Source organism: Rothia mucilaginosa ATCC 25296, assembly GCF_000175615.1.
In the GTDB taxonomy this organism is placed as follows: domain Bacteria; phylum Actinomycetota; class Actinomycetes; order Actinomycetales; family Micrococcaceae; genus Rothia; species Rothia mucilaginosa.
Genome location: NZ_ACVO01000001.1, coordinates 1 through 57,671, shown reverse-complemented (window position 1 = coordinate 57,671; position 57,671 = coordinate 1). Strand labels below are relative to the sequence as shown.

At 61.3% G+C, this 57,671-nt stretch carries 40 protein-coding genes and 5 tRNA genes (1 of these 45 running past the window's edge); 11 read left to right on the top strand and 34 right to left on the bottom strand.

Annotated features, from left to right (window positions below):
• Positions 1–51 carry the end of an IclR family transcriptional regulator gene (locus ROTMU0001_RS00225; RefSeq protein ID WP_005507443.1) on the top strand. It extends 846 nt beyond the left edge of the window, so 51 of the gene's 897 nt are visible here — the last part of the coding sequence; its start codon lies off the left edge, out of view; it ends in the stop codon at positions 49–51.
• 127 nt (positions 52–178) lie between these two features.
• Here the strand turns inward: ROTMU0001_RS00225 and ROTMU0001_RS00220 are convergent, their stop codons facing one another.
• Both ROTMU0001_RS00220 and ROTMU0001_RS00215 read right to left on the bottom strand, forming a co-directional pair.
• The gene (locus tag ROTMU0001_RS00220; RefSeq protein ID WP_005507442.1) at positions 179–2,059 is read right to left on the bottom strand and encodes a GTPase; all 1,881 of its coding nucleotides are present in this window, start codon (positions 2,057–2,059) and stop codon (positions 179–181) included.
• A 48-nt stretch (positions 2,060–2,107) separates the two neighbouring features.
• Positions 2,108–4,036: a dynamin family protein gene (locus ROTMU0001_RS00215; RefSeq protein WP_005507441.1), complete on the bottom strand. Its 1,929-nt coding sequence runs from the start codon at positions 4,034–4,036 to the stop codon at positions 2,108–2,110.
• Positions 4,037–4,687: 651 nt separating this feature from the next.
• Between ROTMU0001_RS00215 and ROTMU0001_RS00210 the strand changes: the two genes are divergently transcribed.
• The 7 genes from ROTMU0001_RS00210 to epsC all read left to right on the top strand — a co-directional run bounded on the left by ROTMU0001_RS00210 (position 4,688) and on the right by epsC (position 12,323).
• The gene (locus ROTMU0001_RS00210) at positions 4,688–5,515 is read left to right on the top strand and encodes a DUF6318 family protein (RefSeq protein WP_155115014.1); all 828 of its coding nucleotides are present in this window, start codon (positions 4,688–4,690) and stop codon (positions 5,513–5,515) included.
• 268 nt (positions 5,516–5,783) lie between these two features.
• A complete protein-coding gene (locus ROTMU0001_RS00205; RefSeq protein ID WP_005507438.1) occupies positions 5,784–6,953 on the top strand; it encodes a DUF6318 family protein in 1,170 nt (389 codons plus the stop codon).
• Between the two features lie 273 nt (positions 6,954–7,226).
• Positions 7,227–8,081, top strand: a complete 855-nt coding sequence (locus ROTMU0001_RS08920) for a DUF6318 family protein (protein ID WP_005507437.1) — start codon at positions 7,227–7,229, stop codon at positions 8,079–8,081.
• A 106-nt stretch (positions 8,082–8,187) separates the two neighbouring features.
• On the top strand, positions 8,188–9,183 hold the full coding sequence (locus ROTMU0001_RS00195; protein WP_044141544.1) for a DUF6318 family protein: 996 nt from the start codon (positions 8,188–8,190) through the stop codon (positions 9,181–9,183).
• A 117-nt stretch (positions 9,184–9,300) separates the two neighbouring features.
• Complete coding sequence (locus ROTMU0001_RS00190) at positions 9,301–10,077, top strand: DUF6318 family protein (RefSeq protein WP_005507435.1); 777 nt, start codon at positions 9,301–9,303, stop codon at positions 10,075–10,077.
• A 401-nt stretch (positions 10,078–10,478) separates the two neighbouring features.
• The gene (gene cysK, locus ROTMU0001_RS00185; RefSeq protein WP_005505601.1) at positions 10,479–11,414 is read left to right on the top strand and encodes a cysteine synthase A; all 936 of its coding nucleotides are present in this window, start codon (positions 10,479–10,481) and stop codon (positions 11,412–11,414) included.
• A gap of 324 nt (positions 11,415–11,738) precedes the next feature.
• A complete protein-coding gene (gene epsC / locus ROTMU0001_RS00180) occupies positions 11,739–12,323 on the top strand; it encodes a serine O-acetyltransferase EpsC (RefSeq protein WP_005507433.1) in 585 nt (194 codons plus the stop codon).
• A gap of 206 nt (positions 12,324–12,529) precedes the next feature.
• Here epsC and gndA read toward each other — a convergent pair whose 3' ends face one another.
• Positions 12,530–14,002, bottom strand: coding sequence for an NADP-dependent phosphogluconate dehydrogenase (gene gndA, locus ROTMU0001_RS00175; RefSeq protein ID WP_005505596.1), 1,473 nt, complete (start codon positions 14,000–14,002; stop codon positions 12,530–12,532).
• A 199-nt stretch (positions 14,003–14,201) separates the two neighbouring features.
• Positions 14,202–14,274 (bottom strand) — tRNA-Val (locus ROTMU0001_RS00170).
• Positions 14,275–14,754: 480 nt separating this feature from the next.
• Here ROTMU0001_RS00170 and aceE point away from each other — a divergent pair.
• Entirely contained in the window at positions 14,755–17,487 is a 2,733-nt protein-coding gene (gene aceE / locus ROTMU0001_RS00165) for a pyruvate dehydrogenase (acetyl-transferring), homodimeric type (protein ID WP_005507429.1), read from the top strand.
• 83 nt (positions 17,488–17,570) lie between these two features.
• On the opposite strand, the gene ROTMU0001_RS00160 is transcribed toward aceE, so the two are convergent.
• The 27 genes from ROTMU0001_RS00160 to ROTMU0001_RS00030 form a co-directional block, all read right to left on the bottom strand.
• Positions 17,571–18,440, bottom strand: coding sequence for a hypothetical protein (locus ROTMU0001_RS00160; RefSeq protein WP_044141541.1), 870 nt, complete (start codon positions 18,438–18,440; stop codon positions 17,571–17,573).
• 98 nt (positions 18,441–18,538) lie between these two features.
• Positions 18,539–18,895, bottom strand: coding sequence for a beta/gamma crystallin family protein (locus ROTMU0001_RS00155; protein ID WP_005507425.1), 357 nt, complete (start codon positions 18,893–18,895; stop codon positions 18,539–18,541).
• 453 nt (positions 18,896–19,348) lie between these two features.
• On the bottom strand, positions 19,349–23,689 hold the full coding sequence (locus ROTMU0001_RS00150) for a non-ribosomal peptide synthetase (RefSeq protein ID WP_005507424.1): 4,341 nt from the start codon (positions 23,687–23,689) through the stop codon (positions 19,349–19,351).
• A gap of 270 nt (positions 23,690–23,959) precedes the next feature.
• Positions 23,960–24,187: a phosphopantetheine-binding protein gene (locus ROTMU0001_RS00145; protein WP_005507422.1), complete on the bottom strand. Its 228-nt coding sequence runs from the start codon at positions 24,185–24,187 to the stop codon at positions 23,960–23,962.
• A gap of 66 nt (positions 24,188–24,253) precedes the next feature.
• Positions 24,254–25,954: a (2,3-dihydroxybenzoyl)adenylate synthase gene (locus ROTMU0001_RS00140; RefSeq protein WP_005507420.1), complete on the bottom strand. Its 1,701-nt coding sequence runs from the start codon at positions 25,952–25,954 to the stop codon at positions 24,254–24,256.
• A gap of 267 nt (positions 25,955–26,221) precedes the next feature.
• A complete protein-coding gene (locus ROTMU0001_RS00135; protein WP_005507419.1) occupies positions 26,222–27,625 on the bottom strand; it encodes an enterochelin esterase domain-containing protein in 1,404 nt (467 codons plus the stop codon).
• A 504-nt stretch (positions 27,626–28,129) separates the two neighbouring features.
• Positions 28,130–28,972 (bottom strand): ABC transporter ATP-binding protein, encoded by an 843-nt coding sequence (locus ROTMU0001_RS00130; RefSeq protein WP_005507418.1) that lies wholly within the window; start codon positions 28,970–28,972, stop codon positions 28,130–28,132.
• On the bottom strand, positions 28,972–30,078 hold the full coding sequence (locus ROTMU0001_RS00125; RefSeq protein WP_005507417.1) for a FecCD family ABC transporter permease: 1,107 nt from the start codon (positions 30,076–30,078) through the stop codon (positions 28,972–28,974). The genes ROTMU0001_RS00130 and ROTMU0001_RS00125 overlap by 1 nt, the downstream gene beginning before the upstream one ends.
• Positions 30,078–31,145 carry a FecCD family ABC transporter permease gene (locus ROTMU0001_RS00120; RefSeq protein ID WP_080548145.1) on the bottom strand — a complete coding sequence of 356 codons (1,068 nt, stop codon included), beginning with the start codon at positions 31,143–31,145 and terminating at the stop codon, positions 30,078–30,080. Before ROTMU0001_RS00120 ends, ROTMU0001_RS00125 begins: the two co-directional genes overlap by 1 nt.
• Before the next feature lie 138 nt (positions 31,146–31,283).
• Positions 31,284–32,339 carry a hypothetical protein gene (locus tag ROTMU0001_RS00115; RefSeq protein WP_044141538.1) on the bottom strand — a complete coding sequence of 352 codons (1,056 nt, stop codon included), beginning with the start codon at positions 32,337–32,339 and terminating at the stop codon, positions 31,284–31,286.
• A 178-nt stretch (positions 32,340–32,517) separates the two neighbouring features.
• A complete protein-coding gene (locus ROTMU0001_RS08915; protein WP_005507414.1) occupies positions 32,518–34,533 on the bottom strand; it encodes a hypothetical protein in 2,016 nt (671 codons plus the stop codon).
• A 138-nt stretch (positions 34,534–34,671) separates the two neighbouring features.
• Positions 34,672–35,745: an ABC transporter substrate-binding protein gene (locus tag ROTMU0001_RS00105; protein ID WP_005507412.1), complete on the bottom strand. Its 1,074-nt coding sequence runs from the start codon at positions 35,743–35,745 to the stop codon at positions 34,672–34,674.
• Between the two features lie 356 nt (positions 35,746–36,101).
• Entirely contained in the window at positions 36,102–36,797 is a 696-nt protein-coding gene (gene rpe / locus ROTMU0001_RS00100) for a ribulose-phosphate 3-epimerase (RefSeq protein ID WP_005507411.1), read from the bottom strand.
• A gap of 54 nt (positions 36,798–36,851) precedes the next feature.
• Positions 36,852–38,831: an RsmB/NOP family class I SAM-dependent RNA methyltransferase gene (locus tag ROTMU0001_RS00095; RefSeq protein WP_005507410.1), complete on the bottom strand. Its 1,980-nt coding sequence runs from the start codon at positions 38,829–38,831 to the stop codon at positions 36,852–36,854.
• A complete protein-coding gene (fmt, locus tag ROTMU0001_RS00090) occupies positions 38,828–39,796 on the bottom strand; it encodes a methionyl-tRNA formyltransferase (protein WP_005507409.1) in 969 nt (322 codons plus the stop codon). The genes ROTMU0001_RS00095 and fmt overlap by 4 nt, the downstream gene beginning before the upstream one ends.
• A 6-nt stretch (positions 39,797–39,802) precedes the next feature.
• Positions 39,803–40,408, bottom strand: a complete 606-nt coding sequence (gene def / locus ROTMU0001_RS00085; protein WP_005507408.1) for a peptide deformylase — start codon at positions 40,406–40,408, stop codon at positions 39,803–39,805.
• A 238-nt stretch (positions 40,409–40,646) separates the two neighbouring features.
• On the bottom strand, positions 40,647–41,495 hold the full coding sequence (locus ROTMU0001_RS00080; RefSeq protein ID WP_005507407.1) for a PD-(D/E)XK nuclease family protein: 849 nt from the start codon (positions 41,493–41,495) through the stop codon (positions 40,647–40,649).
• Between the two features lie 105 nt (positions 41,496–41,600).
• Positions 41,601–41,675 (bottom strand) — tRNA-Val (locus ROTMU0001_RS00075).
• 442 nt (positions 41,676–42,117) lie between these two features.
• Positions 42,118–42,193: transfer RNA gene (locus tag ROTMU0001_RS00070), tRNA-Glu, on the bottom strand.
• 22 nt (positions 42,194–42,215) lie between these two features.
• Positions 42,216–42,287, bottom strand: a tRNA-Gln gene (locus tag ROTMU0001_RS00065).
• A 544-nt stretch (positions 42,288–42,831) separates the two neighbouring features.
• A tRNA-Gly gene (locus ROTMU0001_RS00060) sits at positions 42,832–42,907 on the bottom strand.
• A 263-nt stretch (positions 42,908–43,170) separates the two neighbouring features.
• The gene (locus ROTMU0001_RS00055; protein ID WP_005507406.1) at positions 43,171–43,608 is read right to left on the bottom strand and encodes a hypothetical protein; all 438 of its coding nucleotides are present in this window, start codon (positions 43,606–43,608) and stop codon (positions 43,171–43,173) included.
• A 2-nt stretch (positions 43,609–43,610) separates the two neighbouring features.
• Positions 43,611–45,122 carry a glutamate--tRNA ligase gene (gltX, locus tag ROTMU0001_RS00050; RefSeq protein WP_005507405.1) on the bottom strand — a complete coding sequence of 504 codons (1,512 nt, stop codon included), beginning with the start codon at positions 45,120–45,122 and terminating at the stop codon, positions 43,611–43,613.
• 57 nt (positions 45,123–45,179) lie between these two features.
• Positions 45,180–45,932 (bottom strand): fumarylacetoacetate hydrolase family protein, encoded by a 753-nt coding sequence (locus ROTMU0001_RS00045; RefSeq protein WP_005507404.1) that lies wholly within the window; start codon positions 45,930–45,932, stop codon positions 45,180–45,182.
• Between the two features lie 248 nt (positions 45,933–46,180).
• Positions 46,181–47,278 carry a branched-chain amino acid aminotransferase gene (locus tag ROTMU0001_RS00040; RefSeq protein ID WP_005507403.1) on the bottom strand — a complete coding sequence of 366 codons (1,098 nt, stop codon included), beginning with the start codon at positions 47,276–47,278 and terminating at the stop codon, positions 46,181–46,183.
• Positions 47,279–47,631: 353 nt separating this feature from the next.
• Complete coding sequence (locus tag ROTMU0001_RS00035; protein WP_005507402.1) at positions 47,632–48,687, bottom strand: 3-isopropylmalate dehydrogenase; 1,056 nt, start codon at positions 48,685–48,687, stop codon at positions 47,632–47,634.
• A 182-nt stretch (positions 48,688–48,869) separates the two neighbouring features.
• On the bottom strand, positions 48,870–50,297 hold the full coding sequence (locus tag ROTMU0001_RS00030) for a hypothetical protein (RefSeq protein WP_005507401.1): 1,428 nt from the start codon (positions 50,295–50,297) through the stop codon (positions 48,870–48,872).
• A 588-nt stretch (positions 50,298–50,885) separates the two neighbouring features.
• On the opposite strand from ROTMU0001_RS00030, the gene ROTMU0001_RS00025 reads away from it, so the two are divergent.
• Entirely contained in the window at positions 50,886–52,328 is a 1,443-nt protein-coding gene (locus ROTMU0001_RS00025; protein ID WP_245534260.1) for a histidine kinase, read from the top strand.
• 41 nt (positions 52,329–52,369) lie between these two features.
• Positions 52,370–53,233, top strand: a complete 864-nt coding sequence (locus ROTMU0001_RS00020) for a response regulator (protein ID WP_005507399.1) — start codon at positions 52,370–52,372, stop codon at positions 53,231–53,233.
• Between the two features lie 138 nt (positions 53,234–53,371).
• Here the strand turns inward: ROTMU0001_RS00020 and ROTMU0001_RS00015 are convergent, their stop codons facing one another.
• From ROTMU0001_RS00015 to ROTMU0001_RS00005, 3 genes are all read right to left on the bottom strand, one after another.
• On the bottom strand, positions 53,372–53,689 hold the full coding sequence (locus tag ROTMU0001_RS00015) for a nucleotidyltransferase family protein (protein WP_044141495.1): 318 nt from the start codon (positions 53,687–53,689) through the stop codon (positions 53,372–53,374).
• A gap of 178 nt (positions 53,690–53,867) precedes the next feature.
• Positions 53,868–56,621 (bottom strand): ABC transporter permease, encoded by a 2,754-nt coding sequence (locus tag ROTMU0001_RS00010; protein WP_005507397.1) that lies wholly within the window; start codon positions 56,619–56,621, stop codon positions 53,868–53,870.
• Between the two features lie 3 nt (positions 56,622–56,624).
• On the bottom strand, positions 56,625–57,392 hold the full coding sequence (locus tag ROTMU0001_RS00005; RefSeq protein ID WP_005507396.1) for an ABC transporter ATP-binding protein: 768 nt from the start codon (positions 57,390–57,392) through the stop codon (positions 56,625–56,627).
• Positions 57,393–57,671: the final 279 nt, after the last annotated feature.

Sequence of the window (57,671 nt, the reverse complement as noted above, 5' to 3'; positions counted from 1 at the left end):
CTTGCGGCGTCTCAGCAGGCTCCCTGCGCTGAGAGCACTGAAGAGGACTAAGCTTCAGTAGCGTATAGATTTAACGAAAAGAATCCCTCCCCGCCTCGGTTGAGGTGGGGAGGGATTCTTTTGTGCGCTCTTAGTCTGATGAGGCTTGTCCTGATGCGGTTTCGCAGGTGATATGCCGCTAAATGTCCAGCGCCTTGCGGTAGGCGTTGAGGCGCTTTGCTTCCTGCTGTACCGGGGCGACCACGCAGGACTGCACCGCCTTCTCCATGCCGGTCTGCAGGCGACCCCGCAACCTACGCGCGTAGTAGCGTGAGCCCATAGCGGTAAGTAGCCTGCCCACACCCGCCGAGGCGATGCCAAGGAGTATGCCCAGTAGCAGAAGCAGGGTCGGCAGGGGCACCGGGGAGCCCTCGGGGGTCGGGGCGGGCGGCAGTTGAATCTGCAGGTACGCCATGCCGGAAATCAGGGTCAGCCAGCCGACGCCCGCCAGGGCACTCAGTAGCGCGATCCACTGCAGGGCGTTGAAGATGACCCAGGGGGCGCGGGTGCGGCCCAGACCGTAGTCGATGCGCACCATGTCGCGTTCGAGCAGTTCGGGTAGCTCCGCCTCGCGGGAGAGGGCGGCTTCCTTCATGCTGCGCTTCCACGGTTCGTCGATGCGCGCCGCCATCTGCTTGCTGTATTGGCGCACGGCGTTTGCCATGCCTGCCTTCTGCGCGGCGCTCAGCGGGGGTAGCGAGGATGCCACCAGCTCGGGTGCGTTCTCGCTATCGGAACCGAGCATACCAGCGGACTTCTTGGCCTTAGATGCACTCTTCGTTTCCTCTTGCTGCCCCAGGTGTAGGCGGCGCAGGGGGTCAGCCTTCAGGCGGCTCATCCAGCGGGTGAGGATCCAGCCGGTGTGCTGACCCGCGGCGCGGCGGTAGGAGGCGGTTGCCGCCTCCAGAACCTGCTCTGCCTGGCTGGAGGTGTAGCATGCCTTCACGAGCTTCTGCTCCGCTTCGAGGGCGTAGGCTCCGGCGAGCACGGTCCCCTCTCCCCCGGCGTAGGTGCGCAGCTGGGAGGCGGTGGCGTGCAGCTGCGCGTCGGTTCGCTGCAGGGATAGGCTCTTGGCGGCGGCTACCTGGGCGAGCAGGTCGCGGAGCACGTCGATGCCCTCACCGGTTCGTGCGGAGACGGCAATGGGTGCGGCGAGCAGGTGCGCTTCGGTGCCCTCAGCCTGGAGCAGGCGGGTGAGGGAAGCGAGCACGGCGGGCACCTCGGCGGGTGCGAGTTTATCCGCCTGGTTGAGCACGCAGAGCGCCTGCGCGCCGGATGCGGCAAGCGGCACCATGAAGTCGCGGTGGATGACGGCGTCGGCGTATTTTTGGGGGTCGACAACCCAGACGAGTACGTCTACGTAGCGCATCATGCGGGCGGCGAGGTCGCGGTTGGTGGTGGTGACCGAGTCGAAGTCGGGCATATCCAGCAGGATGAGGCCGCCGGTGCGGGTGCGCATTTCGCCGCGTCCGCCGACTGCGCGGCGGATGCGGTTGAAGAGTCCGGGTGCCGGTTCGGTGACAGCATTGGGTGCCGCCACTCCCCCGGCTACTTTATTGTTTCCGCTGGCTTCGTTACCCTCGGTTGCCTCTCCTTCAGCGGCGAGCGCCTGAGTTTGCGGGTAGACGCGCTTGTCGATGCCGAGCCAGTCAAGTAGCTCTTCGCTGCCTTCGGCTTCCCAGATTGCCGCCTGCACAGTGGAGGTGGTCGGGCGTGTGGGAGCGGAGAGGGCAATGTTCTGCCCGGCGATGGCGTTGAAGAGCGTGGATTTGCCGCTGCCGGTCGCACCGAAGAAGCCGATGACGGTGTGTTCGGTGGAGAGTTCGCGGCGTTGGCTGAGACGTTCGAGGGTTTCGGCGGCGTCGAGCAGCACGGTTTCGGGGACTCGTCCTTCGCCGTAGCTGATGGCGTCCTTCAGGGATGCGACGGAGCGCACGAAGGGCGAGGTCGCCACGGTGGGGGTGGCGCCTCGCTCGGCGTTGCGCTCGGCGTTCTCGAGTTTCTTCTCGGGGGTAGTCATAGTGCGTTATTTCTTCGTCTGTGGTGCGGGGTGCCTGTCCGGAGTGGTTTAGCGGGCAACTGTGCCGTTAGTGTGGGCAGTTTGGCTCTGCGCGCTCATTTCTGCGGCGATGTTCTGCACCTGCTCGGCGGCGCGATGAATGTCCTCGGCATCAGCCTGCGGGTCGGTTTCTTCGAGTACCACGGTGAAGGGCTGAGCGTGCTCGGTGAGCAGATCCGCCATGCGTTCGAGCAGGTCGGTGCGGGCGCGGGTTGCCATGCGGCGCACCGCGTCTTCACCGAAGATGGACTCGAGCAGTTTGGTGCCGACCACGCCACTACCGCCGGCAATACCTGCCTCAATACCGGTAATGCCGCCGGTGAGGCTGAACGCGGCGACCATGAGCATCACGGCAGTGGCGTTCACACCCAGGGAGAGGAAGCGGGCGCGTTTGCGCTTGTCGGCGCCTTCTTCGCGAATCATTTCGAGCACGGAGCCCTGCCAGAGGCGAATCTGTTCGGCAACGGCTGCGGAGAAGATGTCCTCGGCGGACTGCACTTCGCCCTTCGCTTCGTTGCCCTTCACCTCACCGTTTGCGCCTGCGTTCTGTTCGGGTGCGGTGGAGACAGCCTGCGGCGCAACAGAAACAGCCTGCGGCGCATCAAGGCGCGCCAGCAGGGAGCGTCCGGCGCGGCTGGCACGCCAGCGGGTGCGGGTGTTTTCGGAGGCACGGGCGGCTGCATCCAGCACGACGGCGTGGATGCCGCTTTCGAGGGCGTCTTCTACCTTCTGTGCGGCGGCGGGCTGACCGCGCAGTGCGGAGCCGACGCGGTCGCGCAGGCGACCGATGGTGCTGTCGAGGGAGCGGAAGAAGTCGCCGGTTCCCACGAAGTCGTGCCAGCGCGAGAGCACTTCACCGCGTAGCAGCGAGCCGTCGGAGAGCGCCCCGTCAATGGTGGTCAGCGCGTCCTCGTATTCTTCGGCGGCGATGGTGGCAAGCGACTGGTGTGCCGCCTGCTGGCGTGCCTGTTCGGCGGCGAGCACCTGCAGGTTACCGGCGAGGGTTTCGACGGCACCGGCGAGGGTCTGCCGGGCGATGGCGGCGCGGGCAGGTGCGTCGGCGCCGAGTTCGCGGATCCACAGGGTCAGCGGGGCGAGGCTGACGGGTGCGAGCATGCCGCTTTCGTCGCGCGGCTGTTCGGTGACGGTGTGAATCAGTACGGCGTGGATTCCGGCCTCGTCGAGCATGCGTCGCAGGTCGTTTTCGATGGCTTCTTCGTCGCCTTCGGGCACACGGTTGAGCACCACGGCGATGGCGATGGAGCGTGCGGCTGCTTCGTGGAGCAGTTCCCAGGGCACGGCGTCGGCGTAGCGGTTGGCAGTGGTGACGAAGAGCCACAGGTCAGCGGCGGAGAGCAGCTCCTTGGCGAGGGTGCGGTTTTCCTCGGAGACGGAGTCGATATCGGGTGCGTCGATGAGCGCGATGCCCTGCGGTAGCGCCGAGGTAGTAATAGGAATGAGGGCGCGCGCAATCTTCGGGTCGAGGCCGGGTAGTGCCTGCGATCCGGCGTTCATGCCGGAGGTGCGGGTGCGCGGCAGGGTAGGCAGGAAGCGTTCGGGCGACAGCGCCGCTTCGTCTTCTGCGCGGTGCAGGAGTACGGGGTGGCGGGTGGTGGGTCGAATCGCGCCGGACTGGGTGAGCGGTTCGCCGAGAAGGGTGTTGACGAGGGTGGATTTGCCGGCGCCCGTGGAGCCTCCGACCACGATGGTGAGGGGGTTGTCGACGCTGGCGCTGCGGGGCAGGATGTAGTCGTCGAGTTGGCGTGCCATGGCGGCGAGCAGGGTGCGCGCGGTGGCGGTGCCGTGCTCGGCGGTGCCGTCGTGGGTGACGGTGTAGGGGGTGCCGGGGGTTTCGCCGGCTTCTACGTCGAGCGGGAGGGGGATTCGAGTGAGCAGTTCGCGAGCTGCTTTGAGCTGCGCATAGTCGGTGGTAGTCACAGCGCTATTGTCCCATAGGGCGCACCTGCTTCATGCCATGTTTGGGTGTTGGCGCGGTCGCGTTGTGGCTAGGTTGTGCGGATGGGGGTGCCCAGGCTGTGTGAGGGGCTGTTTTTGATAGGTGTTTGGACAACCTGAAGAGGTTGAGATACTACTTGCGCACAGGGTGCAACAACTCCAATTTATGATTTATTCATAAGAAGAGCAGGTGAGAAAATCCTTGAGTTTCCGCAGGAAAGCGGCATATTTCAATGCGGTCATCCGGAACACATTGGTATGTTTTATAACCCGCATAAAACGGGCAAATATTAAGATTTGATAACTTTTTACGCTCAAGCGCAGATATGGTCATTGTGAACCTGAAAGTACGCTTAGAATCATTGAGCACGACAACCAGGCAGGTCATAACCCACACCGATTCCTTCAGGCGGCTTCTGACCTGCCCTTTCTATCGCATCCGTACTCACCGCGGTATGCCACACCCATCGGGAACGCTCACCAACCCCTCACGCAACTGCAATCAACTGCCGTTGAGGTTCACTGCATCCGAGCTACCCGTTACTGCCTGCCCGTCTTTACTCTTGCGAAAGGTTGCGTATGTTCGGTTCGCTGTCACGTCGCCATCTTCTTGCTCTTTCTTCCGGAGCAGCATTGAGCGCACTCGCAAGCGCTTGCAGCCCCAGCGCAGTTTCTCGCCCTCAACCACTCACTGAACCTTCTCCCACTGATGCCGCACATGCGACTCAGAGCGCCCAGACTAAATCTGCGACCACCACGCGCAGCATCACCTACGCCGAGCCCCTGCCCGCATCCGCCCTGGACGGTCGCGGACCGGCGATCCTGCCCGATGAGTTCTTTGAGCGTTCCGGAAATTTCTCGAACGGTACCCTGAGCCATCGAGCCGTCAATGTCCCCCGCCCCACCATGCCCCCGGAAGCTAAAGAGCGCACCGTCGAGGGCCTGCACGCCTTCCTGCAGTACTGGGGTGCGGCGCAGAACTACATGCTCCTCACCGGTGACACCAATCCCTTCATGGATTTGCCCGGCCAGGAGCACTTTAGTCAGATGGCGCAAATGTACCGCGATATCTACCGCTACAACATTGGTTGGCTGGTCTCTAAGAACAACCACCCCATGTGCATTAACCTGAGCTCCCCGCAGCCGGTGCCCGCTACCGAGCAGGACGTCTACTGCTGGAAGGCGACCCTGAAGGTGGACGAAAACGCGTTCCTGTTCAACCATGAGACCCGTCAGCGTGAGCAGCTCACCGGTATCTACGGCAGCAATCAGAAGGCGGATGCTTACGTCTACTTTGGTGAAGAGGGCTGGCAGATGCTGGAGGATCCGAAGTCTTCCCCGAGTGCTACCGCCACCCCTGCGGCTACCGCTGAACCGTCCGCGAATATTCCGAGTGCGCACCCGACCCCGAATAAGAGCACCCCTTCTAAGGCGGCTCGTTATATTCGAGGCTCAGCCTAAAGCTTCTTTACATCCGTGCCTCAAAGAACCCGTCATATTGGGTGATATGAGGCACGGATGAGGGCTTTTATTTGTGTGCCACGCGTGAAATCTATAGGCTAGGGCTAGATGAGGTCCGCCCATTTTCGCCTCAATACGCGTCTACCCGCCCTGCGGGTGACTGCTTCGCGCCCTCCTGTAGGGGCGTGATGTTAGGCTGAGAATTGGAGCGTGAGCTCTTCACTTATCACCGATACTTCCGCATCACAGCACATTCAAGGGGATCACTATGATTCACAGCCGCCGCCACTTTATTGCGCTTACGGGCACCGCCGCCCTGGGTGCGATGCTTGCCGCTTGCGGTTCCAAAAAGACTGCGGAGGCGACCGCCTCCCCCACTGCTTCCGCTTCGATTGCGGGTGCCTACGACAATCTGTCGGGCGAGCTGAAGTGGACCAAGTACATTCCCGGTAATGGCGCAGCTCCGATGAGTAGCACCGACCCGGAAACCGGTCAGGTCTACACGATTGAGCCGACTGCCGGCCCGGCAAGCGTTGATTCTAAGGCGAGTGCCGTGCCCATCCCGATTGAGGATGAGAGCATGTACGACAAGAACGCCCGCGGTCTGCGCGCCACCTTCGCGTATTTTGCGGCGGCGGTGAACTATGCCCGCATGACCGGTGACCCCGGTCCTGCTCTGCAGGTGGTTCAGGCTCAGAACTCTACCAACCGTGCGGCGCTGGAGAAGCTGCGTGCATTCTATGCTCCCGGTACGAACTGGCTGGTGGGCGGCGAGTGGACGTTCCGTCTGACCGATAAGCAGCCGACGACCCGCGGCACTAAGTATGCGTGGGCGTGCACCGTAACTCAGGCGCACGGTATGCAGGTTGAGAAGGCGACCAATACGACCAAGCCTCTGGAAGACACTGAGGCACAGGAGATTAAGGCTCTCTACGCTGAGTACGATGAAGAGGCGAAGCGCTGGTTGGTAATTGCGCCTCAGCAGTACGATCCCGCGTTGACCCCGAAGCCGACGCAGACTCCGCGTGCGCATCCTTCCTCGACCTATACCCCGACGGTGACTGATGACAGCACCGTGGCGGCTAATGCTGGCGCACACACCGGCGCGAATACTTCGGGTAACGGCACGGCTCAGGGCACTTCTCAGAATGGTGCCGCGCAGAACGGTGGTGCGCAGGCTCCTGCCGCCCAGAACGGTTCCCGTCAGTACACTGGCTCCCAGAACGGTGGTGCGCAGACCGGCACCGGTCAGGGTGGCGCGGCTCAGGCTCCTCAGCCTGCCGCTACCCAGGCGCCTGCGGCTACCGCGCAGCCTGTGGCAACTCAGCCTGCCGCTGCGACGGTTCAGCCGAGCGCAGCGCCCGGTGCTCCTGATCCCGGTGCCGCTCAGCCCGGTGCCGCTGGTGGAGATGCTGCTCCCGCGGCGGGTGCCCAGTAGCCCCTCCCCTATAGACAATCCCTATAGACGTTGAACGCGTCCTCTCCTTCACTATTCCCTGTGCCCCTTTCGGTGCGCTGTTGCCGCTGGTTGCGGTAAGTTCGCTGATGGGCGGCATATCACGCTCGTTTGAGCGCTGGTACACACGGGTGTGAAGGCGGGGGCGCGTTATACTTAGGACTGTCTCTAGAGGGATGTCCGCGTGTGATATCCGCTCGTCGAGGCTTTCTCTCACTCGTCTCTCACCTGAGATTCTCACTCGAAAGGTATTCCGTGGCGCTTTTCCCCATGACCTCCGGGCTTCCCAGTTCCACTACCGGCATCAGCCGCCGTTCTGCTCTGCGCTACGCGGGTGCGGGCGTTGCGGGCGTGTCTTTGAGCGCCCTACTGGTTGCGTGCGGTGGTTCTTCGTCCACCAGCGAGGACGCTGATGCGGATACCCCTCAGATTTCCCCCTCTGCTTCTGCGCGCGCTGACTTTAGCGGCGAGGTAACCTTCGATAACTACGAGAAGAAGGGTGATTTCATTCCGGCGACCGAGTCTGCTCCCGCGCAGAACGTGCCGTTCCCCAAGCGTCCAGCGAGCGCTTCGGAGAACTCGGTGCAGGGTCTATACGATTCGATTGCGTTCGTGTATGCGGCGATTAACTACCTGGTGCTGACCGGTGATGCGGCTCCGCTGCGTGAGTCGAAGGCTGATGAGAAATTCATTGCTTCGTTCTCTTCGTTTATGGATGAGTCGAATGAGAGCTCGCAGAATCGTGATTGGTTTGTGTCGCCGAAGGTGACCATGTCTGCGTTCACTGCAGTTCCTGCGCTGGTGAAGAAGAGCGTGCAGTGGACCTTTGACTTGGTGATTGATTTGGGTCCGACCGTGGTGATTGACGGTGCTCCTGCGGAGATGTCTGAGAAGGTGCGCCGTACTGAGCGCGGTCTGGTGATTACCGGTGTGCGCCACGATAATGACTGGACTTTGACTATTCAGGATGAGTACGAGGCTCAGGCATCGGCTCAGCCGCAGAATGGTGGCGCTAATGGTGGTGCCAGCGGTGGTGCCGCTAACGGCGGTAATGCTGGCAATTCCGGCAACTCCGGTAATGGCGGCAATTCTAATGGTGACAACCTTTAAGCCCTCAGATGGATGAGGCATCATGCCCTAACTCGCACTCGGGTTAGGGCATGATCTGTTTTACTCTGGTAGTAACGAGCTTTCCTGGATTCAAGGTTTTTCTCTTATGTCTTCTTTTTCTCAGTCTTTCTCGCGCCGTTCTCTGCTGCGTTTGGGCTTGGGCGCATCCGCTGTTGCCGGTTCTGCGGCGCTGTTGAGCGCGTGCGGCTCGGGTAGCTCTAGCCAGCAGTCGGGTTCTCAGGGCGGTAGCCTGAACGGTTCGAAGTCGAGCGCTAACCCGAATGGGTACAGCGATGATGGTCAGAACTATTCGGGTCTGGTGGAGTACACCCACTATGAGGGTGCGGTGAATTATGAGCAGGGTACGGTGGATCATCCGCCGCGTAATGCTCCGAAGCCGAAGGTGACTGATGCTCTGTCGGCGAATACGGTGACGGGTTTTCATGAGGCGATTGCCTATTTTGCGGCGGCTATGGATTATCTGGTGAAGACCGGTAGCACGGATGCGTTCTCGACCGGTATTCAGCTGTCGTCGAAGACTCGCTCTGAGGTGGATGCTCTGTCGGCTTCTATTCTTGCGGGTGTGGAGAAGGGTTCCTGGTATGTGAATCCGTCGGCTTCCTATGCGCTTTCGAGTGCGCAACCGTCCATTATGAGTGATGGCAACCTGCTGTTTAAGGGCAAGTACACTCTGGACTTCGGTGCGGAGGCGGTGGCTGAGGGCAAGATCCAGCCGGTGGTTGCCTCGGCGAGCGCTTCGGCGTCTGCTGAGCCTACTGAGCCGTCCGAGGATGCGCTGGTGTCTGACGCGGCGTCCCCTACTGCTTCGGCTTCTGCTACTGCTACTGCGGCGGGTCCGGCTTCTCGGGTAACGGTTCAGGAGTGCGATTTCCGCGGTCGCTACCACGCTGATTCTAAGATGTGGGAGCTGAGCGTGGCGTACGGTGCCACTGTTCAGGGTGCCACTGCCCAGGGTAGCGCTGCTCAGGGCGGTGTTTCCTCTGCGAGCGCGGCAGCATCCGGTTCGGCTTCTGCGCCCTCTTCTGCCGCCGCTTCTGCTGAGGCGTCCGTTGAGGCGTCCGCCACCTCCGCGGCGTCATAGTTCGTCATAACGCTTTTATCTGCGAGGCGCTTCTCACGCTTCGTCCGCTCAACTCTGTATCCTGTTGGGTTTGCGGCTAAACTGGTTGCAATCACCGACTGACTGAAAGGTATCACTATGTCCGAGAACCTGACCCGCCGCGCGGCGCTGGGTGTACTGGGCGTCAGCTCCATGGCTTTGCTGGCGGCTTGTGGCTCTAAGGCTACTTCTGAGGCGTCTGCTTCCGCTTCTGGCTCTGAGAGCGCTTCTGCTGCTGCTTCTGGGTCTGCTACCGCCTCGCCCTCTGCTTCTGCATCGGCGTCTGCTTCCCCGTCCGCTTCTGCGTCGGCTTCGGCTACTGCGACGAACTCTCCGCTGCCTAACGACAATAAGGATTACAGCGGCGTAGCGAAGCTGGAGAAGATGGAGGATCACGGCGAGTACCAGCCGGGTAACGCTGAGCACCCGCCGCAGAACGTGCCGTCCCCGATCGTTCCGGAGGCTATGCACCAGAATTCGGTGGCTGGCTTTGCGGCGGCTCTGGCGTACTTCGGGGCGGCGTTTGAGTACCTGCTGCGTACCGGCGATATGCACTACATGAACGAGGTCAGCACCGATCAGGAGACCTTGGCGGCAATGAAGAAGTACGCGGATTCCACTAAGGCAGGTATTGACGAGAAGAAGACCTGGTACGTGAACCCGACCGCTACTTTGACTATTGGCACCAAGCACCCTGTTCTGGCGCAGGGCGCGTACAACTGGACCGTGACTCTGAACGTGGATCTGGGTGAGAAGCTGTTCAAGGACGGCAAGGAGCAGACCGTGGCGGCTGATAAGCGTCACGTGAAGATGTTCGGTGAGGCTGTTGGCCGCTACCTGAACAACAAGTGGGACCTTCACATGGACATCAACTAGTCCTCTGAGGCTGGTTCTCTCCCCCGCTTTTAGCGTTGTGCCGTCTCAGGATGCGGTTTTCTACTGTTTTTTCCATTGATGGCAATAAAATTTGTGGCTCCAGCTTGCGGTGAACAGAGTTCACCACTACTCTTATATACAGAGGTTGTCTTTTGGGCTACATAATGTTTCTAGAGAGCGCCGCACATTCATCATCCTTTGTCGAGAAAGGGTTTGTGCGGCGCTTTTCTGTACCCTCTTTCTGAACCTCGTTCCTTGAGGTTTTTCTCTGGCATTATTACGAACTGTGACCGCAGGTTTAAACCTACTGCCGGTGAGTAGTAGAGTTGCCACGTAACCGATTATTCATTGCGGAGACCCCGTCGCGGCTGGCCTCCCCTAAGCTCATGAAGGAGCACCCCATGGCAAAGATTCTCAACAGCATTGTTGAAGCAACCGGCCAGACCCCCCTGGTTAAGCTGAACCGACTGGACGAAGGTCTTCCCGGTAACGTAGCGGTCAAGCTTGAGTTCTATAACCCCGCAGGTTCGGTCAAGGACCGCATCGGCCGCGCCATCATTGACGCTGCTGAGAAGTCGGGTGCGCTGAAGCCCGGCGGCACCATTGTTGAGGGCACTTCCGGTAACACCGGTATTGCGCTGGCTATGGTGGGTGCTGCTCGCGGTTACCGCGTCATCCTGACCATGCCGGAGACCATGTCTGCTGAGCGTCGCGTGCTGCTGCGCGCTTACGGTGCTCAGATTGTTCTGACCCCCGGTACCGAGGGTATGCGCGGCGCTGTGGAGAAGGCTAAGGAAATCGTTGCGACCACCGAGAACGCTATCCTGGCGTCCCAGTTCTCCAACGAGGCGAACCCCACCATTCACTACAACACCACCGGCCCCGAGATTTGGGAAGCAACCGACGGTAAGGTCGACATTTTCGTGGCGGGTATTGGCACCGGCGGCACCATCTCCGGTACCGGTAAGTACCTGAAGGAGCAGAACCCGAACGTTAAGGTTGTTGCGGTTGAGCCGAAGGACTCCCCGCTGCTCTCCGAGGGTCGCGTTGGTCCCCACAAGATTCAGGGCCTGGGCGCTAACTTCGTTCCCGACACCCTGGACCGCGGCATCTACGATTCGGTGACTCCGGTCAGCGCTGAGGACGCTATGCGCACCTCCCGCCTGCTGGCTACCCAGGAAGGTATTCTGGGCGGTATTTCTTCCGGTGCGGCTGTGTGGGCTGCTCTGGAGGAAGCTAAGAAGTCTGAGAACAAGGACAAGCTGATTGTGGCTATCGTTCCCGACTTCGGTGAGCGTTACATCTCTACCGCTCTGTACGAGGATATCCGCGGCTAATTGAGCTTCTGAGCCCCCGCTATCGGGAGGCGTCAGGTTTATAGTGCTACGCCCCGTCTGCCGGTTGCATACACGGCAGGCGGGGCGTTTCTATGCCCTCTGCGAACTGTACGGCGAGGAGCTGAGCTGTTCCGCCGCTCCCCTGTTGGTCCCCGGCTGTTCTTTTCTACCGTCCCGCGCGCATCCGCCGCGGTTGAGCAGTGACACGGGCGGGTGCGTCCATCATGTTGCTGATTGCGGTGGGAATAGCCGAAAGGGTCCCGTTGTTGGTACCTTTGGAAAGGTCGCATACACAGAGCGCGACCGATGAGGGAAAGGGAACCCATGAGTTTTATTGCGCGTCTGCGTGAAGATATTGAGAACGTCCGCCAGCACGACCCTGCTGCGCGCGGCGCTGTCGAGATTGCGCTGAACTATTCGGGTATGCACGCCATTTGGGTTCATCGTCTGACCCATAAGCTCTGGCAGAAGGATGAGACGAAGGCTCTGGCTCGTACTCTTTCGCAGTTTGCTCGTTTTCTGACCGGTGTGGAGATTCACCCCGGCGCGACCATTGGCCGCCGTTTCTTCATTGATCACGGCATGGGCATTGTCATTGGTGAGACCGCTGAGGTTGGTGACGACGTGATGCTGTACCACGGCGTGACCCTGGGCGGTCGCTCCCTGGAGAAGGTGAAGCGTCACCCCACTATTGGTGACCGTGTGACCATTGGTGCAGGTGCTAAGGTGCTGGGTCCGGTGGTTATTGGTGCCGATAGCGCTATTGGCGCGAACGCTGTGGTGGTCAATGATCATCCGGCTGATTCGATTATTACCGGCATTCCGGCGAAGCACCGCCCGCGTACCCCGGAGAAGAAGAAGCCGCTGGTGGACGCTGTGGAGTATATTGACCCCGCCATGTGGATTTAGCGCTTGGCAAGTGTTTTGAGGCGGTAGAGGCGCGGCTGGAGGCTCCTAGCTAATATCCGCAACGCCTCTCCCCTACGGTTCTTCCCCTAGGGACGCTTCTCTTTAGCACCCCGCGCAACAACATATTGAAGATATAACGAAAGCCCGCCTTCGACCGGATTCTCATCCAGCCGAAGGCGGGCTTTGACGTATTCAGCTACGGGAGCTTAGTGAACGTGAATGTCCGCTGCGTTCACCTCAGAACGGTCACCGCTCCACATGGTGTGGAAGGCGCCCTCTTCGTCAATACGACCGTAGGTGTGTGCACCGAAGAAGTCACGCTGACCCTGAATCAGGGATGCGGGCAGGCGGTCGCGGCGCAGACCGTCGTAGTAGGACAGTGCGGAAGCGAACACCGGCACGGGGATGCCCAGTGCGGTTGCCTTAGCCACCACGCGACGCCAGGAAGGAACGAGCTCCTCCATGAGGTTCTTGAAAGCGGGTGCCAGCAGCATGTTTGCGGGTGCTTCGCCTGCGTAGGCAGCCATGATGTCGCCCAGCAGCTCGGCGCGGATGATGCAGCCTGCACGCCACAGCGATGCGATGGTGTCCAGCTTCAGGTCCCAACCGTATTCTTTGCCTGCGCGGGTGAGCAGGTCCATGCCCTGTGCGTACGCAACGAGCTTGGATGCGAAGAGTGCGCGGCGCACATCCTCAACGAACTCGGGGTCGCCTGCACCGATGCCGGTGGTTGCAATCAGACCTGCGGGCAGTTCGCGCTGTGCCTGCTCGCGCTGCTCACGCTCAGAGGAGGAGAGGGCGCGTGCGAACACGGACTCTGCGATAGCGGAGACGGGGGAACCGAGGTCCAGGCCAGCCTTAGCGGTCCACAGGCCGGTACCCTTCTGACCCGCTGCGTCAACGATAACGTCAACCAGGGGCTTGCCGGTCTTTGCGTCTACCTGTGCGAGCACCTCAGCGGTGATTTCGATCAGGTAGGAGCTCAGGTCGCCTTCGTTCCAGGTCTTGAAGATTTCTGCCTGCTGTGCCGGCTCAATGCCTGCGATGGAGCGGAGAATGTCGTATGCCTCGCCGATAACCTGCATATCGGCGTACTCGATACCGTTGTGGACCATCTTCACGAAGTGACCCGCACCGTCGGTGGAAATCCATGCGCAGCAGGGTGCGCCGTCCTGCGGTGCCTTCGCTGCGATCTTTTCGAGCAGCGGGCCCAGGTGCTTGTAGGACTCTGCGGAACCGCCGGGCATCATGGAGGGGCCCCAGAGAGCGCCCTCTTCGCCGCCGGAGACGCCAACGCCCACGAAGTGCAGGCCCTTTTCAGCCAGGGCGTGCTCGCGGCGGATGGTGTCGGGGAAGTGGGAGTTACCGCCGTCAATAATGATGTCGCCCTCATCGAGCATGGGGGTGAGCTGCTCGATAACAGCGTCGACGGGTGCGCCCGCCTTGACCATAATCAGGATGCGGCGGGGAGACTCGAGGGAGTCGACGAGTTCCTGCAGGGACTCGGTGCGGATGAAGTCGCCGTCTGCGCCGTGCTCAGCCAGCAGTGCGTCGGTCTTCTCTACGGAACGGTTGTGCAGTGCCACGGTGTAGCCGTTACGTGCCAGGTTGCGGGCGAGGTTTGCGCCCATGACAGCAAGGCCGGTGACACCAATCTGTGCCTTCTTGTTTTCAGTCATGTATATAAGGATACGCGCTGAGGGCAGGCTATATATAGGTGGACTGCAGTTTTATGCCCGAAGGAATCACAGTTCCGGCTGGATTATCTTCGTGAGCTTCCCGCCAGGCACCCTCGCGGTGGGTAATGGGTAAAGAAAACCGGGTAAACAAAACTGGGTAAACAAAAACCCCGGCACCTTGCGGCACCGGGGTAATCGGTGGGTCCTACCGGGATCGAACCGATGACATCCACGGTGTAAACGTGGCGCTCTACCAGCTGAGCTAAAGACCCGTAGTTCTCACTGTTTCGTTTTCGTTCCAGTGGCGAACACAAGAAAAAACTATACGGGCTTCTGGCACGACATGCAAATCCATAACACGTGTTCTATGTCTCAATATTTTTTTCACTTTCCCACTGCACCCCACACTAAGCCACAACAAGTCATGTTGGACCATTACCTTTTAGGCAGGTCACACCCCTTCATTCCGCGCCATTCCGCCAACCCCGTCATTCCGCGCTATTTAGGTACAAAAAGACCCTAACTAGTACTTTTGATGCGTATTTTTCCCACTCAGATAGTCACAATGCGAAACCCACATCACAAAAACCCTCATTTGAGACCAAGAGAGGCGCCTTTAGGTCTAAGATAGTAGAGATAAGAAGCGATGTGGGTCTTACGGACCTATAGCGCTTAAACACAAAGATTGTTCGACAACGCAACAACGCGCGGCGGGCGATCTCACAACCGCACAGAAGAGAGGTTGGATTAGTTTGGCTAACGTACCGAACGAGCACTCCCTGAGCACCCTTCTCGATGGCTTCAAGGACATCGACGTAGAAGAGACCCAGGAGTGGGCCGAGTCCCTCGAGGACCTTATCAAGACTCACGGCACCGAGCGTGCAGAGTACATCCTTCGCGCACTGCTCAAGGAGGCTGGCGCAAAGGGCGTAAAGGTCCCGACTCTGGTCAAGACCGACTACATCAACACCATCCCCGCCGACCAGCAGCCCGAGTACCCCGGTGATGAGGAACTCGAGCGCCAGTACCGCGCATGGATTCGTTGGAACGCAGCAATCATGGTTCAGCGTGCCCAGAAGAAGGGCATCGGCGTTGGCGGTCACATCTCCACCTTCGCAGGTGTGGCTGACCTCTACGAAATGGGCCAGAACCACTTCTTCCGCGGCCGTAACCACCCCGGTGGCGGTGACCAGGTCTTCTTCCAGGGTCACTCCTCCCCCGGTGTCTACTCCCGCGCATTCGTTGAAGGCGTCCTGAGCGAAGAGCAGATGGACGGCTTCCGCCAGGAGAAGACCAAGGGCGCAGACGGTATTCCTTCGTACCCGCACCCCCGTTGCATGCCCGAGTTCTGGCAGTTCCCGACCGTTTCCATGGGTCTGGGCCCCCTGAACGCAATCCACCAGGCATCCTTCAACAAGTACCTGCACAACCACAAGATCAAGGACACCTCCGAGCAGCACGTCTGGGCATTCCTGGGCGACGGCGAAATGGACGAGCCCGAGTCGCGTGGTGCACTGCAGCTGGCTGCAAACGAGCACCTGGACAACCTGACCTTCGTCGTCAACTGCAACCTGCAGCGTCTGGACGGCCCCGTTCGCGGTAACGGCAAGATCGTTCAGGAGCTCGAGGCATTCTTCCGCGGCGCAGGCTGGCACGTCATCAAGGTCCTGTGGGGCTCCGACTACGACGAGCTGCTCAAGAAGGACAAGAGCGGCAAGCTCATCCAGCTGATGAACGAGACCCTCGACGGTGACTACCAGACCTTCCGTGGCGAAGACGGTGGCTACATCCGCGAGCACTTCTTCGGCAAGTACCCCGAAACCAAGGAACTCGTTGCAGACCTGACCGACGAGCAGATCTTCAACCTGCGCCTGGGTGGCCACGACGACAAGAAGCTCTACGCAGCCTACAAGGAAGCTATGGAGACCAAGGGCAAGCCCACCGTCATCCTGGCACAGTCCATTAAGGGTGCGGAGCTCGGCCCCTACTTCGAGGCACGTAACTCCACCCACCAGATCAAGAAGTTCACCATGGAAGCGCTGAAGGGCTTCCGTGACCACCTGAACATCCCCATCTCCGACGAGGAGCTGGAGAAGGATCTGTACAACCCGCCGTACTACCTGCCCGAGGCAAACCACCCGGCACTGCAGTACATGCAGGCACGCCGTAAGGAACTCGGCGGTTACATCCCCGGCCGTGCAAACACCCAGCCTGAGATTATCCTGCCCGAGTCCAAGGTCTACGCACAGACCAAGAAGGGCTCCGGCAAGCAGACCGCTGCTACCACCATGGCGTTCGTCCGCCTGATGAAGGACCTCATGCGCGTGAAGGGCTTCGGTCACCGTATCGCTCCCATCACCCCCGATGAGGCACGTACCTTCGGTATGGACTCCTTCTTCCCCTCGGCTAAGCTGTACAACCCCAACGGTCAGAACTACGTGCCCGTTGACCACCAGCTCATGCTCACCTACACCGAGTCCCCCGAGGGCCAGATCGTTCACGTGGGTATTAACGAGGCAGGCGCAACCGCTGCGTTCATCGCACTGGGCTCCTCCTACGACACCCACGGCGAGCCGATGATCCCGATTTACATCTTCTACTCGATGTTCGGCTTCCAGCGCACTGGCGACGGCTTCTGGGCTGCTGCCGACCAGCTGTGCCGCGGCTTCGTCATCGGTGCAACCGCAGGTCGTACCACCCTGTCCGGTGAGGGTCTGCAGCACAACGATGGCCACTCCCCGATTCTGGCGTCCACCAACCCGGCGTTCAAGATCTACGACCCGGCTTACGGCTACGAGATCGCTCACATCGTGGAGCGCGGTATCGAGCAGATGTACGGTACCAAGGACGAAGACCACAACGTCATGTACTACCTGACCGTGTACAACGAGCCGATTCACCAGCCTGCTGAGCCGGCAAACGTTGACGTTGAGGGCATCATCAAGGGTATCCACAAGATTAGCGAGTCCCCGCTGACCTCCGGCCCCAAGGCACAGCTGCTGGCATCCGGCGTTGCTGTTCCGTGGGCTGAGAAGGCTCAGCAGCTGCTGGCTGAGGACTGGGGCGTCTCCGCAGACGTCTGGTCTGTCACCTCGTGGACCGAGCTGCGCCGCGACGGTATTGCCGCTGAGGAAGAGGCTCTGCTGAACCCGAACCAGCCCGCTCGCGTTCCTTACGTGACCCAGAAGCTGGCTGGCGCTGCTGGCCCGATCGTCGCGACCACCGACTTCGCTTCGGAGGTTCCCGACCAGATCCGCCAGTTCGTTCCGAACGACTTCGCAACCCTGGGTGCTGATGGCTTCGGCTTCGCAGACACCCGCCCGGGTGCACGTCGCTTCTTCCACATCGATGCAGAGTCGGTTGTTGTCCGCACCCTGCAGATGCTGGCAAAGCGCGGCGAGGTTGCAGCAGATGTTCCCGCGAAGGCATTCGCTAAGTACGACCTGCTGAACGTGAACGCTAACTCCGAGCTGGAGCAGCACTAAGCATTTAGCGGTAGAACCCCGGTTCTGCGTTAGACGCTAAACGATGCCCCCGGTTGATGAATCATCAACCGGGGGCATTATATTTATTGGTTTTTGAGAACCCACTCTTTATACCGAAGATTAACTTCTGATTGCCGCTGTCGCTGTTCTTCTAGTTTTGTTTCATTATCTCGAATGAGCGGTTTTTGGTATGAGGCTACGAGGTTGGCAAGACCTTGAGCCATTCCTGTATCTTTACTGCATTGTGCTTCAATGACGCTGAGTCGAATTTCTTCTTCTGATGCCGGGGCATTTCCATCACCGCTAGCGCGGGTTGCATTTGATAGCTCTTTTGTACCCCATTCTTGGTCGCCTTTTCGTGGCGTTAGACCTTTATCTGATAGGCATTTCCACCATGCTTCACGGTATTTTTTCCATTCGGGATGATTCATGGCAGCTGCATAAGATTCGCCGTGGATTCGACGATAGGCTTCTGAGAGGCCACTTTGCTCTTCGATGCTGATGCCCGCAATCTCTTTCATAGTGGATGAGATTTCAGGCATGCACTGTTCCATGATTTTTGTGTCATAGCCCGCGGACGATGGTGCATTCCCAGATCGCTTGAAGTTTCCATATTTGGCGGCGTATTCGGGGTTCCAGAGACCAAACTCGCGACCGGACGAAACGATTTTAATATCTTCTATATCCGGGATATATATTTCGTAGGATTGGCCGTGTTTTGCAAAACAGCGCTGCCTGAGAATTTCCAAGGCTTGAGTGTAATACTGGGAATTTTCATCTAAAAGGTCATTGTATTCTTCGAGTGGAGTAATGATTCGGTTGTTTTTATAGTCTAGAGTTGCTTGGGCTGTTTCATCACGTTCTAGTTTCGGGCCTGTAGAACAGGATGTGCAGGCTAGCGTGAATGCAAATGTTAAAGCCATTGCGGGCTGAAAGATTTTCTTGAGGTTCATGATTTTTTCCTTTCAAGAACAACAAGGGGATATATTTTATGGTTGGGTGGCATAGTACTTATGCAATACCACGCCACCCAACCATCTATACGGGGAAATTACTTTTTGCGGTGAAGGGAAGTGATCTTATCGTTCCAGTCTCCGTTCCACCAATTTCGACCTTCATAGAAACCTTCGAGGCTGTTGAAGTCGCGATAATTGATATCGAATGAGAATCCCTGGTAGTTTTCATCCTGATAAGCGACGTAACGTTCGCCATAGCTTCGGATGGAAGATACGCGATCATTCATATCGCCCAGGTGATGCACGTCCCAGTCGCCGTGGGTGTCGTGAATACCGCCTGCCTCGTTATAGTTACGCCAGTCGTAAAAGACTGCGGCGTTACCGGCGGGCATCGCTGCCATGGTAGCTGCCGTTGCAACCATCGCGGTTGCAAGAGCCTTGTAGAGCTTCATCGTAAACTCCTAGTGTTTTGAGAAGGATATCCTTCTGCGTGAGTGAGATACGTTTCACGGCCTGGTGTTTACCAAGTCGTTCTCTTAGCTACAACCCCTATCTATGTAATCGGAATCATATTTAAGAGGTGGCTACAATGTAGCACTCATTAAGGAGCCTTTTCAAGCAATGGATGAGGCATATGTCACAAAATTTAAGGGTGTATGTATAATAAGGGCTGTAAAATTTGGTATTTGGAGCCATTTGCACACTGATAATTTTTTACACAAATATTTTATGTGACTAAAATCACTCAAAAGATACTCTTTATAATACTAAAGCAATGCCCCCGGCTGGTGATTCATCAACCGGGGGCATTCGTGTTTTAACTCAACCGCATGTTTTAACCGATGTAGCCCGGAGGTAACGACTATTACCTCCGGGCTAAATCAGTTATTGGGGCACCGGTGAGGCTAGCCGGCGAAGTGGCCGGTCACCTCCGCCAGACGCGCCGGATTCACCAGATCAGGGTGCGTACCCTCCAGCAGCACCGCACGGAACGACGAGGCATGCGCCGACCAACCCGCCGCATCCAGGTACGGCTGATCCTCATGCGGCACACCCACCAGCAACACGTCCCCTTCAAAGAACGCCTGCTCAGCACCACGCATCAACGCCGCCGAAGCGCGCATACTACCCAGGCACACGCCCAGCTTCTCCTCCGGTAGGTAACCCATCGCCGACCCCGCCTTCTGCAGGCGTTCCAGGGTACTCGGCAGGTCAAGCTGCTCATCGGCGGCAGGCTCCGGCAAACCACCCATACGCAGCAGCGCACGGAAGCTCTCCTGCTCATCCGGCGCAGGCACACCCTGCCACTGCTCCGAAGGATACGCATCCAACAGGACGACGCGCTCAACCTGCGCACCCGCAGCCTGCGCCAGAGCCGCAACCTGCACCGCGGCAGTACCGCCAACAGACCAGCCCATCAACGCAAAACGACGCGGCAACGAACGCTCCGCCAGGGTCTTCTCAATCTGTGCCAGGTAGCCCTCAGCCAACTCCTGCAGACTCGACGCAAACCCAGCCTGCGGATCAGAGAACGCCTCAGCCTGCACAGCATACACACCCTGCTGAGCCGGAAGATGCGAAAGGTACCCCGCATAGCACCAGCCCAAACCACCCGCAGGCGGCAGGATAAACAGCGGCGCGGGGGCATCGGTAGCGTCATGCGCGGTAGGTTGTTCTCGCAGCGGCAGAACCGGCGCGAACTCCGCACCCTCGCCGCGCTCGCCCGCAATGGACGCCGCCAAAGCCTGCACGGTCGGATGTGCAAAAAGCGCACCGATGCTCACGCTCAGACCCAGCTGTTCCTCAACCGCGGCAATCACCTCAAGAGCCGCCAGCGAATGACCGCCCGAGGCGAAGAAGTCCTCATCCACGCCGAAACGCTCACGACCCAGCACACCGGCAATAATCGAGCACAGCTGCTGCTCCAGCAGACCGTGCGGGCCCTCAGCATCAGAAGTCTGCGGGGTCAGGTCCAGGGACGCCAACAGCTTGCGATCCGCCTTACCGGAGGGGCTCACCGGCAGAGCAGGCAGGGTATGCCACAGGGTCGGCACCATGTAGTCCGGCAGAACCTGCGCACAATGCTCGCGCGCCGTCTCCACCAGCTGCTCGGCACGCTCGGCGGGCACGTCGCCGACCTCCAGCACCGCCGCCAGGGCAGGCTCACGCAGGCCGCGGTACAGCAGAGCCACCGAAGCGCTCACACCCTCAACCGCGGCAAGAGCCATCTCAATATCGCCCAGCTCCAGGCGCTGACCGCGCACCTTGATCTGATAGTCCGTGCGGCCGCGGTAGCCAATGACGGCGCGACCATCGGGAAGAATCTCCCAGCACGCCAAATCGCCCGTACGGTACAGGCGCTGACTCTCACCGTTCAGCAGCGCGAGCGCACCGGCAGGAGCCTGCTCCACGAAAGCCGCCGCGGTCGCCTGCGGGTTGTTCTTGTAGCCGCGCGCCAGCTGCACACCCGACAGGTGCAGTTCACCCGTCACACCCACCGGCACGGGGTGGCCGGTCGGGTCAAGAATCAGGGTGCCGGTGTTCCAGACCGGCTCGCCAATGGGCACGCTCTCGCGCTGCGGGTCGTTGGACGTCTCCCAGAAGGTCACGTCCACCGCCGCCTCGGTCGGGCCGTAGAGGTTCAGCGGGTACACGCCCAGAACCTCGCCCGCAGCCTGCACCTGGTCCTTCTGCAGCGCCTCACCCGAGCAGACCACGTAGCGCAGGGGCTGCTCCCGGTCCTGACCGAAGCCGGCATCAGCCAGGATGCGGCGCGCCGCCGGCGAAGAGGTCAGCGCCGACAGCATGGTCGGCACAAAGTGCACCGCCGTGACGGACTGCTCGGCAATCACGCGCGCCAGGTATGCGGGGTCGCGGTGACCCTCCGGGGCGGCAATGACCACGGCGGCACCCTCGGCGAGAGGCCAGTACAGCTCCCACACGTGCACGTCAAAGGAGATGGGAGTCTTGTGCAGAACGCGGGCGCCCTCCCCCACCGGAATCTGGTGCTGCTGCCAGCGCAGGCGGTTATCAATCGCGCGGTGGCTGATGGCAACGCCCTTAGGCCTGCCCGTAGAACCGGAGGTGAAGAGCACGTAAGCGTCCTCGTCCAGGCCGGTTTTCGTGCCCGGAAGCTCCTCAGCGGCGGGTGCCTGTACAGGTTCCTCGATGCTCAGCTGCGGTAGGGTGTGCTGGGGCAGGTTCGCGTGACGCTGCGGTTCCTGCGGGTTCAGCTCTTCCGCGCTCAGCGGCTGCAGACCGGGGCCGTGCAGCAGCAGGGAACATTCGGCGTCCTCCATCATCACGCCCACGCGCTCGGCGGGCAGATCAGGAAGCACCGGCACGTAGGTGGCGCCAGCGTACAGCAGGGCGTACAGCGCCACGTACTGCTCGGCGCCGCGGTGCACACGCAGACCCACCGCGTCGGAAGGGCAAACGCCCCAGTCCAGCAGCTGCACGGCAAGCGCACGGGCGCGCTCGTCCAGTTCGGCATAGGTGAGGGCGCGGTCAAAAGCGTAGGCGCGATCCGACTCGGGGGTGAGCACCTCACCGGGCGCGGGGGCAGAATCCAGCACCGCGAGCGCCTGCGGATGCGCCGCCACCGCGTCACGGAAGCGGCCCAGCAGGGTCTTGTACTCCATCGGGTGCTCGGTAAGCGCCGGGGCGGTCAGCTCGCGCAGGGTCGCAAGCTCCGCCTCGGTCGCCAAACCCAGGTTGTTCAGGGAGGCACCCTCGCGCTGCGCCTCCGCCGCGTAGGCGGGCAACCACTCGCGCAGGCGGGCGGCGTGACGTTCCAGCTCCTCAGCGGTGTAGAGCGCCGGGTTCATGTCAATCTCGCAGGAGATGCTGTTGCCGCGGCCGGGCATGCCGCGCAGGGTGAAGGTCGCGTCAGCAACGGGACCGGCAGAGATATTGTGAATGCGCGCGGTCGGTACCGCGGCTCCGGACTCGTCCTTCGAGGGCGCCGCCAGCGGCAGCACCGCATCAAAGGGCACCATGTTAATCTGCGCACCAAACAGCCTGGACTGGGCATTACGCGCAGTACGCTCGAGGTCTTCCTGACGAGCCAGCGGATGCTCCGCATTGCGGGCGTACTGTTCCTTCACCGAGTGCAGGGACTCCGCGATGGGGCCAGTCGCCGCAACCTGCACCGGCAGAACGTTCACCGCGGTACAGCCGGTCTGCGCGCTCGCCGTGCCCAGGGCGCGGGTCGCCTCCGGCAGGGTGCGGGCGAACATGCGGTTCATCTGCGGCACACCGAACGAAGCCTGCGGGTAGCCACCCACACGCGCCAGGTACGAGCCGACGGCCGCGGTCGCCAGCACCGGCCAGGAGACAGCGTGCTGCTTTGCCGCATCCAGCAGGGCCTGCTGGGTGGGTACGTCAATGCTGAACGCCAGGCGCACAGACTGCGCCGACGGGGATGCGGTACGACCCGCCAGGGAGGTGTCTTCCTGCTCCAGGGCGCCGCTCGCCTCCCAGAAGGCGACGTCTTCGTCGCGGGCGTCGGAGGCGGCATCGTCGGCATCGAGTAGCTGTTGCAGGCTCATGCGGCGGGTTGCCGGAACCGGCTGACCGGCGGACAGAGCGCGGTATATCGCCGCCACGCGGGAGAGGCCGTTGAACGCCGCGAACCCGTCGGCAACCACGTGGGAGAAGGAATGGTACACCCAGAGGAACCCGCCATAACGCGCCACTGCGCTGCGTACGGTCACGCCCTCATCGGTGGCGAGGGGCTGGGCGAGTAGGCGCTGTGCCCAGGAGCGTACCGGCGCGGGCAAATCAGAGTCAGGCAGGGCTGATTCGGGCAGGTCAGAGGCGTTCTCCTCCCCCGCCTCAGCGGTGCCGCTCAGCTCGCCCTCCTCCAGTTCGCCCCCGTCCAGTTCGCCATCATCCACGAGCAGGTCAATGCCCGCGAGGAACGCCTCCTCGGTCAGAATCTGCTGGGAGGCAGCACCGTCGGCAATGCGGGTGCGCACGCGGAAGCCCTCGTTCTCGCGGTAGAGCTGTTCAAAAGCCTCACGCAGAAGAGCGAGGTCGGTGTCTGCGGGGCATTGCAGAACCTCCGCGGTGTTGTAGCAGGGGTTCGTCGGGTCAATCGCGGCGGCAAAATAGATGCCGCGTGCGTTAGTGGTCAGCGGCAGCCAGGGGCTGTCAGCGCTGTGCTGTGCGGAGGGGTTCGCGGCGGTGCGAAGGTCGGAAGCAGTCCCGAAGCTAGCGGGTGCGGTAGTATCAGCTACGCCCATGGTGGCCTCTCAAAGGTCTGGATTAGGGGTCTGGATTAGGGATGATATGCGGTGTGTTAAAGGTAGGTGTGAAAGGCAGGCTACTGCCCCGCCGCTTCACGCTGACAGAAGTGCGCTGACAGAAGTGCGCTGACAGAAGTGCACTGACAAGGGTAAACGCAGCTACACAATACGGCGTAAAACCGGCGCACAGAAAAACGAAGCGAGTAGCAAACACCCCGGGTACCCGCCTGCATTCGCGGCAGGCGGGCACTCGGGGTGCGGTAACGCTTAGCCCAGGCGGGAGGCGATGAACTCCACGGTCGGGTTCTCCACCAGCTCGGTAAACTCAATCACGGCGCCCTCAGCGGCAAGGTCGTCGAGCAGGGCGAATGCGCCCATAGAGTCCATGCCTAGGGAGAACAGGTCGGTGGTCGGCTCGTCAAAAGCGGTCTGCAGGGAGTCGGGCTCGACGATGTACTTCTCCATGATGGGGCGCAGGGTCTCAAATGCGGACATTTTTCTCCTCAATAGGGGTAGGAATAAGGGCGTACGGTTTAGCTGAAAATGATCAGCTCAAAGGGTTTAGCCGAAAATTTCGGCAAGCTTGGCGCGCAGTTCGCGGCGAGAAATCTTACCCACGTTCGTGGTGGGCAGCTCCTGCAGAACCTGCACGCGCTCGGGAATCTTGAAGTCGGCGAGCTTCTTCGAGGTGAAGAACTCGTGCATCGTGCGACGCGGGTTTTCGCCCAGGTCGGCGCCTTCCTGCGGCACAATGACCAGGCCCACGCGCTCGCCCACAGTCTCATCCGGGATGCCCAGGACCACGGCGTCAAAAACGTCGGGGTGGGTCAGCGCCAGCTCTTCGATTTCGTCCACGGCAATCTTCTCGCCGTTGCGGTTAATCTGGTCCTTCGCGCGGCCGGTCACCTCAAGGTACTTGCCTGCGACCAGGCGCACAATGTCGCCGGTGCGGTAGAAGCCGTCCTCGGTGAAGCCGTAGCGGTTCGCGTTCTCCTCCAGGTAGTAGCCGCGAATCGTGTACGGGCCGCGGGTGAGCAGGTGGCCGCTCTCGCCGCGCTTAACCGGCTGGTCCTGATCATCAACAATCAGAATTTCATCGTCGGGGCTGATCGGGTAGCCCTGAGTCCTCAGACGCATCTCAATCGGGTCGGTCGAGCGGGTGTAGTTCACCAGACCCTCAGCCATGCCGAACACCTGCTGAACGGTGCAGCCGAGCACCGACTCAATCTTGCCCGCAACCGCCGGGGCCAGCTTCGAACCGCCCACCTGCAGGGTCTGCAGAGACGGCAGGGACACGCCGCGCTTCTCCGCGGAGGCGACCCACGCCTGAGCCAGCGGCGGCACCAGCGCGGAGGTGGTCACACCCTCCATCTCAATGAGGTGGAACGCAGTCTGCGGGGACGGATCCGCCGCAAACACCAGCTTGCCGGAGGCGCACATGACGCCCAGAATACCGGGCGAGCTCATCGTGAAGTTGTGCGCGGCGGGCAGCACCACGAGCATGGTCGTGTTGTTGTTCAGCTTGCAGATATCGACCGATCCGCGCACCGAGTACAGGTAGGCGGCGTGGGTGCGAGGAATCAGCTTCGAAATGCCGGTCGTACCGCCGGAGAGCTGCAGGAACGCCACCTGCTCGCTCGCGCGCAGGTTCTCGGTGTTCTGGATGACGCCGGGCACGAACTCTTCGGCGAGCTCCTCCTCGGTCAGCGGGGTCAGCGGCTCCGCAACGTCGATAGCAACCGGCGGCTCCTGGGAGTTCTTGCGCAACTCGGCGGCAACGTCCTCGTGCAGGGCGGCGAAATCTGCGCCCGGGGTCAGCGAAGAGAACACGTGCGCCGCAGCGTCGGTGCGGGTCGCAAAGTGCACGAGCTCGGTGGTGCGGTGCTGCGGCAGGCAGAACACCGGCAGCGCCGCCGCCCAGAAAATACCCAGCAGGTACACCAGGTACTCGGCGGTGTTACCCAGCTGCAGCAGCACACGGTCACCGGGCTGCACGCCAGCCTGAACGAGGCGCGCCGCAGCGGCACGACCTGCCGCCTCCAGCTCACCGTAGGAGAGGCGAATCTGCTGAGGCTTGCCGTCCTCATCGAGCTGCGCGTGCGAGAGCGCCACCAGCGCCGGGAAGTGCGGCTTCGCGCGGCATGCATCTAGCAGGAACTCGGGGATGGTCTGGTCAATCCAGTAGCCGGCTTCGCGGTACTTCGCGGCAAAAGACTCGGGGATGAGCGGCGTGGGGGCCAGGGGGCTACGTTCTACGGTCATCTTCTCTCGATTTCTGTGTCGTTTGCGGTTTCTATAGCGCTCACGTGCTGCGTGCGTTCGCAGCGTGATGCCATCTCGTCAATGAGGGCGGGTGCGCAACCTGCGCCGGGTACCCTTCGGCACCCCTCGCGGCGCGGTAGTGTTGCACTTCTCTTAGGCTGTACTTCTCTAGGATACGGGCGCGGCGGTGTTTACCCTAACGGGAACCCCGCACGCCCACCATGCGGGGTGTGCTCTACCCGTGCAGGATCCCTAGGCGATCTCTCGCTACTCCTCAGCTAAGCTCCGCTCAGCGCGCTCAGCCTCCCGGCGGGCAGCAATAATACGTTCCAACGCCGGCACAATCGCACCGCGCCAGCACGCATAATCGTGACCGCCGTTGAAGGCCGTGCAACGCGCATTCTTCAGGCCCAGCTTTTCCAGGCGCTCCTTCAACTCGCGGTGAGGCGGTACCAGAACCCACTCCTGCTCCCCCACCTCAATCTCAAGGTACAGGTGGCGCAGGCGATCAATCTCGCCCGCCGCCTCCAGCTCGTCCAGGCGGTCCATGACCTGCGGTTGCCACAGCGACGAAGACTGCGCGATCGCGCCGCCAAACGCCTCCGGGCGGCTCAGCACCGCCAGCAGGGAGGACAGCCCACCCAGCGACTGACCGTTAATCACAATGTTCTGCGGCGCGGTCTTAATGCCGTGCACTGCCTCCAGGTGCGGGAACGCGATCTCTACCAGGTAGTCGGCAATCGGGTTGTCGCCGTTCAGCTCCTTCCAGCGGTTCTCACGACCGCCAGAGTGCAGGAAGAACACGTGCATCGCCGGAATACGACCGGCCTCGTGGGCACGGTTGAGGGTGTGCTCCATACCCTGACTGAACCACATCTCACCGTCGAACTGGATGAACAGCGGCGCATCCGGGGCGGGGTCACCCACGCGGCCGAGCACATACTGGTGACCGTCAGAGGTCTGCATCCACTCGGGGGCGGGCAGCGCGTCAATCTCTTCCTGAGTCAGGATGAACTCCTGCACCGGCGCATGCTCAAGCTGCACCACACCCATGCAACGACCGATACGGTTGCACGCGGTCTCGGGGTTCAGCGGGTCACCCTCACCGGAATCCAGAGCGGCGCGCAAGCGCACCTGGTCGTCATCACCCAGCCAAGCGGGGCGCTCGCCGGGCAGCGCCGGCAAGAAGTTGTAGGAGGCACGCCAGGTGGTTTCCATCTGCATGCTCAGCTGCCACCAGCCAGTGCCCTCGATGCGGGCCATGAGGGAACGGTCAAGGTTCTTCTCATCGGTCAGGCGGTTGATGAACATGAGCACCTGCTCCGCCTGCTCGTTGTGGTACAGGAAGGTAACGATGCGTTCGTTCTCGCTGATGCTGCCGTCTTCGCGGTGCACCAGCTCGATAATGGGGGTGCCTTCGGAGACGACCTCAAGGATGCGGGCGTTCAGCTCTTCGGGGCTGACCGCCTCAGCAATGAGGGCGCTGATAAGGGGGCTGTCCACGCGCGGTGCCGGTACGGGGCGCGGGATCTTGGGAGGGGCCGGGCGCACGGTCGGCGCAACGGTACGCGGCTGCGCCGAAGTAGCCTGTTCAGAAGTGTTCTGGGCAGAAGTGTTCTGGGCAGAAATACTCTGCGCGGGAACGGTCGCGGTGGGTTCGTGCTCGCCCAACGGTTCCTCCTTGGTCTGTGGAAACACTCAATCGGTGAGAATCGGTGAGGAGGCGCATTATCGTTAGTTAGCCTCTACTACCTCACTCTATGGTATCCCCTACCCAAACTCCAGCCAAAGGGAAAAGCGAAAGAACCAAAACATGACATTCATGACAGCGAGCGCGGGGTTCAAATGCAGGCCCCAACTGTAGGTCGCAAACAGTGGCCCCCACAAACCGGGCAGTTAAATGAGATGAGGCACCGAGACCGTGCATCAAACCTTCAAACTGTGAAGGTCTCATGCGGCAGTCTCGGTGCCTCATCTGCGGGTTCCCAAAATGGAACCTACCCAGTGCTCGGATCCGTTCATGCGTCAAAGACGGGCGAGCACCGGGTAGGCGCCCTACGCGCAGGGGATCCTGGGTCCCTCAGATCCTAGCGTTCGCTACTCGGCGCAATGCCGAGCTTTTCCACCCGTACTGAGACGGTTGGTGCTAACTCCCACGCGGCTTAGGGGCGAAAACTATTCGCTTTCGCGGGCCGCCGAAATAGCGTCAGCGGCAATATGAATTGTTTGGTTCTCCTTCGGAATAACCAAAGGGGTACCAGTGCATGGATCAGGAATAATGACCGATTGCAGGTCAAAAACTTCCTGGATAAGTTCCGGTGTAATTATCGCACGCGGATCGCCCTGAGCGATAATCCGGCCCTGCTTCATTAACACAACATGAGTAGCATACCTGAAAGCGAGGTTCAGGTCATGCAACACCACGGCTACCGTTCGCCCTTCGGAATGCAATTTCTTCGTCAGGTTCAGCACCTCAATCTGGTGCGTGATGTCCAGGTAGGTGGTCGGCTCATCGAGCAGAATCAGCGGGGTCTGCTGTGCCAGGGTCATGGCAATCCACACGCGCTGACGCTGACCGCCCGAGAGCGCCTCAATGGGACGCTCAGCAAGCTCCAGCACGTTCGCCGCCTGCATCGCCTCCACGCAGGCTTGCTCGTCCTCATCGGACCAAGAACGCAGCAGCGACTGGTGCGGGTAGCGGCCGCGCGCCACCACATCCGCCACGGTCACGCCGCTAGGCGCCTCCGGGGTCTGCGGCAGCATCGCCAGGATCTTGGCGATAGCGCGGGACTTCATCTGCGGTAGCGGGGTGCCGTCCAGGCGAACCTCGCCGTCCTTGAGCGGGTTCACGCGGGCAAGAGCCTTCAGAGTGGTCGACTTGCCGCAGGCATTCGGGCCCAGGATAACGGTCAGCTCCCCCTCCGGCACCTGAAAATCTACCCCGTTGAGCACCGTATGCTCACCGTAGGCAACCACCATGTTCTCGCCTTCAAGGCGGGTCGTCACACTAGCGTTCACTAGCTCTTCTTCCTTTCGAGGTAAATCAGGTAAATCAGGTACAGGCCGCCAATCGCGCCGGTCACCACACCCACCTGAATGATGCGTCCGGGAACAGCGAATCGGCCAATCAGGTCAGAGCCGAGCACCATGAGCGCACCCATAAGTGCCGCGGAGGTGAAGCCCACCCCGCCGCTACGAGACAGAGTCTTCGCGATGTGCGGTGCCGCCAAAGCGACGAAGGCAATCGGGCCGGTCGTCGCGGTCGCCAGCGAAACCAGAAGCACACCGATGAACAGAGCCGCCACACGGTACGCGTTCACGCTCACGCCCAAACCGGATGCCACCTGGTCACCAAAACGAATCGCACCCAGCGGGCGGACCAGCATCAGCAGCAGCGGAGTCACCACGAGCAGCAGACCCAGCAGCGCGTAGGTGCGCTCCCACGTGATGTCATTGAGCGAACCGGCAAGCCAAGACGCCGCGGTCTGCGCCTGAGTCAGCGAAGCACGCACCACCAGCAGCGCATTGAACGCCGCCAGGGTCGAACCCACACCAATACCGACCAGCACCAGACGGAAGCCATGCAAACCCGTACGGCGCGTCAACAACCACACCAGCACCGAAGTCGCCAAGCCACCAACCACAGCGCCCAGAGCAACCTCAACGGGGCCGGAATTGAACACAATAATCTGCAACAGCGCACCGGTCGCGGCACCATTCGTGAAGCCGATAATATCCGGCGAACCCAGGGCATTACCCGAGATCACCTGGAAAATCGCACCCGACAGACCAAGCGCCGCACCCACCAGAAGCGCCGCCACAATACGCGCCGCACGCTGCTGAGCGAAAGTCACCGTAATCTGCTTGCCCTCACCCAGCAGCGCCGGGATCAGCTTCTCCGGGGCGATCTTATAATCACCCTGCAACATGCCCCAAAACGCCAGCGCCGCAATCAGCACCACCAACGCCACATTCAAAATCAGCACACGCCACGGCACCTGAGCACTCAGCGGACCGCGCACAGTCAACACCGGGCGACCGCCCAAATCGCGGCCGCTACGACGCGCAGAACGATTAGCTGCAGTGGTGACGGTCGCCGTCGAAACAGCGGAAGAATTCGACATTAGAGAGCCTCCACCTTACGACGAGTCATCAAGAACAAGAACACCGGGGCACCGGCAAGAGTCGCCACAATACCCACCTGAGTCTCCTGCGGAGCCACCAGCACACGCGCCAACACGTCAGCACACAGCAGCCACACCGGACCCAACAGCGCCGAACCATAATTCACCCAGCGCACATCATTACCGAGTAGGGCACGCACCACAAACGGCACCGCCAAACCCACAAAACCAATCGGACCCACCGCAGCAGTCGCCGCACCGGCAAGCACCGTCACCGCCAGCAACGTCAAATTCTGGGTCGTACGCACACTCACGCCGAGGCTGGTCGCCGCCTCCTCGCCCATACTCAAAGCATTAATCGCAGGAGCCACAAAGAACGCCACCAGCATACCCAGTACAATCACCGGACCCACCGTGGACGCGATATCCATACCGCGGCCCTCCAGCGAACCGGCAACCCACACACGGAACTCGTTATACGCATCCTGATCAGCCAAAATCAGGCCCTGCGCAATCGCCGACAGCGCCGCAGAAATCGCCACACCCGCCAGAGCGAGCTTCACGATCGACCCGTCACGGCCACGACCCAGCGTGTACACCAGCACCGCAGCCAACGCGCCACCAATCGTCGCAGCAACCATGTACTGCCAAATACCCATCACGCCAAAAACCACCACGGAGCCAATCACAGCCACCGCAGCACCGGCATTCACACCCATCAGGCCGGGCTCAGCCAACGGGTTACGAGTCAACGACTGCATCAGAGAACCGGCAACCGCCAACGCCGCACCCGCCGCAAGACCCACCAGGGTACGCGGAATACGCTGCTCCATCACAATCGTCTGCGCCTGCTCAGAAGCAGTGCCATTGAAAACAGCCAGAACCTGATCCGGCGGAAGATTATTCGACCCGAACAGCAAAGAAGCAGCCACAGCCCCCACCAAAAGCACCGCAAACAAGAACAGAAAAGCCAGGCGCTTACCCAGCTTCTGCCCCTGAATCACAGAGCCCTGACGGGACGTACTCTCCTGCTGAACACCTCGGGACAATGAGCTCGTGCGGGCCACTATGCTCCTTATGCTCGATACAAGAAAACGGGGAGGCGCACCCGGCACCCCACCAGAGGGGCACCCGGCACACCGATAGATAACGAGAGAAACGCCGGAGCGGGCGGGTACTCCCCCACCCACATCCGACGTTAAGTCTTAGCGCTTACGGGTCAGCAACAGCGCAGCAGCGCCCACAATGCTTACGCCCAGAACCACCACGCCAATCCACGGGAACGCAGCACCGTAAGTCACGGCCTGAACGGTGGATGCGGTGTTAGCCGCGCCCGAAGCTGAAGCGCTCGGGTTCGACGCGGTACCGCGCGCAACAGCCGAAGAAGATGCGCTCGCCGAAGCGGTCGCCTTCTTCTGGGCATTTGCAGAAGCCGAAGCAGCAGGCGCAGCGGAAGAGCCAGAGGTGCCGGAGGTACCGGAGGTACCGGAAGAGTCAGCTGCCGCGTTCAGGCGGTCGTACTCCTCCTTGGTGATGGTGTTGCCGTCAGCGTCGGTGTACACGGTCTCAGCCTCAGCCGCGCCACCTGCAGAACCATTCGAGGAACCGTTCGAACCACCATTGGACGAGGACTCGTTGGAATCGTTAGAGCCCTGAGCCTCGTCTGCAGAGTCTGAGTTGTTAGAGTTCGAGCCGCCATTCGAGGAACCACCGTTGCTCTTTGAGCTGGAAGAGCCACGGCTCGAGGAAGAACCCGAAGAGTTCGAGGAGGAATTATCCGAACCGCCCTCACCCACCACAGTGAACTCGGGGCTACGGTTGCTGTACGCCTCGGTGCCCAGGTACTTGCCGTCCTTGTCACGCTTCTCACCAGTTGCAAGGAAACGCAGAGTGTGGGTGCCAGCGCCAACATCCGGCAGAACGAAGGAACCGGAGACATTACCGTTACCATCGGTCTTCTGCTGGTGCACCACGCAAGCGCCCTGAGCCGCATCGGAGGGGCACAGGTTACCGTCATCAACCTTCACGGACACCACAGTGTTCGCGGGGAAACCGCTCACGCTAAAGGAAATCACGCCGTGCTCGCTCACAGACGAAGAAACGGTCGAGGAGGTGCCGGGAGTCGATGCCTTTGCACCGCCCGGAGGCAGAGCGGATGCGGTGCCAACGCCCAAGCCCAGCGCCAGGGTTGCGGCAGCGCAGGCGGTCAGCGCCTTAGAGGTCAGGGATGCCTTCGGGGCTCCCGAAAAAGGTGCACGCATGGTGGTCCTTTCAAAATTACCGGGGTCGAAGCTGAACGCTACCGGGTTCATGGAGGTGCAGTTCAGCGGGTCGTGACCCGAATGGTTGGAGGCACCCGATCCACGCCCCTGTTCAAGGGTGCAGGGTCAAAACTGTGGAGCGTGGACCGGTGCCGGTGTGAATGTGTGGTTAGAGAGCTTACTTCTTGGAGGTGCGCAGCAGCAGAGCCGCAGCCAAAACCACCAGGCCAGCCGCCGAGAGCAGCAGGTTATTGGCGTTGTTGACCAGCCACTTGGTCAGACCGGTCAGCTCAGTACCCTCAACGATCGGGCCCTGTGCCTTCGTGCCTGCGGCGGAGTTCTGCGAGCCCTGCGTGTTCTGCGAGTTCTGCGAACCGGCGGCAGCCTTCACTGCCTTCTTCGCGTTGGCTTCGGTCTTCTGCAGGTTGGTTGCCAGGTTCTTCTGCGCGCTCTGAACCTTCGCCTTAGCCTGCACACGGTTCACGACCGGAGCGGTGCTCTGCGAGAGCGCGGCGAGGGATGCATCCACGTCGGTGGCGCGGGTGCTGATGCGGCCGCCCGCGTTACGCATGGGAACCGGCGCGGTAGAGGTGCTGGTTGCGGGGTTCTCGTTCAGCTCTTCGACCAGCTGGTCGGTGGCGTCCTGCTCATCGCGGGAAACGTCCTGACGAGGAGTAACAGCACGTTCCACGGTCATGTCAGCAAAACCGAGCACCGCATTTTCAGCGCCCTGGTTGCCGTTGTGCACAACCACGCGGTAGGTTGCGGCGGGCATGCTCACACTGGTTTCGTAGCTGAAGCTGCGGTTGCCGTCCAGACGCTTCCAGCCGGAGCCGTAGAGGGTCTGCGGGGAGTTGCCGAGGTAGGTCGCGGCGTACACCCAGGTGCCCGGTTCAGCGTTCGGCACGGTCACGGTCACAGTGGAGCCGTCACGGCTCACCTGCACGCCATTACCGTTAGTCAGTTCGGAGGCGTTGACCGGCTCGGGCGCGTCACCGGGGGCGTACTCACCGATGGTGAAGGTCGTGTTGATGCCGCCTTGGCTGTTGGCGCCGCCGTAGGTTCCGGATCGGTCACCCTCACGCAGGCTACCGGTCAGCAGGCGCAGGGTGTGCTCACCGGAGGCGTACTTGGCGGCGTCTTCGTCATTCTTGAAGGCTGCGTTGTCGCGGGTGGGCAGGTCAATCCAGGCGTCGATATGGCCGTTCTCATCGGGGGTGATGACAGCCCAGATGGTGTGGTTGTCGTTGACCGCGGTGGCGTCGTTACGGGATACCTTGCCGTCGTCAATCTTCAGACCGATAACGGATGCCTTCTTGTCTTCGGGGTTGCACCAGCCGTCACCGGTCAGGTGCAGCTTGCCACCCTGAACCGCCTTGGGGTTCTCGATGGTCAGGCGCGGGGTGAAGGAGTTATCGGCGGGTGCGCAGGTTTTCGAGTCTTCGCTGGGCGCGGGGGTCGGCTCTGCGGTAGGTGCCGGGGTGGGTTCTGCAGTAGGTGCGGGGGTGGGTTCTGCAGTTGCGCTAGGGTCAGCGGTAGGCTCAGCGGTCGCAGAGGGATCTGCAGTAGGCTCAGCCGTTGCAGAAGGCTCTGCAGTTGCACTGGGCTCTGCGGTCGGTGCCGGGCTCGGTGCCGGGTCGCTCAGCGTAATATTCTGCGACACAGATGCACGACGGTCGTAGGTGTTGCCGTCCGCATCCGTACCACCCAGGGAGCCGGAAAGCACCTGAATACGGTGGCTGGTACCCTCCACGGTCCAGCCCTTGTTCTTCAGCTGCTCAGCGGTCAGACCGGTGTTTTCGGGGGTCGGCAGGGACACCTCAACCTCAAAAGTGCCGTCCTCCTTGGCGGTTCCCATGAAGTTCGCGGGCGAGTTGCCGCCCTTCTTGGTGATCGGGTTAATCGCCTGGTGCGCTTCATCCGGCAGGGCGTCGAGGAACTTCACTGCGAACACTGCGCCGCGACCGGGTGCGGTGCTGGTAAAGCCGGTGCCGCGCAGCACGAGCTTACCTTCGCGCCACTTCTCAGTGGAGATGGTCACGGCAGCCTTAGCTTCCTGCTGGGTGGCGGCGGGAGTATCCGCGAATGCGAGAGTGGAGCCGGTCAGCGCTGCTCCGGGGGTGATGAGCGCGCCAGCGAGAGCCACGACGGCACCGTAGCGGGCTGCGGTGCGCACGGGTCGAGTTTCGGTCATTGTGGTCCTTGAGGATGGTGTGGTGGGTCGTGCATCCCCTTCCCGCCGCGGGTCTAGATCGCGGCGGGAAGGGTGGCGGAAGCTTCAGCGGGTGATTGCTTCACAGGTATTTAGAGTGGGGCGTTCAGAACAGGGTGTTTAGAGCGGAAGCGCCTTCTTGACGTCTTCGATAATGCCCTCGAGCAGCAGCGGGCCGCCGGTGGAGGTCCACTTGGAGCCGTCCACGAGAATCACGTGGTCGTCCTTGACTGCCTTCAGGTTGGTGAAGCCGGAGGTTTCCTTCGCCTTATTCAGTGCTTCTTCGGCGCCCTGCAGACCTGCGGAGCCCTGCGCGTTCGGGTTCTGCTGGCTTGCGCCGCCGAGGGTGCCCAGGAACATGTAGTCCGCGTCGATGGTTGCCAGGTTCTCCAGGGAGACCGGCTCGGAGTGGCCCTGGCCGTTGCGGTCCTGCGACTCGGGGCGCTTGAGGCCCAGGTCGTTGAGTACCTGACCGGCGGGCAGTTCCTTGAGAATCAGGGCGGGGCCGTTGCCTGCCCAGCGGACGATGGAGAAGGTCTTGTCGCCGTACTTGGGGGCGAGCTGGTCCTTCAGCGTAGCAGCGTTTGACTCGTATGCCTTGATGACTTCTTCGCCCTTGTCGACCATGTTCATAGCGTTGGCGACGTTGCGGAAGTTGATGCGCCAGTCGCCGCCCGCGTAGCCGCAGTAGACGACGGGGGCGATCTTCTTGAGGGTTTCGAAGGCCTCGGAGCGCTTGTCCACACCGGTGGAGTCGACCAGAATCAGGTCGGGATCAAGGTTGCCAATCTGCTCGTAGTTGACCTGGGCGACGGTGCCGATAATCTGCACGCCCTTGGCGCGGTCGGCAAGGTAGTTGGGCACGCCGGACTGACCGCGGCCGGAGACAGAACCGGCGGGGGTCACGCCGAGGGCGAGCAGGCCGTCGAGGGTGGGTTCAGAGAGGACGATAACCTTCTGCGGGTTGGCGGGAACTTCTACATTCTCGTCGTCAATGTCCTTGATGGTGCGGGTGCCGCTATTGCCGCCGGAGGTGGAACCGCCGGAAGTGGTGGTCGTGGTGGTCTCGCTACTGCATGCCGCGAGGGCGAGAGCAGCCGAGGAGGCGAGCGCCAGGCCGAAGAATGCGCGGCGGTTAACGCCCGATGCGCCGTGGTTTTCGGCGTCGGTCAGCTCGGTTCGGTTGAAAGACATAGTTCCCCCTAGATTTGACTAAACTATACCTAACCTTACAGATATCTGAGTGTTACATCAAGATGTGTTCTGTTTGCCTTCTCTGACCGCCAGGATACCCGGTTTTGCCGCGGAATTGCGCGGGGTAACATATATCACGCTTTGTCATAGTCTTGCTGACACTATGTCGCTTAAACAGGTATCTCTCCCCTGCTGTTACCTTGCTATAAATCTGCGGCGGTTGAGAAAGCATGGCACGCAAAACGCCCCGCCGCGAAGAGCCGCGACGGGGCGCAGACTTCACAACGGGACGTTGAGGTTTTATGGGCGCGGGCAACAGTATCAGAGTGACTGGGCACTGTTACCGGCGTGCACCGCTAGCAACCGCAACCGGCACCGGAACGCTTGACCGATGCGGCTGCCGCACGCAGGGAGGCGATTGCCGCCTCCGGGCCGCCGAGCGCCTCACCCACACCGTAGACCGAGCTACCGGCAACGAAGCAGGTTGCACCCGCCTCCGCAGCACGCAGGATGGTCTCTTCGGTGATGCCGCCATCCACCTGCACGGTCACCGGCAGGTTCGCACCCTCAATCGCCTTGGCGGCGCGGGCAATCTTCGGCAGGGTCACGTCCAGGAACGCCTGGCCGCCGAAGCCGGGTTCCACGGTCATGATCAGCAGCATGTCCAGTTCGCCGAGCATGTCCAGGTAGGGTTCCACAGCGGTTGCCGGGCGCAGCGCCATACCCGCCTTCGCGCCCTCAGCACGCAGGGTGCGCGCCAGCTTGATGGGGGCGATTGCAGCCTCCGCGTGGAAGGTCACCGATTCGCAGCCCATGCTGGCGTATTCGGGTGCCCAGCGGTCGGCGTCCTCAATCATCAGGTGCACGTCGAACGGCACCGGGGAGATTTCGCGCAGACGCTTGACCACCGGCGGGCCCCAGGTGAGGTTGGGGACGAAGTGGTTGTCCATCACGTCAATATGCGCGGCGTCTGCGGTGGAAATGCGCTCCAGCTCGCGCTGCAGGTTCGCGAAATCCGCCGAGAGAATCGACGGGTTAATGGCAATACCCATGGGGTTCCTTTCAAATCCGTGCCGTATGGCCAGTGATGCTAGGCGGTGAAGCGGCTAGTTCTTACGCAGCAGAGCGAGGAACATGGCGTCGGTTCCGTGCACGTGCGGCCACAGCTGCGCGGTGGTCGGGTTCTCCGAAGCCTTCACGACCGGTGCGCCCTTCTTGACCTTGATTTCGGGGGTATGGCCGGGGTCCTTCTCCCCCGCCAGCACGCTCACGGGTTCGCCGTTCGCGCCTTCGGTGTGCAGGGCGACTTCACGCAGTGCGGCGGCGGAATCAAGCAGGCTGACCGCGCCGCTTTCGAGCACCTCGGCAACAATGTTCTGGGTTTCTGCCGCGTGCGGGGAGCAAGTCACGTAGGCGATCACGCCGCCGGGGCGGGTCGCCTCAATAGCTGCGTCCAGGAGCTGACGCTGCAGGGGCAGCAGCTCGGCAATATCGCGCGGGGACTTGCGCCAACGCGCCTCGGGGCGGCGGCGCAGGGCACCCAGACCGGAGCAGGGCACATCCACCATCACACGGTCGAAAAGCTGACCGGGCTCAATGGATCCGGGCAGGTCGGAGGCGTTCTTGCGCAGGGTCTCGCGGATCTGGCGGCCGTCGCCGGTGAGTACCGTGTAGCTGTCCTCGGGCAGGGGGCGCATGGAGGATTCCACGAGCTGCGCGCGGTGCGGTGCCGCCTCGTTGGCAACCAGTGATGCGCCGCGCTGAATACCGAGCGCGCCGAGGAGCGCCGCCTTACCGCCGGGGCCTGCGCACAGGTCGAGCCATGCGGTGTCGGTGCCGTCCAGGGGTGCGGCGGCGAGCGCGCGTGCCACCAGCTGGGAGCCAGCATCCTGGGCACGTACGGTGCCTTCATGTACGGATTCCAGGCGCGCCAAGTCGCCGGAGGCGTACAGCGCCGAACCTTCAACCAGCTCGCCGTCGATGGCGCCCTGTTCGCGTGCCTCCTCGAGGCTACCCAGGCCGGGCAACGCAACCAGGTTCACCACGGGGGCGAGGTTGTCCGCTTCGAGCAGCTGCTCAATTTCGGAGGCGGGGCGGCCGTGCGCGACGAGTGCCTGGCGCATGGAACGCACAATCCAGCCGGGGTGCGAGGCGAGCAGCGCCATGCGCTCGGTGTCGTCCTTCGCGTCCTCAATGATGAGTTCGTACCACTCTTCGGGGGTGCGCTCGGAGACGCGGCGCAGCACCGCGTTGATGAAGCTTGCCGGGCCCGCACCGATCTTTTCGCGTGCCAGGGACACGCTCTGGTTCAGCGCAGCGTGGGCGGGAACGCGCATGTTCAGCAGCTGGTGCACGCCCATGCGCAGCACGATCAGGGTGGTGGTGCCGACCTTCTCGATGGGGCGGTCTACGCAGCGGCTGAGTATTGCGTCGTAGGTGCCCTGGTGGCGTAGCGTACCGTAGGTCAGCTCGGTGGCGAAGCCTGCGTCGCGGTGGTCGAGGCGGTGGCTACGAATCGCCTTGGGCAGCACGAGGTTCGCGTAGGCGTCGGATTCCGCTACGGAGCGCAGTACGTCGAAGACGGTTGCGCGGGCGGTGTCTGCGGTACGCGAGCGTGCGGAGGGTGCCGCCGCGGAGAATTCGCGGGCGGACATGGAGCGGCGGTTGCGTTCGTGGCCGCTCTTATTGCGCTGGGAGGTGCCGCCGCCACCGCGTTTGGTGTCGTCGTGCTCGGTCTTGGCGCGGCGTGCGGCGCGTTCGACGCTGGTCAGGCCGTCAAAGCGGCGGCCGGTACGCGATTCGCTGCGGGAGTTGTCGTCCCACTTCTGCGGGCGGCCCTGCGAGCTTTGATTCTGAGCGCGCTGATTCTGCGAACGCTGGGAATTCTGGGACTGCTGGCGGTTCTGCTCGCTCACACCAGAGCCGGAGCCGTTGCCAGCGCCGGAGCGGCGGCGACGCTTACGCTTCGCGCCGCCCTCCCCCTGACCGCCGCCCTGATTGAACTTACCCTGACCGTTACCCTGGCTGAACTTGCCGTTGCCGGACTTGCCGTGTCCTCCCTTGTAGGGGCGCTTTTCGTTGCTCATGCGAGTACCACCAGGCCTTCCGCCATGTCCTTGCCAGCGCCGCGAACCCACGCGGGCGCATCCATCATTTTCTTACCGGCAGGCTGAACCTGCAGCAGCATCAGGGGTTCGGTACCGGTGCCGACGAGTACCTTCTTCGCGTGCAGACGCACCGCACCGGGTGCGAGGGGGCCGCCGTTCGCCTCGGTCAGGGACTGCACCAGGCGCTCGTCGGCAACCGCCAGGCCACCGATCTTGAAGCGGTTTTCGCCCAGTTCGCACCATGCGCCGGGTTCGGGGGTCACGCCGCGGAAGCGTGCCAGAATCTGTTCGGCAGGTTCGGTCCAGGTGAGGCGGCCGTCGGCAATGCTCATCTTGGAGGCGTAGCTAACTGACTCGTCCTCGACCTGCACGGTGCCGTTCTCGCCCGCTTCGAGGCGTTCGAAGGTGCGTTCAAGCAGTGCGCCGCCGCTGGTTGCGAGGCGCATCAGCACGGTGCCTGCGGTGCCGTCGGCGGCTACGGCGGTGGATTCCTGTTCGAAGGTGGGGCCGGTGTCCAGGCCTTCTTCGAGCAGGAAGGTGGTGGAGAAAATTTCCTGCTCACCGGCGATGAGGGCGCGCTGCACGGGGGCGGCGCCGCGCCATGCGGGCAGCTTGGAGAAGTGCAGGTTGACCCAGCCGTAGCGCAGGGATTCGAGCGCGGGCAACGGCAGCAGGGCGCCGTAGGCGACCACGGCGGCTGCGTCAGCGTTCAGTTCGGCAATGGCTGCGGCGGCTTCGTCGTTCCAGCGGTTTGCTTTCACGATGGGCAGGCCGAGCTCTTCGGCACGCTGCGCGACCGGGGAGGGGGTGAGCACGCGCTTGCGGCCCACGGGGGCGTCTTCGCGGGTGAGCACGCCGACCACGCGAACCTTATCGGAGTTCGCCAGGTAGTCGAGCGGAGGCACAGCAACGTCGGGGGTGCCTGCGTAAATGATGTTGAGCATGTGAGCCTACTTTCCGAAGCTACCGAAGGAGGAACCGGCAGAACCGGCACCGAACGCACCACCGCCGCCGAAGGCACCGCCCACGCGGGTTGCACGCTCGGTCACGGTCTTCGCGGCGACAGTGTTGTAGTCTGCGGCGCGCAGGGCACGCATCACGCGCTGGCGGTCTTCACCCACGAGGCGGTCGATGAACAGCTTGCCGTGCAGGTGGTCGGTCTCGTGCTGCAGCATGCGCGCGAACAGGCCCTCACCCTCCAGCACGAGGGGCTCACCGCGGCGGTCCACGCCGGTCACACGCGCCCAGTTCTTGCGCGGGGTCGCGGACTTCTGACCGGGCACGGACAGGCAGCCTTCGCCGCCTTCCTGGTCTTCTTCGCCGACTTCGAGCACAGGGTTGATGATGTAGCCTTCGCGGTCGTCAATACCACCGAAGGTGAAAATCTGCTTGGAGATACCAACCTGCGGGCCGGCAAGGCCCACGCCGCCCACGTCGTACATGGTTTCTAGCATGTCGTCGATGAGTCGTGCCAGGTCGTCGTCGAAGACGGTGATGGGGTCGCAGACGCTGCGCAGCACCGGGTCGCCTACGGTGCGGATGCTCAGGATGGTCATGGTCCTCCTTTGCCGGCGGTGTGCCGGGAATGTGCTTACGGATTTCAATATGGCGGCAGAACTGCGCTGACGGTTTTCCCCAGCAGGCGCAATCTTCGCAGCGGGTTCTTCACAGCAGGTGCGCGCCGTTCTGCCTATTGTTCTATTGTCGCCGATTCAGTAGCGCGAATCTAGAACGAATCGAGGCGTTGGGGCGAAGGCTGAGCCTCATCTCTCCCCGGCTATTATCGCTACTCCCCTATACCGCGGGCGGGGGTACTACGGGCATGAGCGCGGGGTCTTCAAATTCTTGGACCTGGCGGTCGAATTCCCAGACGCGGCGCAGGGCGCAGAACTTGTACCAGTTGCGTTCGAGCACGGCGGGGTTTGCCTGCTGCGGCAGCACCTGCGTTTCGCCGAGGGCTACGCCCATGAGGACGGGCGCGTCGCCGTATTTCCAGGGTTCCCAGGTGCCTTCGTCGGGGTCGAGGAGGGATTCTTCGGCTTTGAGCCCGGCGACGAGCTGCATGACGACTTTTTCGTCGAGTGCTTTGACTCGGCCGCGTTTGTCGGTGCCTTTGGTTTTGTAGTCGATGATGCAGGTTCGGCCTGCGATTTCTGCGACGAGGTCGAGGGTGCCCGCGTAGCCGACGGTGTCGTTCCAGATGGTGACTTCGGCGGCGAGGGGGCGGGGCTTGAAGGCTTCCCACCATTCGTCGAAGCGGTCGGCGTAGGCTTGTTCGCCGTTGATGATGAGCTGTTCGCGGCTTTCGTCGAGGTTGTGTTCGCGGCCCATGGCGCGTAGGGCGACGTTTTCGGCGTAGTTGTGCACGCGGTCGCCTCGGGCGGCAGCTGCGTCGCGGTATCGTTCGGAGGCGCTGGCTGCGTCGCGGATGATGGCGAATTTGAGGCCGTGCGATCCGGTGGCGCGGTAGGCGCGCTGGTCTTCGAGGGCGGCCTTGGCGGCCATGTACCCGTGCCAGCCGCTGAGGTCGTTGGCGTGCTGCCCGATGACGGTGGTGATGGAGGGGACGAGGAGTTCTCCTCCGCGTTTGCGGGAGTACATGCGTCCGTAGTCGGTGGCTGCGGCGAGTTCGGGTGTTGTCACAGGGTACCTCATTCTCGGGTGGTTGTGTCCGCTGCGGTGGACTGTTGCCGGTGGGTTTGACCCGGTGGGCATAATAAAACCCCCGTTCCTTGAAACGGGGGTTATTGGTGCGTGATACTGGGTTCGAACCAGTGACCTCTTCGGTGTGAACGAAGCGCGCTACCACTGCGCCAATCACGCTTACGGATAAGACTATACCGAGGCTTGGCGTGAAGGTCAAATTTTGCGCTCCCCTTTTTTCTCCCCGTTCCTTTCCTGCCGAGAAGCCACTTGTGTTTCGAAAAGCCACAAAAATGGTGGCTTCTCGAAACACTTGTAGCTTTTCGAGGAGTATGCGGCGGCACCATAGATTCTAAGAGATCTTCCGACAGATACAGATATAAACAAAAAAGCCTGGCTTCCGAAGAAACCAGGCTTTTTCCTAGTGTGACCCCAACCGGATGTGAACAGGTGACGGAGGGGCATGATGCCGAGCGCGCGAGGAAATCCATCATGCCCCGGAGTGCCGCGACGTAAGGAGCGGCGCCGTGAGAGGCTCACGGCGGCACCATAGAATCTGGGCTCAGTTTTGCCCAATAAACAAATAAACCCTCAGCCAGAAGACTGAGGGTTTATTTCCTAGTGGTGACCCCAACCGGATTTGAACCGGTGTTGCCGCCGTGAGAGGGCGGAGTACTAGGCCGCTATACGATGGGGCCGCAACCTCCGTTAGGAGGTTAGCTGGGATACCAGGACTCGAACCTAGAACAAAGGAACCAGAAACCTTCGTGTTGCCAATTACACCATATCCCATTACTCTATTGAGTTACCGTTCCGTTTTTCGCCTTTCGGCTTTTCACCGGAACGAGTAATAACTATACGGGTCTTTCTGGAGGCATGCAAGCTGAAATCTGGAGAGCCGCCTCACATTCACAGTTTTATACCCGCCACTTCCGCGTGTTTCCGGGGTTTTTGGGGTTAAAAAGTTTTTTAAATTTCTTCAAAAAGAGGGTTTTAGGGCCGATTTTCACCCTTCAAAGCAGCTCCGAGGTGACTCAGAGAGTAGTTTCACCCTCTCCCCCGCACGCTTTGCATCCCAAATTTTTTTGAAGATTTTTCCTACACTGCCTCCCGGTAGCCAGATGACAGGACAGTCAGGTCGTCAGATAACCAAAGCAGCCAGGCAGCCAAGCAGTCAAGCAGTCAGCTCACCCAAGCATTCACCTCAGAAAAGATCACAGAGCCCCTACCCCACACTCGCGCCTCCAAAACCTAAAACCCCCAGAGACAGCAAATTTCGGAGCCGATAAATTCTGGAGACAACGAAAAAGCCCCGAGGCGAACCTCGGGGCTTCAGTGGAGCGGTTGACGAGACTTGAACTCGCGACATCCACCTTGGCAAGGTGGTGCTCTACCAACTGAGCTACAACCGCATGTTTTCGCTTTGAACTTTTCAGTTCGTCGCAACAACAGGTACTACTATACGAGCCTTTGCCGGGGTGCGCAAACCAAATTCTTGCCATACTCCCCAAAATTGAGCCAGATTCACCCCAATAAAACATACTGACTAGTAGTTTTACAGGAAACACCCATCACAAAAAATATTCTCAAATTTATAAAAAATCCCCTTATCCGCCGGGTTTCTTCAGACCTTTCGGTCGTCTGATTCCCGCTGGATAAGGGGATTCTCTAGAGCTTAGTCGCTGCTACCGCCGGAGTCGCCTCCACCGGAATCTCCGCCGCCAGAGTAGTCGGAGCTGCTGTAGCTGCTGTAGTCCGAGCTGCTGGAGCTGCTGGAGCTTCCGGCGTCGAAGTCGCCCGCGTCCGGGTCGGGGCCCGGGTCCACGAAGTCGTCTTCTTCGTCCGAAGAGTCAGAAGAGTCCAAAGAATCAACAACAGACGACGAGGTGCTCACATCGCCGCCGCGAGCCGCGTTCTGCATGGCGCGTGCCTCCAGGAATGCGGTCACGTAGGCGAGCGCCGCACCGGCAATAATGATGACGACCATCCACACGGAGCGGTCAAAGCCGGCAATGTAGGCGAACAGCCAGATAATGCAGGCGTTGGTGAGCGCCATGAGGGTGCCCTTCAGCAGCGCCTTGCCGATGATGGATTGGTTATTCGGCTGGCTCATGGTTAGCTCAGTTCAGCGGCAAGCTTGCACAGGCGTGCGAGGGAGGATTCCTTGCCGAGGATTTCCATGGATTCGAACAAGGGCGGGGAGATACGCTCACCGGACACTGCGATACGCACGGGGCCGAATGCGAGGCGCGGCTTGATTTCCAGGCCGTCGACGATTGCGGCGCGCAGGGCTGCCTCAATGTTGGCTGCGGTGAAGTCCTCGAGGGGCTCCAGAGCTTCGATTGCAGCGGCGAGGACCTGCGGTGCGGATTCCTTGAGTTGCTTGCGTGCGTCGTCTGCGGTGCTGATTTCTTCGTCAGCCTTGAAGAGGAATGCGAGCAGGCCGGGTGCTTCGCCGAGCAGCTGCATGCGCTCCTGGACGAGGGGTGCGGCCTCGGTGAGGACCTGCTCCTGGCGCTCGGTGAGGGTTTCGCCGAGTACGCCTGCAGCCTGCAGGTACGGGATGAGGCGGTCGCGGAAGTCCTTGGGGTCGAGCGCACGGATGTGGTCGCCGTTGATGGACTCTGCCTTCTTCACGTCGAAGCGTGCGGGGTTGGCGACAACGTCGTGTACGTCGAAGTGCTCGACGAGCTCGTCGATGCTGAAGACGTCCTGGTCTGCGGAAAGGGACCAGCCCAGCAGGGACAGGTAGTTCAGCAGGCCTTCCTTGATGAAGCCGGAGTCGCGCAGCAGGAAGAGATTCGACTCGGGGTCGCGCTTGGAGAGCTTCTTGTTGCCCTGGCCCATGACGTAGGGCAGGTGGCCGAATTCGGGGATGAAGCTGGTCACGCCGGTGTCGATGAGTGCGCGGTAGAGCGCGATCTGGCGCGGGGTGGAGGAGAGCAGGTCTTCGCCGCGCAGCACGTGGGTGATGCCCATGAGTGCGTCGTCGACGGGGTTCACGAAGGGGTACAGCGGGTCGCCGTTAGAGCGGACGACCACGTAGTCGGGAACAGTACCGGCCTTGAAGGTGATTTCACCGCGAACGAGATCGTTGAAGGTGATGTCCTCGTCGGGCATGCGCAGACGCCACACGGGCTTACGGCCCTCGGCGCGGTAGGCTTCCTTCTGCTCTTCGGTGAGGTTGCGGTCGTAGTTGTCGTAGCCGAGCTGCGGGTCCTGACCGGCTGCCTTGCGGCGTTCCTTCACCTCGTCGGGGGTGGAGAAGTCTTCGTACACGTAGCCACCTTCAACGAGCTTTTCGAAGATCTCGTTGTAGATGCCTGCGGTCTTACGCTCGGACTGGCGGTAGGGCTCGTGGGGGCCGCCGACGCCAACGCCTTCGTCCCAGTTGATGCCGAGCCAGTGCAGGGATTCGAGCACCTGGTTGAACGACTCTTCGGAGTCGCGTGCCGCGTCGGTGTCTTCGATGCGGAAGATTAGCTTGCCGCCGGTGTGGCGTGCATACGCCCAGTTGAAGAGGGCGGTGCGGACCATGCCCACGTGCGGGGTGCCGGTGGGCGAGGGGCAGAAGCGGACGCGGGTGTCTGCGGGGCTGTTGAGTACGGGACCGTGGTATTCGGTCATGATGTCTCCTTGACGGTGTGTTTCAGGATGTACGTTACGTTTTTGGGTGCGGGCTGTTTAGTCGCGCACACGGGTGACGAGGGAGCCGATACCTTCGACTTCGACCTCTACTTCGTTGCCGTCGCGCAGTACGCTGATGCCGGCGGGGGTGCCGGTGAGCAGTACGTCGCCGGGCAGCAGGGTGAAGATTTCGGAGGCTGCGGCAACCTGTTCGGCTACGGAGTAGTGCATTTCGGAGGTGTTACCTTCCTGCACGACGTCGCCGTCAACCCAGGTGGTGATGTTCAGCGAGTCGGTGTCCAGGTCGGTTTCGATCCAGGGGCCGAGCGGGGTGGAGCCGTCGAAGCCCTTGGCGCGGGTCCACTGGCGGTCTTCGAGCAGGTCGCGGGCGGTGAGGTCGTTGGCTACGGTGTAGCCGAAGATGACTTCGTGTACGCGCTCAAGAGGCACGGACTTGGCGATACGACCGATAATGACGGCGAGTTCACCTTCTGCGCTGACGGCTTCGGAGTACTCGGGCAGGGTCACGGGGTCGCCGGGGCCAATCACGGTGGTGTTGGGCTTGAGGAAGAACTGCGGGGAGGCGGGCGCCTCGGTTCCTGCCCAGTTTGCGATCGCTCCAATCACCTTGGAGCGGGGGATGATCGGGGCGAGCAGGCGCACCTGATCGATGGGGTAGGTGGTGCCGGTCGGTTCGATGCCCGAGTAGAAGGGGTCGCCGGCGAGTACGCGCAGGGTTTCTTCGCCTGCGTCGCCTTCTACCAGCCCGAAGTGGAGCTCATTATTTACGGTAAATCGTGCAATACGCATACTTTCTAGGGTACCAGCCTTCGAGGGCGGCGGCGGGTCGGGTTTTAGCGGGGTCGGGTTCGGCGGGGCGGGTTTTATCGAGGGACGGCGGCGGGGTGTGCCTCCCCTCCCCTGTCATCGCGCTATCAACGCCGCGCGCAATATTCGCTGAGCACAGCACTGACCGGGCACAGCGAATCCCCGCGGGTGCGCGTTCCGGGTGCGGGCGCATCCTGCGGGGATTTCGCGGGTTACGTTAGATTCACGTTTTAGATGAGGCGGGTCATCCAGCCGTGGCGGTCCTCAACGGTGCCGAGCTGAATGCCGACGAGCTCTTCGCGCAGGCTCTTGGAGATTTCGCCGAAGTGCTCGGTGGGTGCCGGAATTTCGAAGTCTTCTGCCTTGAGCTTGCCGATGGGTGCGACCACTGCCGCGGTGCCGCAGGCGAAGATTTCGGTGATGTCGCCGTTTGCCACGCCTTCACGCCACTCGTTGAGGGTGATAGCGCGCTCCTCCACGGTCATGCCGCGGTCCTTAGCGAGCTGAATCAGCGAGGAGCGGGTCACACCCTCCAGGATGGTGCCGGTCAGTTCGGGGGTGACGATCTTGTTTTCCTTGCCGAAGATGAAGAACACGTTCATGCCGCCGAGCTCTTCGATGGCGTCGCCGCGGTGCGGGTCCTTGAAGATAACCTGCTTGCAGCCGTGCTTTTCACCCTCGGTCTGGGCAATCATGGATGCTGCGTAGTTACCGCCGCACTTTGCCGCACCGGTGCCGCCTTCGCCTGCACGGGCGTAGGTGGTGGAGAGCCAAATGTCCACGGGTTCGGGAGTGCCGAAGTAGTTACCTGCGGGCGAGCCAATCACGTGGTACTGCACGTGGCGTGCGGGGCGAACGCCGAGGAACGCCTCAGTTGCGATCATGAAGGGGCGGAAGTAGAAGGCTTCACCGTCGCCGGTGGGTACCCACTGCTCGTCCATCTTCACGAGTTCGCGCAGGGATTCGATGAAGGTCTCTTCGGGCAGCTCGGGCAGGGAGAGGCGGCGTGCGGAGTTCGCGAAGCGTGCCGCGTTCTTTTCGGGGCGGAAGGTCCATACGGAACCGTCAGCGTGACGGTAGCCCTTGATGCCCTCGAAGATTTCCTGGCCGTAGTGGAACACGGATGCTGCGGGGTCGAGGACGAGCGGGCCGTAGGGACGAACTCGTGCGTCGTACCAGGTGCCGCCGGTCTTGTAGTCGCCTTCCCAGTCGATAGTGACCATGTGGTCGGTGAAGTAGTCACCGAAGCCGGGGTTTGCAAGGATTTCGGCGCGGCGTTCGGCGGTGGCGGGTGACTGGTTTGCTTCGTGGCTGAATTCGATGGCCATCGTTCTGCGTTCCTCTTTGTCTAGTTGCTTTTGCAGGCGTTCTTTGATTCGCGGTTCTTGCGTCGGGGCGTAGAGCCGGTGTGTGCCGCCGGGCGCGTTGTCGTGCGGGGCAGATGGTGCATCTAGCGGTCTGTGCTAGTTGGATGCATCAAGCGAGTGGTGGAGGGTGTCCACCGCCGAGGTGCCGGGCGGGTGTGCCTGACCTGTTTAGAGTACCGGAAAGATGCGTTTGCCGCATGCGCACCTTTTCTCCCATTCAGGATGTGAACAGGTGAAGCCCGGAAGGTGCGTTCCTTCCGGGCTTCGCTAGCGTAGTTCACGTTTTAGCCGAGCCAGTTTTAGCCGGGCAAGTATTAACCGAGGCGTGCGAGCACGTCCGCGCCGACCTGGTCGGTACCACGCACGGTCGCGCCGTTTTCGCGCATATCTGCCTCGACAGCGTCCTCAATGCGGGCTGCGGCGGCGTCGTGGCCGAGGTGGCGCAGCAACATTGCACCGGCGAGGATTGCGGCGGTGGGGTTTGCCTTGTTCTGGCGGGCAATGTCCGGTGCGGAGCCGTGTACGGGCTCGAACATGGAGGGGAACTCGCCGACGGCGTTGATGTTGCCGCTTGCCGCGTAGCCGATACCGCCGGTCACTGCACCAGCGAGGTCGGTGATGATATCGCCGAAGAGGTTGTCGGTGACGATCACGTCGAAGCGGGCGGGGTCGGTGACCATGAAGATGGTGGTCGCGTCAATGTGCAGGTAGTCGGTCTCAACCTCGGGGAATTCAGCCGCGATTTCGGTGAAGTAGCGGTTGTAGAGGCGACCTGCGTGGGTGAGCACGTTGGTCTTGTGCACGAGGGTGACCTTCTTGCGGCGGGTGGATGCCAGCTCGAAGGCGTAGCGTACCAGGCGCTCCACACCGTGTGCGGTGTTGAGGGAGACTTCGGTGGCGATTTCGTGCGGGGTGCCCTGGCGAATCACGCCGCCGTTGCCGATGTAGGGGCCTTCGGTGCCTTCACGCACAACGACGAAGTCAATGTTGCCGGGGTTGGCGAGCGGGGAGACTGCGCCGGGGTACAGGCGGGAGGGGCGCAGGTTGATGTAGTGGTCGAAGGCGAAGCGCAGCTTCAGGAGCATTTCGCGTTCGATGAGGCCGGAGGGAATCTTGCCGCTGCGCGGGTCTGCACCGATAGCGCCGAAGAGGATCGCGTCGTGCTGCTTGAGGGCGTCCATGGTGGAGTCGGGCAGGGTTTCACCGGTTTCCAGCCAGTGCTCGGCGCCGAGCTTGTAGTGGGTGGGGGTTACGGTGATGTTTTCGAGCTCGCAGGCGCGGGTGAGGATGCGCTGGGCTTCGGTAATGATTTCGGGGCCGATGCCGTCGCCGGGGATGACGGCGAGGTCGATGCTACGTGCTTCAGTCATGCCTCTACCGTAATACGCGCCGCGGGTGGGCGGTAGAGTGTGCGGGCGGGTTCTCAGACTCTGGGCTAGGCAGGGGTGGGCTAGATGGGCACTGCAGATTAAAACAATATTCCCCGGCTGAATATTCAGCCGGGGAATATCGTTTATCTACGAGTTCTCACAGGGTAAGAACTTAGACGCTATTAGGAGCGCTCGCAGAGGTAGACCTTCACGTAACCGGGGTTACGAACGCCGGATGCCTTCGCAGCGTTGTTAGCGGATGCGATGGCACCGCCGGTAACACTGGGAGCAACGTAGGAGCCACCAGCGCCACCTGCGCCTGCCTGAAGCAGTGCGCTAACATTCTGGCGGTAACGAGTGGGCTCTTCGTTACCGTTCCACTTCTGGGAGGTGATGATGGAGGAGAGGCCTCGAGCAGCACCGGAGCCACCGCCACCGTAGCCTGCGCCACCACCTGCGGAGACAACAGTCTGGTAACCGTTGAAGGACTTACGGGTGGAGTCCTCGTCCAGGTTGGTCTTATCGTTGAGGTTAACAGGGTTGGTCGCGTGAACGATTTCCAGCTTGGAGATATCGTTGTTGTCAATCTGGTAGGAGTATGCGAAGACGCCGTCTGCACCCTTACCGTCGAAGCCGGAGCCACCCTTGTCACCAGCGGTAGCGGAGCTGAAGAGCTCCTGCTTGTTCTGGCTCTTGAAGCCCAAAACGCCGTAGACATTACCCAGGGTGGAGTACAGCAGGGGCTGCTCGCCACCTGCACCACCCTGACCGTTACCGCCACCGTGACCACCGGCAACCTTCATAGCGGTGCCATCAGTAGTGTGCGGCTTCAGAACGGTGTAGTGAGAGATGGAGGTCTCAGCGCTGTCACCGACTGCTGCGGATGCGCTTGCACCTGCGGGCAGAACGGACTTAACGTCGGGGTCGCTCAGGCGGGTGGTGGAAGCGTCGACTGCCTTGGGGTTGTAGTACTTACCCGAGGGCATGTTGTTGGTACCGGGCTGGGTACGGATACCCGCACCGCCACCGCCACCTGCAACAGCAACCGGGGTGCCGTTGATGATCAGAGCGGAGGAACCGCCGCCGGAACCACCGTAGAGGTAACGCTTCATGTCGGAAGGCTTGGACCAGTTAGCGTCAACCTGAGCCTTGACGTCAGCGGGAACGGGCTGCTCGTTGACGTCACCACCGTTACCGTAACCCTTACCACCGGTTGCGGGGCGGGTCTGCCACAGTGCGGGGCTGTCGACGCCCCTGACGGACTCCAGGTAAGCCACACCACCGGAAGCTGCGACCAGCTCGATGACCTGGCCTTCCTTGACGGGGATTACACCGGTCACGAGAGCACCGGAACCACCAGCAACCTGGTTGGAACCGCCACCTGCGCCACCAGCAACCTCGAACTTGATCTTGTCGACCTTCGCGGGAACGGTGAACTTGACGGTGTCCTTAGCGCCGGAGGGCTGACCGGAAATGTTGAACTTGGGAGCAGATGCGTAGTCGCACTCAGTGGAAGATGCAAAAGCGGGAACTGCAGCAGATGCTGCGACAACCGGAGCAGCCCATGCTGCGCCAGCGACAACCTTGCGGCGAGAAATGTTAGTAGACATGTATGTCCTTCGAGAGTGATGTCATTTTGAGGAATAAAAGTTATCACCCGCCGTCGTGCGCGGCGAAGAACGTCACCTGATGAGATTCGAGTGAGTGAAGTAGGCTTGTGCCTAACCTCTGGTGATAACGACATAATGCTGTAACCGGTCCCCTGCTTAGGGACTTTCGCGTTTCAGAGCGCTTGGTGTTCGCTCTGCGAGGTCATAGACCATCGGCGTAGATTTCGGGTACAGCCAAAACTATACCCATCAAGGACCTACACCGCAATGGTTCCAAAAATGGTTTGATGAGGGGGTTTCCCTTAAACTCTCCGCCTTGGTTGAAGGTTTTTCAACCAAAATAGGTTACTTAAGGGAGTTATGGGTCTCATAAACCCGAATTCGAACCCCATACAACCCCAAACTCTCAAGCTTTAGTTGAATAAATAATCTATAAAAAAGTAATTAAGGTCACTAAAAATAGCTGTTTTTGACGTGTCATACTCACTCAAGCACACGCCCCCACACACAAACCCACAAAATATTCCTGCACGTGAGAGCAAAAAAGAGGCTCCCAATCCCACCCCACCACCCCGATACACTGGACACATGCCCCTTAAGCACACCGAACCCCAGCAGAACCCACAGCACAGCACAGAGACAGCCGAATCAGGCTACGCCGTAACGCATACCCGCGGCAGCTCAGAAAACAGCGATCTACCCGCCGACGCAATCAGCGCCTCCAGCCGCGTGCAAAACTACCTCAGAGACAAACGCGGCTGGATGAACGTCATCGTCGTCGCGCACATGCAGTTCTTCTGCTGCGTACTCTCCGCAGCCTTCGTCAACAGCTACGGCTGGATCCCGGTCATCTCCGCGCTCTGCAGCACCACCGCACTCTACTTCCGCTACCGCTTCCCCTACGGCAGCATCTACGTGATCATCGCGGCGCTCTGCCTCACCCTCGTGGAGCCCTTCCCCGACTCACTCGCCATCACCTGCTACCCGCCCGTCAGCCTCGCCGCCTACCACATCGGCAGGCACTGGACCCGCCGCGCCCGCTTCCGCGGCCTCATTCTCGGCTGGGTCGGCGCACTCGCCGTCACCGTGCAGGCCTCGCTATCGTTCCTCTACCACTGGGACGACATACCCGCCCGCATCTTCATCTCCCTGATGCTCGGCGTGCTCTGCGGATCCATCTTCACCGTCTTCTGGTTCCTCGGCGACTCCCGCCGCATGCGCGAACTGCGCAGCGAAGAGTTCAAAGAACGCGCCCGCCGCCTCGAATACGAGCAGGAACAGGAACGCCGCCTCGCCGCGCAGGACGAACGCACCCGCATCGCCCGCGAAATGCACGATATTGTGGCGCACTCACTCTCCAGCATTATTTCCCAAGCGGACGGGGCACGCTACGCCGCCGCAAGCGCCCGCACCGCACGCGCCCAGCAAACACAACAGGCACAGCAGGCAGAGCAGCAAACTGCACAGGTAGAGCAGTCGGGTCAGGCTCAGCAGCAGAGCGAACCGGATATTGCCGAGCAGACCCTAGAACTCATCGCAGACACGGCACGCGACTCCCTCACCCAGATGCGCTCCCTACTCGGGCTACTGCGCACAGACGAGGCAACCGCCTACGCGCCCGTGCCCGCCCTCAGCGATGTACCCGCCCTCGTGGAGCAGAGCCGACGCGCCGGGCTACCCGTCACCTTCACCGGAATCACCGGCACCATGGCGCGCACCCTGCCGCAGGGTGCCGAGCTGGCGGCGTACCGCACCGTGCAGGAGGCGCTCACCAACGCGCTCAAGCACTCCCCCGGTGCGGCAACCACCGTAACCATTCACTGGGGCGAGGACGGTCTGCACTTGTGGGTTCATAACGGCCCGGTTTCCTCTGCCGCGGCTCAGCACATTGCCCGCCCTGTGCCCGGTAGCGGCAACGGTCTGCGCGGCATGAGCGAACGCATCGCCCTCTACCACGGCACCCTCACCTACGGTCTGCAACCTGACGGCGGCTGGCTCGTTGAGGCGGCGCTGCCCTACCGCGACCTCTAATACCCGTGCCCTCTACTACCTCGTGATCTAGGATTGAAACTATGTACTCTTCTGCACCACAGACTACCCAGCCGATCCGCGTGATGCTCGTTGACGACCAGCGCCTAGTGCGCGGCGGCTTGAGCATGCTCGTCAACTCCCAGCCGGACCTGCAGGTCGTCATGGAAGCTGATGACGGCCTGGCGGCGATTGACGTTTTTGACCGCATGGTCTCTGAGGGGCAGGCGCCGCAGGTCATCCTCATGGATGTGCGCATGCCGCACTGCGACGGCCTGGAGGCGGCGCGCCGTATTCTGGAGCGTGACGGCGAGCGTGAAGTTTCCGAGGATGAGCGGGTGCGCATTATTATGCTCACGACTTTCGATATTGATGAGTACGTGTATTCGGCGGTGCGTGCGGGTGCGAGCGGTTTCTTGTTGAAGGACACTCCGCCGGAGCAGCTGCTGGAGGCGATTCGTACGGTGCACCGCGGCGATGCGGTGATTGCGCCGTCTGCGACTCGCCGCCTGTTGGAGCAGATGATTCCGGTGTTGGACTCCCCCGCTCCTGTTGTTCCTACCGCTCCTGCCGCTGAGTCTGTTCCTGCTACTCCCCCGGCTGCTGGTTCTGAGCTTCCTAAGGCAACGTTTATTCCGGCTGGGCATGCAAGCCCGGCTAATTCTTCTTATCAGAGCGAGCCTGCGCAGGATTATCCGCATCGTGAGTTGATTGAGCAGTTGTCGCCGCGTGAGTTTGAGGTGCTGGGTTTGATTGCGCGTGGCTTGTCGAATGCGGAGATTACGCGGGAGCTGGTGCTGTCGGAGGCGACGGTGAAGACGCATGTGTCGCATGTGTTGGCGAAGTTGGGTGCGCGTGATCGTGTGCAGGCGGTCATTATGGCGTATGAGGCGGGTATCGCCCACTAGCGCTCCCTTATATAAGGGCACAGTGAAGCCCCGGAGGGCGCCTCCTGATCGAGGCACCCTCCGGGGCTCTTTAGTTAAGTAGTTTCTTGTATCTCGTCGATGATTCGCTCAAAGTCGCTCATCAGCTCAGGCAACTTCTTATAGCGGCAGCTCCACCATGTCTGGTTCTGCCTCCGCATAGATGCGGGGGCGCAACCGGGTGACCATATCAACGCTACGGCCGGTCAGCTGTTCAATGCGGTGCTGAGCATCGACCATCTGCATGAACTCGTCAAAAGGGGCCGCCCCCGGCATCTGCACCAAAAAATCCAGGTCGCTGGTTTCGGTCAGCTCACCGCGGGCGGCGCTGCCGAAGAGTCGGGCACGGCGCACACCAGCGTCACGGAGGATCTGAAGAACCTCCGCTTCATGGGGTAGCGTGTACCTGCGACGCAGATTGGGGTGGCTAGTGCTCATACACCCATCATACGCGCAAAGCCAGGCTACAGGTCAGCTCCAAGAGTCTGAGAGCACGCCAAACTAGAGGACACAGTGAAGCCCCGGCGGGCGCCTCCTAATCGAGGCACCCTCCGGGGCTTTCTCACGCCGAGTATCCGGGTTCGCCAGGTACTGTGACTATGCCAGATACAGCGGGTTAGCCGCGCATACCCTCAACCGGGGACATGCGAGCCGAACGAGCCGCCGGCAGAGCCGAAGCCAGCATCGCGGCGAGCACACCCACCACGAGGATGACCACGTACCAGACGTACGGCAGGTCAAGCACCAGCGGGGCGGAAGCACTCATGGAAGACATAATAATCTGCGCCGAGAGGCTACCAATCACACCACCGGAAACCATACCGAGTACCACAGCGGCGAGCGTAATCAGAATCGCCTCAATGGAGATCATGCGGCGCAGCTGCTTGCGGGACAGACCCAGCGAGCGGAGCATCGCGTTCTCGCGGCGGCGTTCGTTGACCGACAGGGTCATCGTGTTCGCCACACCAATGATGGAGATGACCACTGCGAGCATGAGCATCACCAGGGTGAAGGTCAGCATAACGGTCAGTATCTGGTCGTAGGTCTGACGTTCCTGCAAGCCACCGGTGAAGGAGCTGTTCGGGCTGGCTCGGTTCAGGTCAGCCTGCAGGGTCTCGTTCTCGCTACTGGTCAGCGGGGAGGCGGCACGCACCAGAACGACGGTGTCGTTACCGGTTGCCTGGCTGGTGACGGTCAGACGTGCTGCCTTCGTCTGAGCTTCCTTGTCACCGCTGGCGATTGCTTCTTCCAGGCGCTTCTGAGCTTCCTCAGCGGCAGGGTTGGCAACCTTCTGCGGGTTCTTGGCGTCCTGCAGCTTGGCGGCGGTGGCAGGGTTGACAATCAGCAGGTTCTGCTTGGTCGTGGACTTGACGGGCTTGAGTTCCACTTCGCCGAGCGGGCCGTGTGCCTTCAGACGGCTGGACTCATTCAATCCAGCGGACTTCCAGAGGCCCTGCGGTACGAGCACGGTGTCATCGGCAAGGTTCGAGTTTTCGCCCGGCAGGATTGCCTTCAGATCGGAGGAGCTCAACGCCACCAGGTCGGAATTCTGGTTGGCGGTCTGCCCCTCGTACTCGACGGTGTAGTCAACCACACCGGCTGCGTAACCGACGGCGGATGCCTGAACGTTCTTAATACCCTTGACCTTGGAGGCGATTTCCTCCGCCTTGGTCACGGTGGAGGTTGCCTCGGACTGGTCATACGAGCTGTACTTTGCCTGTGCAGAAATCGGGTACTGCTGATCCAGGGCCTTGGTCAGCGAGGCGCTCAGCACCGAGTAACCGGTCAGCACAGTCGACACGACCAGGGTACCCACCAGCACGGCACGACCGGTGGAGACGGTGCGCTTGGGCGAACGCAGTGCGTTGGCGAGCGCCAGCTTGCCGGTCTGGGTGCGGGTAACCTTACCGAGGGCACGTACCAGCGGCGGCAGTACCAGCGGGGTGAGGAGGAAGACCGCAATACCGAGCAGCAGCGCGGCCCCCATCATGAAGGCAATGGCCTTATTGCCGGCACCCTCACCGGAACCCTGGTTCTGAGCCAGCATAACCAGGCCGATACCTGCGGCACCGAAAACCAGGCCCAGGATTGGGCCGACCTTGCCGGGCTTGTTGACTTCGCGGTTGGTGTGCTCGCTCATCGCGCTAATGGGCGAGATGCGCAGGGCGCTTCGTGCCGGGGAGAGCGACGCCAGAATCGTGACAATGGTGCAGAGGAGCACACTCACCAGGATCGGGGTAATCGAGTACGAAATCATGATGGTGGTGAGGTTTGCACCAACCAGCGCGCCAACCGGGTAGGTCAGCAGTGCACCGATGAGGGAGAACACCACGCCCACGGTAATGGATTCGATGAGTAGCATCCGTACGAGGGAGCCGCCGCGGGCACCGAGGGTGCGCAGCAGAGCCAGTTCACGGATGCGCTGGCCGACCAGCACCGCGAAGGTGTTGGAGATGACGAACGAGGAAACCAGCAGAGCCAGTGCTGCGAAGGCGCCCAGGACCACGCTAATGGAGGTGAAGACCGTGGAGATGCTCTTCTGGTAGTCCTCCAGCAGCTTCTGACCGGTCATGACGCGCGGGTCGTTCTTGGTGTCGCCGCTGCTGAGGGAGTCCTGCAGGCTCTTGAGCTTGGCGTCGGTTACGCCGTCCTTGAACTTGAGGTAGATGAGGTTCGCGCCAGCCATGCCCCGGTAGCCTGCCGCGGAACTCTTGTTTTCTGTCTCGGCTGCTTTCAGGGTGGCTTCGCCAAGGCTGGTGCCGCCAATGAAGACAGCCTGATTGGTGGTGGAGCCTTCAAAACCGGGGTCGAACAGACCGACGACGGTGTATTCGGCGGTCTTGTCAGTACCGGGGGCGCTGACGGATTCTACAACGTCGGTGCTGGTGACCTTGCCGTTCAGCGAGAGGTTGTGCTTCTTCGCGAAGTAGGTAGAGACCATGATTTCGTGGTCGCTACTGGGGATTTTACCCTGTACCTTGTACGGGAAGAGGCTCGAGTCGGCGGGCAGCTGGTTGTACTGCACGGGGGTTTTCTGGTCGCCGGTACCGATCGAACCCGTGACGGCGTACTGTACCCAGTAGCCGGAGAGCAGGTCGCTCTTTTCTACTTTCTGAATCTGGTCACGAGTCAGGTAGATAGAGGTGCTGTCTTTACCGTCGCTGGTTGTAGCAGCGGAGGCGACGACCGCCTCGGCGCGGGAGAGCACGTCGCCTACGGAGGAGTTGACGGTCGCCTGCAACGAGTTGGTGAGCATCATAATGGCTGCGATGAAGAAGGATGAGATCGCGATGCCTATGCCCGTAAGGATGTATTTTCCTTTGGAGGCGCGCAGATTGGAGCGCGCCACCGTGTTCAGTGTGGTTGCCACGGCTTATCGACCTTCCAGCTGTGCCATTGCGCCGAGGACGGCGTCGTAGGTGGGTTCGATCATTTCGCCGGCAACCATGCCGTCCTTGATGAAGACCACGCGATCTGCGTAGGAGGCGGCGTTTGCGTCGTGGGTGACCATGAGGATGGTCTGTGCGTGGTCGGTTGCGGCGGCGCGCAGCAGGCGCAGCACCTCGGCGCCGGAGTTGGAGTCGAGGTTACCGGTCGGTTCGTCGGCGAAGACCACTTCGGGGCGTGCGAGCAGTGCACGCACGATGGCGACGCGCTGCTGCTGACCGCCGGAGAGCTGTTCGGGGCGGTGGTCGAGGCGGGTTTCCAGGCCGAGGGTCTTGACCAGGTAGTCGCGCCACTGCGGGTCCGGCTTCTTACCGGCAAGACCCAGGGGCAGGTCAATGTTCTGGCCCGCGGTGAGGGTGGGCACCAGGTTGAACGCCTGGAAGATGAAGCCGATGTGTTCGCGGCGGAACTCGGTGAGGGCGTTGTCCTTCAGGCCGAAGAGCTCGGTACCGCCGATACGGATGGAGGTTGCCGGGTTCGGGTCGGGGGTGTCCAGGGTTGCGATGGTCTGCATCAGCGTGGACTTACCGGAACCGGAGGGGCCCATAATGGCGGTGAACTTGCCCTGCTCAAAGTCGACGGAGACGTTGTTGAGGGCGTGGACAGTTGCTTCACCCATGCCGTAGGTTTTGGAAAGGTTTCGTGCGGAGACGGCAACCTGTGCCGTCTGTGCGTGAGGAGTTGTCGTAGTCATAGTTCAATTATTTCACGCGATGTGGTGCTGACTACGGGGTTTTTCTCATCCTCCAGGTTGATTTTGGCGGGTGTTCACCGGGTCTTGACCTGCGGATGCGCAGGTTCCCCGCTCATTCCACGGGCTGAGGTGAGCCTGCGGCAGGCTGGGCGGGGTACTGGCATCATCCTTAAGGATGAGTGGCGGCTCAACCGGCGTCTTCTCTCTCCCCCCAGCTTCTCTGCCCGCGCCTACACCTATATGTATGCGAAAAAGCCCCCGGCTCCTCCCCCCATTCTG

Coding starts and splice junctions, on each gene's coding strand:
- epsC (WP_005507433.1), top strand. CDS start 11,739: ATGAGTTTTATTGCGCGTCTGCGTGAAGATATTGAGAACGTCCGCCAG.
- ROTMU0001_RS08915 (WP_005507414.1), bottom strand. CDS start 34,533: ATGACCGAAACTCGACCCGTGCGCACCGCAGCCCGCTACGGTGCCGTC.
- ROTMU0001_RS00055 (WP_005507406.1), bottom strand. CDS start 43,608: ATGAGCCAGCCGAATAACCAATCCATCATCGGCAAGGCGCTGCTGAAG.
- fmt (WP_005507409.1), bottom strand. CDS start 39,796: ATGCTCAACATCATTTACGCAGGCACCCCCGACGTTGCTGTGCCTCCG.
- gltX (WP_005507405.1), bottom strand. CDS start 45,122: ATGACCGAATACCACGGTCCCGTACTCAACAGCCCCGCAGACACCCGC.
- ROTMU0001_RS00145 (WP_005507422.1), bottom strand. CDS start 24,187: ATGTCCGCATTTGAGACCCTGCGCCCCATCATGGAGAAGTACATCGTC.
- ROTMU0001_RS00160 (WP_044141541.1), bottom strand. CDS start 18,440: ATGAACCTCAAGAAAATCTTTCAGCCCGCAATGGCTTTAACATTTGCA.
- ROTMU0001_RS00195 (WP_044141544.1), top strand. CDS start 8,188: ATGTCTTCTTTTTCTCAGTCTTTCTCGCGCCGTTCTCTGCTGCGTTTG.
- ROTMU0001_RS00140 (WP_005507420.1), bottom strand. CDS start 25,954: ATGACCGTAGAACGTAGCCCCCTGGCCCCCACGCCGCTCATCCCCGAG.
- ROTMU0001_RS00115 (WP_044141538.1), bottom strand. CDS start 32,339: ATGCGTGCACCTTTTTCGGGAGCCCCGAAGGCATCCCTGACCTCTAAG.
- ROTMU0001_RS00035 (WP_005507402.1), bottom strand. CDS start 48,687: ATGACTGAAGCACGTAGCATCGACCTCGCCGTCATCCCCGGCGACGGC.
- ROTMU0001_RS00125 (WP_005507417.1), bottom strand. CDS start 30,078: ATGTCGAATTCTTCCGCTGTTTCGACGGCGACCGTCACCACTGCAGCT.
- ROTMU0001_RS00040 (WP_005507403.1), bottom strand. CDS start 47,278: ATGGCCATCGAATTCAGCCACGAAGCAAACCAGTCACCCGCCACCGCC.
- ROTMU0001_RS00025 (WP_245534260.1), top strand. CDS start 50,886: ATGCCCCTTAAGCACACCGAACCCCAGCAGAACCCACAGCACAGCACA.
- ROTMU0001_RS00020 (WP_005507399.1), top strand. CDS start 52,370: ATGTACTCTTCTGCACCACAGACTACCCAGCCGATCCGCGTGATGCTC.
- gndA (WP_005505596.1), bottom strand. CDS start 14,002: ATGACTGAAAACAAGAAGGCACAGATTGGTGTCACCGGCCTTGCTGTC.
- ROTMU0001_RS00005 (WP_005507396.1), bottom strand. CDS start 57,392: ATGACTACGACAACTCCTCACGCACAGACGGCACAGGTTGCCGTCTCC.
- ROTMU0001_RS00015 (WP_044141495.1), bottom strand. CDS start 53,689: ATGAGCACTAGCCACCCCAATCTGCGTCGCAGGTACACGCTACCCCAT.
- ROTMU0001_RS00190 (WP_005507435.1), top strand. CDS start 9,301: ATGTCCGAGAACCTGACCCGCCGCGCGGCGCTGGGTGTACTGGGCGTC.
- ROTMU0001_RS00155 (WP_005507425.1), bottom strand. CDS start 18,895: ATGAAGCTCTACAAGGCTCTTGCAACCGCGATGGTTGCAACGGCAGCT.
- ROTMU0001_RS00205 (WP_005507438.1), top strand. CDS start 5,784: ATGATTCACAGCCGCCGCCACTTTATTGCGCTTACGGGCACCGCCGCC.
- cysK (WP_005505601.1), top strand. CDS start 10,479: ATGGCAAAGATTCTCAACAGCATTGTTGAAGCAACCGGCCAGACCCCC.
- rpe (WP_005507411.1), bottom strand. CDS start 36,797: ATGGGTATTGCCATTAACCCGTCGATTCTCTCGGCGGATTTCGCGAAC.
- ROTMU0001_RS00150 (WP_005507424.1), bottom strand. CDS start 23,689: ATGGGCGTAGCTGATACTACCGCACCCGCTAGCTTCGGGACTGCTTCC.
- ROTMU0001_RS00220 (WP_005507442.1), bottom strand. CDS start 2,059: ATGACTACCCCCGAGAAGAAACTCGAGAACGCCGAGCGCAACGCCGAG.
- ROTMU0001_RS00030 (WP_005507401.1), bottom strand. CDS start 50,297: ATGTCTACTAACATTTCTCGCCGCAAGGTTGTCGCTGGCGCAGCATGG.
- ROTMU0001_RS00045 (WP_005507404.1), bottom strand. CDS start 45,932: ATGCGTATTGCACGATTTACCGTAAATAATGAGCTCCACTTCGGGCTG.
- ROTMU0001_RS00105 (WP_005507412.1), bottom strand. CDS start 35,745: ATGTCTTTCAACCGAACCGAGCTGACCGACGCCGAAAACCACGGCGCA.
- ROTMU0001_RS00095 (WP_005507410.1), bottom strand. CDS start 38,831: ATGAGCAACGAAAAGCGCCCCTACAAGGGAGGACACGGCAAGTCCGGC.
- def (WP_005507408.1), bottom strand. CDS start 40,408: ATGACCATCCTGAGCATCCGCACCGTAGGCGACCCGGTGCTGCGCAGC.